Raw genomic sequence first — 57,671 nt, 5'->3', positions numbered from 1 at the left:
CTCCAGCGTCACCCGTCCGCGGCCCGGGCGCCTGTTCCACTACTCCGAACGGGCGATGCCCCGGCCACGCCGCACACAGCGGGTGACCGGGGCATCACAGGCGTACGGGTGAATCCGTACTGACGGGTAACGGTGCGTTACGCGCCCATCATGTGTACGCCGCCGTCGACGTGGACGATCTCGCCCGTCGTCTTCGGGAACCAGTCCGAGAGCAGCGCGACGACACCGCGGCCGGTCGGCTCGGGGTCGGCCATGTCCCACTCCAGCGGGGAGCGGTGGTTCCAGACGTCCGCGAGCTCGCTGAAGCCCGGGATGGACTTGGCGGCCATCGAGCCGAGCGGGCCCGCCGAGATCAGGTTGCAGCGCACGTTCTGCTTGCCCAGGTCACGGGCGAGGTAGCGGGAGGTGGCCTCCAGCGCGGCCTTCGCCGGGCCCATCCAGTCGTACTGCGGCCAGGCGAACTGGGCGTCGAAGGTCAGGCCGACCACCGACGCGCCCTCGTGCGGGAAGAGCGGCAGACAGGCCATGGTCAGCGACTTCAGCGAGAACGCCGAGACGTGCATCGCGGTCGAGACGGACTCGAAGGGGGTGTTCAGGAAGTTGCCGCCGAGCGCGTCCTGCGGCGCGAAGCCGATGGAGTGCACGACGCCGTCCAGACTGCCGAGCTCCTCGCGGACCAGGTCGGCGAGGCGGCCGAGGTGCTCCTCGTTGGTGACGTCGAGCTCGATGACCTTGGCGGGCTTGGGGAGCTTCTTGGCGATCCGCTCGGTCAGGGTGGGCCGCGGCCAGGCCGTCAGGATGATCTCCGCACCCTGCTCCTGGGCCAGCTTCGCGGTGTGGAACGCGATGGAGGACTCCATCAGCACACCGGTGATCAGGATGCGCTTGCCGGCGAGGATTCCACTCATGTGATCAGTGACCCATGCCCAATCCGCCGTCAACCGGGATGACGGCTCCAGTGATGTACGAGGCGTCGTCGGAGGCGAGGAACTTCACCGCGGCGGCGATCTCCCCCGGCTGCGCGTAACGGCCGAGCGGCACCTGCGAGACGATGCCCGCACGCTGCTCGTCGCTGAGCACCTTGGTCATGTCGGTCTCGACGAAACCGGGTGCGACGACGTTGAAGGTGATGTTCCGTGAGCCGAGTTCGCGGGCCAGGGACCGGGCGAATCCGACGAGTCCGGCCTTGGAGGCGGCGTAGTTGGCCTGCCCCGCCGAGCCGAGTAGCCCGACGACCGAGGAGATCAGCACGACGCGGCCCTTCCTGGCGCGCAGCATGCCGCGGTTGGCGCGCTTCACGACGCGGAAGGTGCCGGTGAGGTTGGTGTCCAGGACGGAGACGAAGTCCTCCTCGGACATCCGCATCAGCAGCTGGTCCTTGGTGACACCGGCGTTGGCCACCAGCACCTCCACGGGACCGTGCTTCTCCTCGATCTCCTTGTAGGCCTGCTCCACCTGTTCCGCGTCGGTGATGTCGCAGCGGACCGGCAGGCAGCCGAGCTCGGTCAGCTCCTCCGGCGGCTCACCCGACCGGTACGTGATGGCGACCTTGTCGCCGGCGTCGGCGAAGGCGCGGGCGATGGCGAGGCCGATGCCCCGGTTTCCTCCGGTGACGAGAACCGAGCGGCTCAACGGATCACCCTTTCGATAGCGGTCTGGTACCTGAAACCTATCGGTACCGCCCCCTTGTGCAGGGGATCGACCCCTGACAGTGGCGTCACGGATGCACTGTCGGGTCTCTACAGCCGGAGCCTGATGCGCCCGCGTCCACGCCGACTGGCTCCCCGCCGGGCACGCATACGCCAATCCCAGCTGCAGGGACGCATCGGACATCCCGACCACATGTGATCCTCAAATCCAAAGGCCCGTTATCACACAGGATGCCGACCACGTGCACGGCGTGGCTCAGGCCGCTCCCGTCGAGCGTGCGGCGTCAATCGACTCCGCCAGCGTCGCGATATCTGCTGCCAGGGCCCGCCAAGGGCGAGCAAGATCGACGACATGCCTCCAAATCCGGAGCCGTCCTCCTGCCACCGGAACCTCCACCAATCCCGGCATGCCCGAGGCGTACACGAGATGGCCTTCGGTAAGACCGAGACGTACGCAGTACGCCGTCATCTGATACAGGTCGTCCCGCTGGGGTTTGGTCTTGAACTTGGCATCAAGAACGACAGCCTGGCGCAGTACTCCGTCATGTGGCGTCGGCAGGTAGTGCACGAGGTCAGGCTGCAGCACGTGTCTGCCCGCTGTGTCGAGGAAGAAGTTCCGGTCCTGCGGCTCGGGCCTGCCGCCGATGCGGTGGCGCAGTGCCTCGCCGACTGCTCGTGCCAGGTACGCCTCGAAGAGCCGCCACATGGTTACCAGCATCCCGTCCACGGCAATCTCCCGGCCGTCGCCGAGTTCGTACGAGGCCCCACGTAGCACGAGGTCCGCGAGGGCGAGAGCGTGCGCATAGCGGGCATTGCGCCGGTCGGGGGTCCAGGGGGGCGCGGGGGCCCCAGCGGGTAGGAGGCGGACTCCGTCCAGGCGGGCGGTGAGCCGCTGGAGGGCAGAGCGTGGGGCGGGGGCGAGGCCGGGGACACGCAGGAGGCGGCGGGTGGCGGCGAGGAGGAGGCGGTTCTCCGCTATGTCGGGAGTGTGGTCGTCGTAGGTGACTTCCAGCGGTACGGGGACGCCCGGTCTGCGGCGGAGCTGGTCGGCGTGACGGATGCGGCCGCGGACGACGGGGAGCGTGTCGTGCGCCTCCCGGTAGTCGTGCAGGACACCGTGGAGCAGGGCCCGGTCGGCGGCGGAGACGAAAGCGTGCGCGAGGGCGGGCAGGAGGTCGGGTCGCGGCTCGGCGGCGACGGGGCGCGGGTCGAACTGGACTCGATCCGGGGCGTACGCGATGAGGTGGAGGAGGCGGTCGACGGGCACCTTGGGGCTGATGGTCAGTTGGACCGTGCCGTCGCCCGAGCCGAGGCGTACGGAGCCCACCCGATCCTTGGCCCTCAGGCGCCAGCGAGTGGTGGTCTCCGGGTGCATTCGGAGGAGACCTTCGTGGTCGGCAAGCGTCGCGGCCTGCGCCGGGGTGAGGTCCCAGCTGGTCCAGACACCGCCCTCCGCGAGCCCGATACGCAGGGCGGTGTCGCGGCAGTGGCGGGGCTGGGTGTGCCGGGCGGTCACTGGCTCGCAGGGTTGGCGATGCCGTCCGCGTCACCGGCGGCGTCCTCGGCCGCAGGCGGCGGGATGTTCAGCCGCTCGCGAAGGACGGGGAGCCCGTAGACCGCCTCCACGTCGATGCCGTCGCCCCAGTGGTGCTCGGTGAGGAGCGGGATGATCTGTGTCCTCCAGAGGCGTTCGAGTGCCCCCTCGCCTGCGTGGGCCAGGTCCTGCATGAAGTAGGAGGGGCCGACGCGGAAGGAGCGGTCGCCGGGGCTGCTCTCTGCGAGGAGCCGGTTGATCTCGCCGAGCAGGCGGACGTACGAGTCGTCATAAGCGGTCGGGTCGCCGCCCTGCTCCTCCGTGCGCCTGGCCAGCCAGGAGGCCAGCACTCCCTGGACGGGTGATGCCTCCGGGTGCAGCTCCATGAAGGAGAAGCGGCGGCGCATGGCGGCGTCCATGTACGCCACTGAGCGGTCGACGGTGTTCATGGTGCCGACGAGGTAGAGGTTGGGCGGCAGGCGGAAGCCGCGGCCGTCGTCGGAGCCGTAGAGGAGGTGGACGCGCTCGGTGCGGTACTCCAGCAGGAAGTACAGCTCGCCGAAGATCTTGGCCAGATGGCCTCGGTTGATCTCGTCGATGACCAGGACGAAGACCTCGGCAGGACGTCGCTCCGCCTCGTCGGCGAGCTTGCGCAGGGGGCCCGGGACGAGGTCGTATCCGAGTTGGCCGTCCGTGTCGCCGTCCTTCCTCCGGCCCAGGCGGGGGCGGATGCCCTCGAAGAAGTCCTCATAGGCATAGGCGGGGTGGAACTGCACGAGGCGTACGTTCGTGGCGCTGGAGGCGCCGGCCAGGTGGCGGGCGAGGGCGAGCGCGGTGTACGTCTTGCCGGTGCCGGGCGGCCCGTGGAAGATCAGCTGCGGGGTGGAGCGCAGGAGTTCGACGCAGTCCTGGAGCCATGTCGTGTCGGGCATGTGGAGCGCGGCGGCCAGTTCGGCGGTGGCGTCGGGCAGGACGGCCGGGCCGGTGGGCAGCGAAGCGGTGCGCGGCATGTCCCCGATCAGGGCGAGGACGGTCTCGGCGTACTCGGTGGCTTCCAGGACCTGGGAGTCCGCGTCCTGGACCACGCCGGAGAGCCCGGAGGGCAGGTCCTTGAGGAAGTCCAGGGGCTTGTGCAGGTTGCGCCAGTCGACACGGCGCTCCAAGCGCTCCGCGGTGTGGGTGTCCGAGCCGCGGACCACTCCGACGTATGTCTCGAAGCCGTCGGTGGACAGCACGATGTCGCCCTTCCGCATCCGGTTGAGGAAGGCGTCGAGCTCCCGGGCGACGGCCTCCCTGCGGGCGGGGCCGGCGGTGGGGAGAGCCGTCTCGACGGCCCTGCGGATGCTGCCAGGGTCACGGGCCGCCAGGGTCGCGGGCGGGAACCCCGCATCGAGTGTGACCATCGAGTCGTCGCGCCACGGTCCACGGATGAGGGGGACACCGGTGGTGGCGTCAACACCCCGGATGATCCAGAGCTGGCGGGGCGTCTCCTCGTCGGCCACCGCCTCTTCGAGCTGTTGCTTGGCCGCCACCAGCGCCTCCCACACCGGCATCCGCCGGTCGGGCAGGGCGCGGACGGTGTCGAGGCTGCTGTGGCCTTCGTCAAAAAGGCCTTCCTCGCTGAGCAGCGTGCGCCACTGTTCGCGCTCGAATGGCCACATCGGCAGCCCTGCCCCCGCCTGGCCGTCCTCCCCGAGCGCCAGATACCAGCCCGGTGAGCGTGTGCCGCGCAGCACCGGCCCGAGCACGTCGGAATCCACGCCGAACTCGGCGGCCAACTCCTCCAGGACCACCCAGTGCCCGCTGTCAGGAAGCTGCTCCAGCGCGGTGACCGCGACGGACACGAACTGCTGTTGCCGCTCCCACCGCCGGTAGCGCCGTCCCGCCTCCCCGTAGAAGTCGACCGGGTCCGGCCAGCGGTCGAGTGCGTCGAGGCCGAGACCGGTCAACTGCCAGCGGCGGTTGCCTCGGTACAGCCATCCGGCTCTGACGAGGTTGCTCGCGGACCGGTTGACGTAGTCCTTGAAAGGGGTGTTGTTCTCCTGCGGGGACTCGCGCACCGCGCTCGCCCAGTCCGCTTCCAGCCGCGGGCTCAAGGCGTGGACCCTGTCCCACAGCTCCCTGAAGACCATGCCGTCCTGCGGGGCGTCCCGGCGGAGGACGGTGGCGGCCTTGTGCAGGGTCTGGGCAACGACGGTGCTGATGGTAGGCACGGCATCCAATCTTCCGTCGACTCCGGCAGACGGATAAGCCTACTTGGCGCTACTGACACTGGCTGAAATCGCACTCCGCCCACACGGTCTTGCCCGGTCCCGTTCGGTCGGCCACGCCCCAGCGTGCGGCGACGGCCTCCACGAGGAGCAGGCCCCTGCCGCCGTCGGCGTCGGCAGGGCCACGGGCCGCCGGGTTCGGGAGCCCTGGGCGCCCCGGATGGGTGTCGGACACCTCGACACGGACGAGGCCGCCCGTCCGGTCGTACGCGAGTCGCAGCTCGAAGTCGCGCCCGGGGACACGGCCGTGGAGGACCGCGTTGGCGGCGAGTTCGGCCACGACGAGGGCGACGGTGTCGGAGGCGGGGCTGCCGTACGGCACCTGCCAGAGGTCGAGACGGTGCATGGCGAGCCGGCGGGCGAGGCGGGCCCCGCGGCATGTGGCGGAGAACCGCTGGACGAACACACTTACGGTAACGGCCTCTTGGGCCCCTGATGCTGGCATGCGCCCCAGCGTTCCGGGCCCTCCTGTCAGCCCAACAGGCACGACACCCATACAGGCGCCGCTGTACCAGTGCACACTCTGGACTGGGTGGGTAACTCCCCGTGACCCTGAACGGGTTGGGCGGGGTTGGTGAGGCGTGGAAACGTGAGCACGGGAGGCGCGGCGGCGATGAGGGCGGACCACGGCGGAGGCGGCGGCACGAACGGCAGTGAAGCGGAACTCTCGGACAGTCTCAAGACCTTCGGTGTGGTCCTGAAGGCGCTGCGGGAGGAGTCACGTCTGACGCAGGAGGAGTTCGCGGTGCGGGTGCGATACTCGGCCGCGTACGTCGCCAAGATCGAGCAGGGCAAGCGGTTCCCACCGGCGGATCTGCCCGCGCGGGCGGAGGAGGTACTGGGGCCGGTCGCGCTCAAGGTCCTCACGGCGGCGGCGAAGAGCCTGACGAGGAGGGCGGGGCTGGCGTCGTGGTTCCGGCAGTGGGCGGGGATCGAGGAGGAGGCGATCTCCTTGTACGCGTACGAGTGCCGGGCGGTGCCGGGGTTGTTGCAGCCGGAGGGGTACGCGCGGGCGGTGTTTGAGCGCCAGCTTCCCCCGTTCACCCAGGAGCAGATCGACCACAAGGTGACGGCCCGACTCGAACGCCAGGCGCTGCTGACTGAGCGACCGAACACCGCTTTCACGTTCATCATCGAACAGGCCATCCTGGAACGCGGGGTCGGCGGCGCAGCGGTCACCAGGGCTGTCATCGACCACCTGCTTTGCGTGGGCGAGCAAACCAACGTCGAGATCCAGATCATGCCCCTGAGCCAGGAAGACCACTGCGGAGTGGATGGTCAGCTGTACATGGCGGAAACGCCGGGGCACCAGTGGTTCGGTTACATCGAGGGGCATCGGTCGAGCAGCCTGATCGCCGATCCCGGCGAGGTGAGCGTCCTCCATCAGCGCTATGGCAAGCTGCGTTCCCAAGCCCTGGATTGCCGGGCTACGGTGAACCTCTTGGAACGGATGCGAGGAGCCCTATGAGCACCACCCCTGAGCTGAACTGGTTCAAGAGCAGTTACAGCGGCGGAGACGGGGACAACTGCGTGGAAGTCGCCGTGCGCCTCGAAACAGTCCACATCCGCGACTCCAAGGACACGGGCATCCGTCCACTCGTCGTCACGCCGTCCGCATGGGCGGCGTTCGCAGTCGCCGCGGCGGGCACGTCTCTGGACGGCTGAGTTCGCGTCGTACATGACGTTCGCCGGCGGGCACGGGAGTTGATCCTGTGCCCGCCCGTTGGTCTGCGCCCGCGTGTCCTACGCCTGCTCATCCTCACCGAACATGTTGAGCATGTCGAGCTGTATGTCGCCGCCCTCGACCTCGTCCAGGCCGAACAGGCCTCCGCCCAACTGGTCGGGCGCGGACATGCCCCGACGCTTCCTCTTGGCCGCCGGTGCGGTCGGGCGCTTCGGGGGGCCTCCGGCCGGGATGACGCGGGTCAGCGGGCTGGTGCCCGGAGGATGGCGCGGGCCCTGCGCGGGGGGCGGGGTGAGTGAGGGGTGGGTGAAGGGCCGTCCCTCGGCCATCGCCTCGTAGACGCGGACGATCTCGTTCCTGGTGTCCTCGAAAACGGCGGGCTGCTTGTTCTTGAATGCGCGGAAGCTATCCAGAACCAGATCCAGGTCCGCGCGCTCGATGCCGTACAGGTGGAAGTACGCGGCGTCCAGCTCCGCGCGCATCAGGAACCGGCGCCTCTCGTCCCAGACGAAGGGTGGGCCGTCGTCGCCGAGGTACTTCGCCCAGGAGGCCATCTCGTACGAGGTGTAGGTGAGTTCGAGGACTCGGGGACGGATCCAGTCAGCGAGCGGGGTGTCTTGGGTCCAGGGGGCGGAGAGGTCGTAGGCGGTGGGGGGTAGGACGGGGAGTTGCTGGAACAGAAAGTACTTCAGTGAAGCACCTGCGTATTTCTGACGGGTAGCGAAGTCCAGGATGAAGGAATTCAGGTTGGCGAGCAGGAACTCAGCCCCTTCTCTCACCAGAGCCACTGGAAACTTGTCGCCCGCTGCTGTCCGAGGCATCACAGAGGCAATCACCGTCCGCTCGTCCGACGCCCGGCAGACGTCACGCCAGCCCATCAGCCATCCATGCCGCCAAGCCTCACGCGGAACGGACCAGTCCTCGGCCAGGCGCTCGTCAGTCTCGTCCTCACTCACCCAGTGGCGAGGCAGCGGCACCGCGTGCGGGTCCCGGTGCTGCTCTGTGTCGAGCCTCGGCAGCGTGCCCTTGTTGATCTGAGCCTGAGTGGCGTTCTCGTACGTGGAGAAGCGACTGTCGAACTGGTGAAGGAACTTCCCCTCATACAAGGGCAGATAACGTACGTCATCGTTCACGATGACAGTGCCCTCGCGTGTTCCGCCGTGAGCTAGGAGCGCCTCATCTGATTTGAACCGCTTGGAGGCCGTAGCCATGTCGTACATGCGCAGGAAGGGCCCGCTGCCCAGCCTCCAGGGATCCGCCGGCCCGCCACTCACGAGCCGCCTCAGCAACGGCACCCGCGCGTGCACGCCCTCCAACACCCGCAAGTGCTCCGGGCTCTCACAGACCGGCGCCGTCCGCGTGTTCGGGTTGATCCGCTTGAACCCCTCCTCATCCAAGGTGAACTCCCGCACGTCCAACTGATCCGGCCGACGCGCCCGGAAAGCAAGCCGCACAACCGGATAGCGCTCGGCCAGGTCGCGGCCCGCCATCGTGAACAGGCAGAACGCCACACGGTTGGTGACCGCCGGAAACAGCTTCTCCTCGTTCTCCATGTCCAGCACGGCCACCATCTGCCGCTTCTCCACCAGATCCGCGAAGTACGCCGCCGTCGTCTTGTCCGTCGCGATCCCCGTCGGCAGGACCAGCCCCGCCATGCCCTCCGGGCCGATCAGCTGCCGGGCCTTCTCCGCGAAGACGGCGTATGTATTCACGTCACCGAAGCCGGTCTTCGGGAACAGGCCCGACTTCCGGTACATGGTGACCTGGCCCTTGGACTCCCGCTGGTCGAACTGGTACTCCGCGTACAGCTTGCGGTCGCCCTCGTTCGGGCGGCCCTCCTCGTCCACGCTCGTCGCCAGCGCCTCGATCATGCGGTCGCGGATGCTGGCCGTGTCCGCCGCGGCGATGTTCTCGTCGCGCGCCGCGAACCACTCCTTCTTCTGGATCTTGACCCGCTCCCACGGCGGGTTGCCCAGCACCGCGTCGAAGCCGCCCTGCCAGCCCGTCTCCGGGTTGACGTCCCCGGCATCCGAGTCCTCCACACGGAAGACGCGCGGGAACTCCAGGTGCCAGTGGAAGAACTGGTTGCGGCGGACGATGTCCTTCAGCATCAGCTCGGCCGCCTCGTCCTCCAGCGGCCCGTCCTCCTTGTCCTTCTCTACGGCCCGCAGCACGTTCGTCGTGATCGCCGTGGGGGCGCCCTTGTGCTTGGGCCAGAGGAACGACGCGCACCACACGTCCGCGACCCGCTTCATGTGCCGCAGCTCGGGCCGCTTCTCGAACTCCCGGTGCGCGCGGGCGTGCTTGCGCACCTCGGCCAGGCTGTGGTCACCGATCCTGGCGACCTTCTCCGCCTCCACCCGCACCGTCGCCGTGCTCGTCCGCACGACCCGCTCGGCGAACGGGAGGTGTTCCGCGCCCTTCCGCTCCTGGTCGTTCTGCTGGCGCAGCTTGGTGGCGACCGACTGCGCGTCGCCCTCCAGCTTCTCGAACGCGCCGTCTGGGATGCCCTGCTCCAGGACTGCGGGGGTCGCCCCCAACAGGGCGTTCCCCGTCTTGATTCGGTCGTCGAGGTACGCGAGCGGCTCACCGGGGGTCAGTGACTCCAGCCACAGCGACACCTTGGCCAGTTCGGCGGCGAGCGGGTTGATGTCGACGCCGTGGACACAGTGGCGTACGACCTTGGCCATCGCCTCTCGGACCAGCTCCGGGGCCGGCTGGGTCTCCCCGTGGATCATCCGCGCGTATCGGAGTGCGATGCGCCGGGCCGCCGCGACCAGCATGTGGCCCGATCCACAGGACGGGTCGACGAAGCTGATCCGCAGCAGATGGTCGGGGATGCCCGAGGCGGCATACCGCTCTATGACAGGGTCGAGCGCGTTGTCGAGCAGCTTCTCGGTGAGAGACGAGGGGGTGTAGTAGGAGCCCGTCAGTTTGCGCTTGTTGCCTGCGACGAGGTCCTTGAGCTCGAACAGCTCGTTCTCCGCCTCGCGGGCAGGGACGAGTTCCAGCAGGGACTCGTAGACACTGCCCAGTTCCTCGGCGCCCAGGTGCCGGTAGTCGACGCGGGTGGTGCGGCCCTTGTCCTTGACGCGGGAGAGGAGGCGTACGGCTTCCAGCAGGCGCTCGTTGGGGAGCTTCGCCGCGCGCAGCGGCTCCGGGCTGCCCGGGAAGCGAGCGGACTGGGCATCCTGATCAATCTCGTCGGGCTCGGGGAGGTAGTAGAGGCCACCGAGTTCGGGCAGTGCCAGCGTGGGTTCCCCGCCGATGGTGCCGAGGGCATTGAGGACGCGGACGAGACCGTGCCAGAGGTCGGTGTGGTGGTCGCCCTTCCGGCGGGAGGCGATCCGGCGCAGGCGGGCGGTGGAGAAGTAGTGGGCGTAGCGCTCGCGGGCCGCCTGGTTCGCCTTCAGCTCGGCCCTGGTGGCCTTACGGCCGGGGTGTACGAGCAGTGCGTCCCGGTCCTCCGCGACGAAGAGGAAGATCAGCTGGTAGGCGAGGCGCAGGAGCTCGTGGTGGAAGTCGTCGAGGGCGCGGCGGCCTCCGGCCGTGATCGCCTCGGCCAGGGCCGGGTTGTTCTGGAGGAAGCCCGTGCCGAGGACGTTCAGCGCCTTGGCGACCTGGTCGCGCAGCAGGTTGCGTGAGCGGATGCCGGTCTCGACGGCGAAGTCGCGCCACCATTCGAGGCGGCAGTCCGCAGGGGTCAGCGGGAGTTCGTCGGGCGCCGCGAGGCCCTCGCCCTCCTCCTCGTCGGCCTCGTCGGCCTCTCCCTCGTCCTCCGCTGCGGCTGCCGCCCCGCCCCGGCGCTTCTTCTCCGGTTTGGGCACCAGCTCCAGGCGGGAGGCGTGGAGCAGCGCGTACATCAGCAGGAAGTCGGAGAAGTCGCCGCCGCCGAAGATCGCTTCGAGGTCGAACTCGATATAGGCGGAGCCGACGAGGGCGGTGGAGTCGCGCAGCAGGCGCAGGACCTTGCCGTTGGAGAGGATGCCCCACAGGTGGTCCGGGGAGGCGTTGAGCAGCTCCTGCATCATCGACTGGGGCACACGGGAGCTGCCCGCCGGCCAGCGGTCGAGGGGGGCGTCCCAGCCGAGGAGGTGGACCGGGAGGTGGTCCTGCCACTGGTGACTGACCTGGTACGGGTCGCGGCCGGGAAGGCGGATGCCACCACGGCGGGCGGGGAGGCGGCCGTAGCCCAGTTCCTCCAGGAGCGTCAGCAGCCAGACGCGGGTCGCCTTGGTCGGGTCGGTCTTGCCGTCGAGTTCCTTCAGCTCCTCCTGGAGCGAGGTGTAGGCGGCGCGCAGCGCGTTCCACTTTCGGCTGGCGGCGTCCTCGATGCGTACGCCGCGTCCGAGCCCGTAGTCGGCGGGGCCACTGCCGGGCAGTTCGGGGTCGCCGACGCGGATCTTGCCGAGGAGGTCTGCAGAGAGCAGGCCGCCCTCTACGCGTACGGCGGCGGAGGCGGGGAGGCGGTCGGGGGCGAGGGCGGTCACCGGTCTCCTCCGGGTGCGGACTGCTGAGCGGCCGGGGCGCTGAGGTACACGTACACGCCGAGCAGATCGGGTTCGCCGGACGGTTGGACGTCGATGCGGCGTACGGCGGCGGCGCCGCGCTCGCGGCCGCGCTGACCGGCGGCCTCACGCACTCGCTGATGAGCGTCGCGCAGCCGGTCCGCCAGGAGCTGTCCTCGGGTGGTCAGGTGGGCGTTGATCTCGTCGTCGCCGAGTTCGGCGGCGGCACGGGCGGCTTGCTGGTCTCTCAGGGCGGGCAGGGTGTTGAGGTCGGGGGTGGCGGTGAGCAGGGCGGCGGTCTCCTCGTCGGACAGCCAGGCGCGGCGGCCGTCGTCACCGGTGCGCCAGGCCAGGACCTGGGCGTCGTCGGCCACCAGGACGCGTGGTTCGTCCGTCGCCGTGCGGCCGGGCAGGGTGAGGCGGAAGCGGTAGCGGGCGAGCAGCAGGACCGTGCGGCGGTCCACGGCGGCGGTGCGGATCACGCCGAGGCGGCGGGCCGGGCGCTCCTCGGGGGGCAGGCCGGTGTCGACGGCCGCGTCGAGGAGGTAGCGGGCGAGGGCGCGCACCGCCGGGTCGGTGCGGGACAGGGCGTGTTCGCCGCGGGCGACGGGGAGGTCCTCGCGGAAGACGAGGTCGCGGGCGGCCGTCCTGGCGCGGCCTTTGGCCTTCGCCCGGGGCGCGCCGCCCGGGGCGGCGGTCTGGTCGGCGTCCTCGTAGAAGCCGAGGGCGTGCTTGAGACCGGTTGGCAGCGGGTCGACGGGGGCCTTGAAACCCCGGTCGCGGGCATCGCCGATCGGCTGGGCGCCCAGCTGTGCCAGGGACTCGCGGGTGAAGGTGGCGATGTCTCCGGGGTCACCCAGCGCCTGCCGCAGCGCGTCCAGCTCGGCTTCCACCTCCTCGGGGCGCAGACCGGAGTGGGCGAACTTGGTGAGTACCTTCGACTCCCGTTCGGCGGCCGACTCCCACTCCTTGTGGAGGGCCTCGCGGGCCCGGCCGAAGTCGGGGTCGTCCTCGAAGTCGAGGGTGAGCTGGCCCTCGGGCTGCCTGCCCCGCAGCAGCAGGGCGCTGGCGAGGGCTTCGAGGACGCCCCGGCCCTGGTCGGGGACGAGGACGGCCACACCGGTCTGGTCGGCGATGTCCTTGTGCTTCTGGATGAGCACCTTCAGGACGAGGCCGTCGATGCCGGTGTCCGTGTCGTAGACGGTGATCTCGCGGACGCGGCGGCGGGGCTGGCCGAACCGGTCGACACGGCCCGCGCGCTGGAGGTGGCGGGTCGGGTTCCAGGACAGGTCGTAGTGGATGACTGCGCCGAAGTGTTCCTGGAGGTTGACGCCCTCGGAGAGGCAGTCGGTGGCGACGAGGACGTGCCGGCCGCGCCGGGCAGTCAGCTCGTCGACGCGGGCCTGCCGGGCGTCGGGGTGCAGGGTGCCGGTGACCGCCTCCACGCTCGCGCTGCGGCCCAGTTCCTCCTTGAGGTGCTGGGCCACGTACTCGGCGGTCGGGATGTAGTGGCAGAAGACGATCGGGTCGTAGCCGTCGACCAGCTGCCGCTTGACCCGGTCGACGAGGGTGCGCAGCTTGGCGTCCGTCTCCGGGCCGGCGAGGGCGTCCGCCCGTTCGGCGAAGTCGGAGAGGGCCTTGGCCTCACTCGTGCGTCCCTTCTGGGGCTTCTCGGGGGTGGCGGCGTCCTCGTCCGGGAGCGAGCCGGGCACGACGTCCATGCCCTCGGCGGCCTCGTCGTCGGTGAGTTCGAAGGCTGCGGCCCGGCCCAGCTTGTCGGCCTCGGCAGGGGTGCGGGTGGCGGCGATCAGGGAGCGGGTGCGCAGGGTCGCGGCGGCCGCAGCGGGCGAGGACAGGACACAGCGCAGCAGGGTGAGCGCCGTCCACCAGGACATGCGCTGCTGGTGGTCGCCGCCGGGGCCGCGTACCTGGTGGCGGGTGTAGGCGAGGATGTCGGCGACGAAGCGCGCGTAGTCGCCGTCGAGCCGGTAGAGCGCGTCCTGGGTGTCCCGGTCCTCGGGGAACGGCGTGTCCTGGCCGACGTACCGCTTGATGTCATGGCGGCGGCGCTGCACGAAGTGGCGGGCCAGCTTGTCGCGGTCGGCGGACAGGGTGGTGTCCAGGGTCCGCAGGGAGGGGTCGAGGAGACCGGTGAGCTTCGCAAACGCGTGCGGGTCGCCGCTGTGCGGGGTGGCGGTGACGAGGATGAGATGGCGGTCGCGCTCGGTGCGGTCCGCGAGCGCGGACAACAGTTCGTACCGCTTCTGCTGCTCGTTGCCGCCGATGCCCACGCAGGTGTGCGCCTCGTCGACGATCAGCACGTCCGGGCAGTGGCGGCGGAACGCGTCGCGGCGCTCGTCCTGCTTGATGAAGTCGGTGGAGACTACCGTGACCGGATAGTGGTCGAAGATCGACCGGTCGGGATCGTCGATCGCCTTCTGCAGACGTGCGGTCGTGGACGGCAGGACCATTTCAGGCTCCATGCCGAACTTGTCGCGCAGTTCGCGCTGCCACTGCTCGGCTAGGGAGGGTGAGCAGAGCACGGTCATGTTGCGGGCGGAGCCTTGCTCCATGAGTTCCTTCGCGATCAACGCGGACTCGACGGTCTTGCCGATGCCGACGTCGTCGCCGATCAGCAGACGTACGGGGTTCATGCGCAGCGCCATCATGAGCGGCACCAGCTGGTACCGACGCGGCTCGACGGCCACCGCGTTCAGGGAGCGGAAGGGGCCAGCGCCCGCTGTGGACGCGATGCGCAAGGCGGTGCGCAGCAGTGAGGCGGACGCGAAGTCACCGGCCTCGCCGGGCAGGGGATGAGGACGGCCGAAGCCCGGCTCGCGGACCTCGTCGGGAAAGAGGGCGGCGATGAACTCCCGGTCCCCGTCCAGGGGCTGGGCGAGGACCAAGTCCTCGGTGGTACCCGGCAGGACGACCCAGTCGCGGTCCCGGGCGCGCACCAGGGTGCCGGGCGCATGCTCGGCCGGGGTGCTCATCGGTCGCCTCCCCTGTGGTCGCGGCCGATGCCGAAGACGTCCGGGTATGCGCGCACGGTGTCCTTCCAGTCGGGTTCGGCTCCGGCCCTGATCACCAGCCAGCCGTCGTCCATCATGCGGTATTCGTCCTGCTCGCCGAGGCGGCGGGCGCCGTCGTACTCCAGGAACACTGCGACCTCGGCACCGGGGAGGTGGTAGACCACGTCCGCGACCCCGGTGGCCGTCTCGTCGGGGATGCGGTGACCGCCGTCCGCGAGGAGGCGTACGAACGCCTCAACAGGTGTGTCTGGTACCGGCTCCCGGCGGGGGACGGGGGCCGTCGAAGGCTCCGGGCGGGACTCGTCCTTCGTCAGGGACCGGGCCAGTGCCACCAGCCACGGCGCGGCGCGGTGCCGGTCGATCCGCCGGTGGTAACCCTGGTTGGAGTACGACAACAGGCAGTCGTAGCAGCCCAGTTCGCAGCGCTCGGCTGCGCCGTCCGCCCGGTCGAGGTCCTTGCCGTCCTCGTCGTAGTGGATGATCCGCAAGGCCTCCAGCGCCACCAGGGCGAGAGCCTTCTCATCGTCGTAAAGGCGGCGCAGCACGCCCGCTCCGCCCTCGGCGCTCTCGACGAAGAGGGTCCGGCCGTGCCGTTCGGCATCGGGGAGGTCCTCGCTCTCCAGCTCGGAGTCCTCCAGCTGGAAGTGCGCCTCGATCCCGCGCTCCAGCGCATAGCGCAAGGAGACCGCGGTGATGTCGTCGACCGGCTCGGCCAACCGCACCACGGCGATGTTCTTGGTGTCCTGGGCATAGGGGATGACCTGGAGGGTGCGCTGCGCGCGGTCGAAGGACGCCAGTGACTCCTCCTCCGCGGACTCCTCCTGGGCCAGGCGGGCCGCCTTGCTCTCCGACAGCCATCTGCCGGTGACCGGGTCCAGCCAGAACCCCTGGCCCGAGCGGTCCTGGGCGTCGCGTTTGCGATAGCCCAGGTTGAGGACGCGGACGCTCGCCGAGTCCCCGTAGGCGACCTCCGCGAGGGGCGCCCCGTCCGCACCGCGTACCTGGGCCTGGTAGATGCCACCAGGCGAGTACCGGTAGACGGTCCGCAGGTGGAAGCCCCGCTTGAGGCGCTCCTCCTCGTCGGAGGAGATCCGGCGACGGGGCTCGGCGTGCACCTGCGTGAGCTGCATCAACTTCGGCAGGGTGCGGTGGAGCGGCACGGCGCAGTTCTCGCAGCGGTCGGCGCCCTCGACCCGGTCGTGCCAGTAGCCGCAGGCCTCGCAGAGCCTGATGTCACTGGTCGCCACCTGTCCGGGGCGGTCGCCCATCGGGACGGTCACGCGGTCGATGGTGTAGCGGTTGCCCTCGTGGTAGATCAGCGCGCCGGGCCCGAACTCGCCGATCGCGATGAAGCGCGGGCGCTGTATGTAGGCGCCGTTGCGCTGCCCGTACATCCCGGCAGAGCGCTCGCCGGGGACGTAGGCCGCGAGGGGCAGACGGGGGAAGGAGTAGCCGGGCAGGAAACCTTCGGAGGCGAAGTAGCGGTAGGTGTAGAAGTCGCTGTACGACGCGCTGTCGGCCTCGTTGCGCAGCAGCTTCAGCTGGTTCTCGGCCTCGGCGCGCCGCCCTGCAGCGCGGTCGCGGTCCCTGCGGCTGAGGGAGAGGTCGTTGGCCCGGCGGTGCTGCTGCTCGACCTCGGCCCGGGCGGTGCGGTACAGACGGCGCCAGCGCTCGCACGCCTCGTGGAGACTGCCGAGCGCCTGACGGACAGTGCGCTCAACCCAGCCCTCGTGCCACCAGGAGGATTCCGAGAGCTCGTCGCGGAGGGGGGCGAGGACCTCGGTGGCCCTGCTGATCGCGCGCAGCCGGGCGGTCTCGCTGTCCAGGTCGTCCCGTACCCGCGGCAGCAGGTCCAGCGGCCACCGGCCGTCCGCGTCCGCAGCCTCCGCGTCGAGCACGTCGGTGAGGCGGCTGCCGAGGTGGACGCCCGTCTCGGCCAGCCAGATCGAGTGGACGTGGGAACGGATCAACTCCTCGTTGGCCAGATCGAGCCGGGGCGGGGTGACGCTGCCGGACACCATGAGACCCGGGCGGCGGAAGTAGTACTGGTCATGAGGGGAACCGGTCGAGCAGTAGGTGGTGACGAGCGCCGGCTGGCCACTGCGACCGGCGCGCCCGGAGCGCTGCGCGTAGTTGGCCGGGGTCGGCGGGACGTTGCGCATCCCGACCGCGTTCAGCTCAGCGATGTCCACACCCAGCTCCATCGTCGGCGAGCAGTAGAGGATCTCCAGGTCGCCTTCACGGAACGCGTCCTCACGGACGCGGCGGGTCGCGGAGTCCACCTGTGCGGTGTGCTCGTGCGCCCTGATGCCGGTAAGCCCGGCAGCGCCGGCGCGGTAGAGGTCGCGGAAATACGGGTTGACGCGGACGCCAGCCTCCGCGTCGGTCACCTTGCGCACCGGGTCCGGTTCGGGCCTCGTACCGTCGCCGGGGAGCCAGCGCAGGGCGGAGGCGCGCAGCTGGTGTCCGTAGGAGCCGTCACGCTCCTCCTGGACGACGGTGAGCAGCCCGCACTCACGCAGCACCCGCATCAGATCGCGGATGACCGCGTCGGCGTCGGCGACCGGGATACGCTTGCCCGCCTGGCCGGGGAGGGCGGCGAACTGGCCGATGCGGCGCAGGTAGCGGCCGTATCCGCCGAGACCGCTGAGGTGCACGGTGTCGGCCGCCGCGCCGGTCTGACCGCGGCCCGCGTAGGCCAGCCGGGAACGGACGCGCGGCTCACGTGCGGACAGGGCCCAGGGGGCGACGAGGTGCGTCTCGCTGATACTGCCGAGCCGGTCGAAGCCCTCCTGGGTGAGGCACTCCACCTCCACTGCGAGGGAGCGCCGCAGCTCGTCGAGGAGGTCGCGGGCCAGTTGACCACGGTGGGCGGCCGTGTCGCCGGTGAGGAGGGGGTGGCAGCCCTCCCAGCACTCGCGGTCGCCTGCGATCTCGGAGAGGGACGTGTAGTCGAAGCGCAGCAGGCCGGTCTGGGAAAGGTTGGGCATGGTGACGCGCCAGCCACGCTCCAGGTCGGCGTAGACGCGGTAGGCGAGTACCTCACGCAGAGCCGAGTGTGCGAGGTCGCGCTGGTGGAACTTGGCGGTCGGCACCCTGGCATAGGTCTCCAGCGGGAGGGCGAGGGTGTCGAATACGGCTTGGGGCAGCCGGTCGTAGGTCAGTCCCTGCTCCCCCGCCGCCTCCAGGGCCCGGTACACGGCACCGCGCACCTGGCTCACCAGGGCGAAGTCGTTGAAGTGCCCGGCCTGGAGGCTGGCGTCCTGCCGGTTGTCGACGAAGGTGAGGAGTTTCCGGGCCCTCTTCGTCAGGTCGGGCTGGTCGCGCAGCGACCGTACGACGCGGGAGCTGATCAGGGAGACGGCGGAGCTGCGGCCTTCGGCGGAAAAGGTGCCCAACTTGGCCAGGTCCTTGAGCCGCAGCTGCTCGTACGAGGTGCGGCAGTGCAGGCAAAAGCGGAACGGGGCGGCGATCCACCAGGCGCGCAGGCCCGTGCCGGGCTGTGCGGCCCGACCGTCCGGGCCGACCCACACCTCCTCGGGAAGGTCTCCGGACCGGGTCTTGAGGACCGTCGACCGACCGTCGTCGTCCGTCTCGACCCAGCTCGCCGGGAGGCGGCGGAACACGGCGTCCTCGTCGTGCTCGTCGGGCCAGGGCCGGTCGTCGCTCACATAGAGGAACCCGTCGCCGTCGGCGGCCGGAGCGTCCGGGTCCTCCCGGGCCTCGAACACCATGCCCTCGTGCTCGGCAGGGCGGGTAACCACCAGGTACTCCTTGCCGCAGTCACGGCAGAAGTGCAGGGGGACGAGCGGCTTGTCACGGTGGTCGGGCACCCGGGTCTGGTACTGGCTGGTGAGGTGGCGGTTGCCAGGGGGTTCGAAGCTGACGTAGACCGTGTCGCCCTTGGACAGGAACTGGTGCAGCCGGAAGGCGAACAGGGGTCTGTCCAGTTCCCGGTGCATGGCCTTCGCACCGACGCGCAGCACGGTCTCGATGGCCCGGTGGCAGACCTCGGCGGGCTCCCCGCTCGCGTCGCCGAGCAGGGCGGATGCCTGGGGAATCGTGAGCGGAGGGCGGCGGACGAGCCGGCCGCTGGGCTCCTCGACGGCCAGCCCCACATTGTCCTCGACCCAGACGGCGAGGGGGTCGCGGCTCAGGGCGTCGTACTCAGCCGGGAGCTCGTGGGGCGTGGCGGCCGCGCGGCGTACCGCGTCGGCGAGGGGCTCACGGGGGTGCACTCCGGGCACCGCGTCGGGTCCGGGGTCGGTCGAGCGCTCCAGGGATTCGCCGATGACACGGTCGGGCCGGATCTCCGTGCCGAACAGGCGGGTGGCGACCTTGGCGATCTCCTCGCGGGCCTCTGCGAAGGTCACTCCTGTGGCCATCGTGGCCGAGGTCCCGACGCACTGGAGGTCGGGTGCTTCGCAGGCGTCCCGCAGCCGGCGGACGAGGAGAGCGACGTCTGCTCCCTGACGACCGCGGTAGGTGTGCAGTTCGTCAAGAGCGAGGAAGCGCAGGCCGCGGGCTGCGCCGATCAGCTCCCGCCGCTCGTCGGGGCGAGTGAGGAGGTACTCCAACATCACGTAGTTGGTCAGCAGGATGTCCGGCTTGTTCCTAAGGACCTGGAGCTTCTGCTCGGAGTCCTCCTGGCCGGTGTACCGCGCGAAGGTCACCTTGCGGCTGCCCTCGGAGACCCCCCAGGTGAGGTACTTCTCCAGCTCGTGGAGCTGGCTGTTGGCCAGCGCGTTCATGGGATAGACGACGATCGCAGAGATCCCGTCGGGGTTCGGTTGCCGCAGTACCCGGTCGACGATCGGGACGATGTAGGTCAGGCTCTTGCCCGAGCCGGTGCCCGTGGTCAGCACGTAGGAGTCCCCGCGATCGGCCGCGGCAATGGCTTCACGCTGGTGCTGGTGGAGGGAGAGGGTGCGGCTGCCGGGGTCGTTCGGGTGCTTCTTGTGCCGGAAGTACTCCCGGCACATCGGATGCAGCAGGCCGTCGTCGCACATCGAGGCAACCGTTCCGCCGCTGCGGAAGGTGGGGTTCAGTGCGAGCTTGGGGTCGGGCCAGCGGGTCTTGCGCTCGCGCTCGCCGGCGAGGTGACTCTCGATATCCGCGTCCCTCACGGCGACGAGGGAGCTTGTGAACGCCTCGTACTCGGCGATGAGGTCGTGGTGGACACCGAAGACGTCCATGGCCGACTGAAGCCCCCTTGGTTCCGCTCGCTCACAAAACGTGGCCGGATGGTCGGTCGCACATCGAGAGACGCCCCGTAGCAACTGAGACAGCCTACTGTTCTGCCGGTGCCTGTCTGCCAGGGCTTCAGACGATTCGGTGCCCGACGACGGCACCGCTCGTCAACTTTTCGGGGATCCGGCCCCCAGGGCCATGATTCACTTCCGGTGACGGCCATCGCAGCTGAGCTTCCCGAAGGGACCCCCAGGCGTGCCCCATGACATCGATCAGTCTTTCCTGGCGCTGCCGCTGCGGGCGCTCGCCGACGCGGCGCTCGCGCGGGCCCGCGCGCTCGGCGCCGAGCACGCCGACTTCCGGCTGGAGCGGGTGCGCAGTGCGGCGTGGCGACTGCGGGACGCCAAGCCGGCCGGCTCGTCCGACACGACCGATCTCGGCTATGCGGTCCGGGTGGTGCACGGCGGCGCGTGGGGTTTCGCCTCCGGCGTGGATCTGACCATGGACGCCGCCGCCCGGGTCGCGGGCCAGGCGGTGGCGATGGCGAAGCTGTCCGCGCAGGTGATCGCGGCGGCCGGGTCGGCCGGGGGTCCCCCCGGCGAAGCCTGGGGGAGGGTCGAGCTCGCCGAGGAGCCGGTGCACGCGGAGCGGACGTGGGTCTCGTCGTACGAGATCGATCCGTTCACGGTCGCCGACGCGGAGAAGTCCGGGCTGCTGGCGGACTGGAGTTCGCGGCTGCTGGGCGCGGAGGGCGTGGCGCACGTGGACGCCTCGCTGCTGACCGTGCACGAGAACAAGTTCTATGCGGACACGGCGGGCACGGTCACCACCCAGCAGCGGGTGCGGCTGCATCCGCAGCTCACGGCGGTCGCCGTGGACGAGACGACCGGTGAGTTCGACTCGATGCGGACGATCGCGCCACCGGCGGGCCGCGGCTGGGAGTACCTGACCGGCACGGGCTGGGACTGGGGCAGCGAGCTGGAGGAGATCCCGGAGCTCCTCGCCGAGAAGATGCGCGCGCCGAGCGTCGAGGCGGGGCGGTACGACCTGGTCGTGGACCCGTCCAATCTCTGGCTGACGATCCACGAGTCGATCGGCCACGCCACGGAGCTGGACCGGGCGCTGGGCTACGAGGCGGCGTACGCGGGGACGTCGTTCGCGACCTTCGACCAGTTGGGAAAGCTGCGGTACGGCTCGCCGGTGATGAACGTGACCGGCGACAGGACCGCGGAGCACGGCCTCGCGACGGTCGGGTTCGACGACGAGGGCGTCGAGGCGCAGAGCTGGGACCTGGTCAAGGAGGGCACCCTCGTCGGCTACCAGCTGGACCGGCGCATCGCCCGGCTGACGGGCCTCGGCCGGTCCAACGGCTGTGCCTTCGCGGACTCGCCCTCGCATGTACCGGTGCAGCGGATGGCGAACGTGTCGCTGCAGCCGGAGCCGGGCGGGCTGTCGACGGAGGACCTGATCGGGGGTGTGGAGCGCGGGATCTATGTGGTCGGCGACCGGTCCTGGTCGATCGACATGCAGCGCTACAACTTCCAGTTCACGGGGCAGCGCTTCTACCGGATCGAGAACGGCCGGCTGGCCGGGCAGCTGCGCGACGTGGCCTACCAGGCGACGACGACCGACTTCTGGGGCTCGATGGAGAAGGTCGGCGGCCCGCAGACGTACGTCCTGGGTGGCGCCTTCAACTGCGGCAAGGCCCAGCCGGGCCAGGTCGCGGCGGTCTCGCACGGCTGCCCGTCCGCCCTGTTCCGCGACGTCAACATCCTGAACACGACGCAGGAGGCCGGTCGATGAGCACGGGTCGCGCCCGCACCGTCCCCTGCCGGGGGTCCGGTCCGTGGCCCTGCCGCGGTCCGATGCAGTGTCCCCCGGGACAGCACCGTCTCAACACCACGCAGGAGGCCGCTCGATGAGCCCCGTCAGCAAGCCGCACGAGATCGTCGAGCGCGCCCTCGAGCTGTCCACCGCCGACGGCTGCGTGGTCATCGCCGACGAGCACTCGTCCGCCAATCTCCGCTGGGCGGGGAATGCCCTCACCACCAACGGCGTCACCCGCGGCCGCACCCTCACCGTCATCGCCACGGTCGACGGGACGCAGGGCACCGCGTCCGGTGTGGTGTCGCGGTCTGCCGTGACGGCCGGGGACCTGGAACCGCTGGTGCGGGCCGCGGAGGCGGCGGCCCGGGCGGCCGGGCCCGCCGAGGACGCGCAGCCTCTGGTGACGGGCATGCCGGTCGCCGGGGATTTCGCGGACGCGCCTGCCGAGACGTCGTCGGCCGTCTTCGCGGACTTCGCGCCCGCGCTGGGCGAGGCCTTCGCCCGGGCCCGTTCGGGCGACCGTGAGCTGTACGGCTTCGCCCACCACACGCTGACCTCGACGTATCTCGGCACGTCCACGGGCGTGCGGCTGCGCCACGACCAGCCCACCGGCACGCTGGAGCTCAATGCCAAGTCCCCGGACCGGACCCGTTCCGCGTGGGCGGGCCGGGCGACGCGCGACTTCAAGGACGTGGACCCGGCCGCGCTTGACGCGGAGCTGGCGACGCGCCTCGGCTGGGCCGAACGCAGGATCGAGCTGCCCGCCGGGCGGTACGAGACGCTGCTGCCGCCCACCGCAGTCGCGGACCTGTTGATCTACCAGATGTGGTCGTCGACCGGCCGGGACGCCACCGAGGGCCGTACGGTCTTCTCCAAGCCCGGCGGCGGCACCCGTGTCGGCGAGACGCTGTCCCAGCTGCCGCTCACCCTGCGCAGCGACCCGAACGAGCCGGGTCTGGAGTCCGCGCCGTTCGTGATCGCGCACGCCTCCGGTGACGACGCCTCGGTCTTCGACAACGGTCTTCCGCTGTCCTCGACCGCGTGGGTACGGGAAGGGAAGCTGGACCGGCTGGTCACCACCCGGCACAGCGCGGGCCTCACCGGCCTGCCGGTCTCCCCCGGCATCGACAACCTGATCCTTGAGGGCGGCGGCGAGCGCTCCCTGGAGGACATGGTCGCGAGCACCGGGCGCGGGCTGCTGCTGACCTGCCTCTGGTACATCCGCGAGGTCGACCCGGCGACGCTGCTGCTGACCGGGCTGACCAGGGACGGCGTCTATCTCGTCGAGAACGGCGAGGTGGTCGGCGAGGTGAACAACTTCCGGTTCAACGAGTCGCCCGTCGACCTGCTGTCGCGGGCCGCCGAGGCGGGCCGGACGGAGAAGACGCTGCCGCGTGAGTGGAGCGACTGGTTCACCAGGGCCGCGATGCCTGCGCTCCGGGTGCCCGATTTCAATATGAGTTCGGTCAGCCAGGGCGTATAACCTCGGAGACGTCCGCGAGGACATTCGCCAGGACACCGTAAGCACATCCAAGGAGACACGAGAGACGTGACGGACATCGTCGACGAACTGCAGTGGCGGGGGCTGATCGCCCTGTCCACTGACGAGGACGCACTGCGCAAGGCGTTCGCGGACGGTCCCGTCACGTTCTATTGCGGCTTCGACCCGACCGCGCCCAGCCTGCACCTGGGCAATCTGGTCCAGATCCTGACCATGCGCCGGATCCAGCAGGCGGGCAACCGCCCGCTGGGTCTGGTCGGCGGCGCGACGGGCCTCATCGGCGACCCGAAGCCGAACGCCGAGCGCACGCTCAACGCGCCGGACGTCGTCGCGGCCTGGGTGGAGCGGCTGCGCGCGCAGATCGAGCGCTACCTGGACTTCGAGGGCCCGTACGCCGCGACCATGGTCAACAACCTGGACTGGACGGCGGGCCTGTCGGCGATCGACTTCCTGCGCGACGTCGGCAAGCACTTCCGGGTCAACAAGATGATCGCGAAGGAGGCCGTCGCCCGGCGGCTGAACTCCGACGCGGGCATCAGCTACACCGAGTTCAGCTACCAGATCCTGCAGGGCATGGACTTCCTGGAGCTGTACCGGCGGCACGGCTGCGTCCTGCAGACCGGCGGCAGCGACCAGTGGGGCAATCTCACCGCGGGCGCCGATCTGATCCACAAGGTCGAGCCGCACGCCGCGGTGCACGCCCTGGCCACCCCGCTGATCACCAAGGCGGACGGCACCAAGTTCGGCAAGACGGAGTCCGGCACGGTCTGGCTGGACGCCGAGCGGACCACGCCGTACGCGTTCTACCAGTTCTGGCTGAACGCGGACGACCGCGATGTCTCCAAGTTCCTGCGGATCTTCAGCTTCACGTCCCGCGAGGAGATCGAGGAGCTGGAGAAGCTCACCGAGGAGCGTCCGCAGGCACGCGCGGCCCAGCGTGCGCTGGCCGAGGAGCTGACGACGCTGGTGCACGGCGCCGACCAGTGCGCGGCCGCCGTGAACGCGTCGAAGGCGCTGTTCGGGCAGGGCGAGCTGGGCGAGCTGGACGAGCCGACGCTGCGGGCGGCGCTCGCCGAGCTGCCGCACGCACGGGTGTCCGGCCTCGCTCCGGTCGTGGATCTCTTCGCCGAGGTGGGCCTGGTGGCCAGCAAGTCGGCGGCCCGCCGCACCGTCAAGGAGGGCGGGGCCTACGTGAACAACATGAAGATCACGGCCGAGGACGCGGTCCCGGCCCCGGAGGACCTGCTGCACGGTCGCTGGCTCGTGCTGCGCCGCGGCAAGAAGAACCTGGCGGCGGTCGAGGTCGCGGGCGGCTGACCCGTCGCGCAGGACCGGCGCACAGGCACCGGCAGCGCAGACACGACACGCACGGCAGCGGCCGGGTGGGGATCGGTACCCACCCGGCCGCTGTCGGGCCTGGGCCTGGGCCTGGTTCTCCCGTATCTGTCGGGTGTGCAGGCGCTCGCAGTCCGTCAGGCACTCTGTTTTCTGCTGCGCAGGGCCATGTAGGCCATGTCGCCGAGCCACACGATGACCACCGCGGCGACGATCTGCAACGCGTGCCTGCCCCAGTCGATGCCCCGGGTCTCGCCGATGCCGAACGCCATGGCGAGAGAGTTGCCGACGATCCCGCCGATGATGCCGAAGATCGTGATCAGCCAGAGCGGGCTGTGCTGCTTCCCCGGCAGGATCGCCTTCGCCAGCAGTCCCAGCACGAACCCGACAATGATCGCCCACAACCAGCCCATGGCTGCCTCCCGGTTTCGGATCGACGTGAGCAGTTACGGGACAGTCTCGGCGTATCAGCCATACGACGCATGTCGGACAGCTCCGTACGTGGTACGGCGGCGGGCCTATGCCCGGATAGGCGGTGACCCGGTCTCGAATGCGTCGCAGCCGCGGCGTACCGTGGAGCCAGGATCGAGCCGGGAAGAGTCCGGCGCGGCGGTCGGGCGGTGGAATGTCATGCGGAAGCGGAATTCGAACGAGGTCTTCCGGATCACCGGAGCCCGCCAGGGGCTCGCTGACGATGTGCGCAGCCGGCAGCGTCGCTATGTGATCTCGATGTCGGTCCGGACCCTGTCGGTGATCCTGGCCGCGGTGCTCTGGAATGTCGAGCGGCATGTGGCGATCGTGGCGCTGGCGCTGGGTGTGCTGCTTCCGTACATAGCCGTGGTGATCGCCAATGCCGGCCGGGAGAGTGCGCCGTCCCTGCCGTCGACGTTCCTCGCCCCGCCGTTGCGGCCGATGATCGGCGCCGGCGGAGCCACGCCGGACGTACAGTCGCCCGCAGCGGACGTGGGCGGCCCCGGAGCGGAGGAGCAGGCGGAACGGCCCGCCCGCCAGAGCTGACGCCCCGTCGGCCACGGGCCGGCGTCCGCGGCTCACAGGGCTCGGAAACCGGCCTCTGTGAAGCTCAGGAAAACCTCAGATCAATCGTGAAGTTCCAGTGCACCGCGGGCGGTTCCGCGTGACATACTGCGTGTGCGCTCCGCATCCCCCGTCGGAGCGACGGACCGACGCCGGGCAGCTCCCCCCGTGGCTGCTCGGCGTCGCCTTTTCGGGCCAGTGATCGTGGAGGGCCCGCCGATCTTGCGGGCGCACTGATCCCGCCAGGTCCGATGATCTCGCCGGGCCGGCGATCGTCGATGATCGTGGACAATGATCGAGTGAGTGACGAGACCCCGATCTGTTCCGCCAAGGGCTGTCGTACCGCCGCCGTCTGGGTGCTTGCGTGGAACAACCCGAAACTGCACACGCCGGAGCGCCGCAAGACCTGGCTCGCGTGCGACGAGCACCGCGAGCATCTGTCCCAGTTCCTCGGTGTCCGGGGTTTCCTGAAGGATGTCGTGACGCTCGACGAGTGGGAGCAGGGGTCCGGGACGGCCGGGACGGACTCAGCCGCCGATGGCTGACATGGGACGCTCGGGCTGAAGGAACGACGGGTCGTCGAGGCCGGACCCGGCCTTCTTGCCCCACATCGCGAGCCTCCAGATCCGGGCGATCTCCTCGTCCGGCGCGTCGGAGCGCAGGGCCGCGCGCAGATCGGTCTCCTCCTGCGCGAAGAGACAGGTGCGGACCTGTCCGTCGGCGGTGAGGCGGGTGCGGTCGCAGGCACGGCAGAACGGACGGGTGACGGAGGCGATGACCCCGACCCGGTGCGGTCCCCCGTCCACGATCCAGCGCTCGGCGGGTGCGGAGCCGCGGACCTCGTCCCCCTCGGGCGTGAGCTCGAAGCGCGTACGCAGCGACTGCAGGATGTCACCGGCGGTGATCATGCCGTCGCGCTTCCAGCCGTGCTGGGCGTCCAGCGGCATCTGCTCGATGAACCGCAGCTCGTAGTCGTGCTCCACGGCCCAGGCGAGCAGATCGGGAGCCTCGTCGTCGTTGAGCCCGGGCATCAGGACCGAGTTGACCTTGACCGGGGTCAGTCCGGCGTCGCGGGCGGCCTGCAGCCCTTCCAGCACGTCGCGGTGACGGTCGCGGCGCGTGAGGGTCCTGAAGACATCGGGCCGCAGGGTGTCGAGGGAGACGTTGACCCGGTCCAGGCCGGCGGCCTGGAGCGCGGTCGCGGTGCGCTTGAGGCCTATGCCGTTGGTGGTCAGGGACATCTTCGGGCGGGAAGCGAGCTCCGCACAGCGCTCGACGATGCCGACCAGGCCTGGCCGCAGCAGCGGCTCACCGCCGGTGAAGCGCACCTCGGTGATTCCCAGATCCGTGACGGCGATACGGATGAGCCGGACGATCTCGTCGTCGGTGAGCAGAGTGGACTTGCCGAGCCACTGGAGTCCCTCTTCCGGCATGCAGTAGGCACACCGCAGATTGCACCGGTCCGTGAGCGAGACCCTCAGGTCAGTGGCCACACGGCCGTAGGTGTCGATGAGCACTGCGGGCCCCCTCCCCGGTGTCCGGAAGTTGTACAGGAACTCGTGTATACAGCCGAGCCTACGTGACACCTGTGACATCGCCAGGTGCCGAATGACACGACGTACGACGCGGCCGCGTCGTAGGACCCTACGACGCGGCCGCGCTCGGGCGAATGACGGAATCCTCCTCAGTGGGCGCCGACGCCTGTGAGGGACTTGACCTCGAGCTCCGCGTACTTGCCCTTGTCCGGCTCCTCCTTGGAGAGCAGGGAGCCGATCCAGCCGAGCAGGAAGCCCAGCGGGATCGAGACCAGGCCGGGGTTCTCCAGCGGGAACCAGGCGAAGTCCACCGAGGGGAACATCGACGTGGGCTTGCCGGAGACGACCGGGGAGAAGAGCACGAGCAGCACCGACGAGATCAGGCCACCGTAGATCGACCAGAGGGCGCCCTGGGTGGTGAACCTCTTCCAGAAGAGGCTGTAGAGGATCGTCGGCAGGTTGGCGGAGGCGGCGACCGCGAAGGCGAGCGCGACCAGGCCCGCCACGTTCAGATCGCGGGCCAGTGCGCCGAGGGCGATGGAGACGATGCCGATGAGGACCGTCGCCCAGCGGGCCGCGCGGACCTCCTCCTTCTCGGTCGCCTGTCCCCTGCGGATGACGTTGGCATAGATGTCGTGCGCGAAGGACGACGAGGACGCCAGGGTGAGTCCGGCGACGACGGCGAGGATGGTGGCGAAGGCGACCGCGGAGATCACGGCGAGCAGGATCGCGCCGCCCGCCGAGTCGACCCCGCCGATGTGGAGCGCGAGCAGCGGTGCCGCCGTGTTGCCGGCCTTGTTGGAGGCGGTGATCTCCTCGGGGCCGACGAGCGCCGCGGCACCGAAGCCGAGTGCGATCGTCATCAGGTAGAAGGAGCCGATGATGCCGATGGCCCAGATGACGGACTTACGGGCGGCCTTGGCGGTCGGCACCGTGTAGAAGCGGATCAGGATGTGCGGCAGTCCGGCGGTGCCGAGGACCAGGGCGATGCCGAGCGAGATGAAGTCCAGCTTGGAGGTGCCGGTGGCGCCGTACTTGAGGCCGGGCTCCAGGAACGCCGCGCCCTTGCCGCTCTCCTCGGCGGCCTTGCCGAGCAGGTCGGAGACGTTGAAGTTGAACTTCCACAGCACCAGGAAGGTGATGAGCAGGGTGCCCGCGATGAGCAGGACGGCCTTGACCATCTGCACCCAGGTGGTGCCCTTCATGCCGCCGATGGTGACGTACACGATCATCAGGATGCCGACGAGGGCGACGATCGCGATCTTGCCTGCGTCGGTGGTGATGCCGAGCAGCAGCGAGACGAGCACGCCCGCACCCGCCATCTGCGCGAGCAGATAGAAGATCGAGACGACGATGGTGGAGGTGCCGGCCGCGGTGCGGACCGGGCGCTGGCGCATCCGGTACGCGAGGACGTCGCCCATCGTGAACCGGCCGGAGTTGCGCAGCGGTTCGGCCACGAGCAGCAGGGCGACCAGCCAGGCGACGAGGAAGCCGATGGAGTACAGGAAGCCGTCGTAGCCGAAGAGGGCGATGGCGCCGGCGATGCCCAGGAAGGACGCGGCGGACATGTAGTCGCCGGAGATGGCGAGGCCGTTCTGGAAGCCGGTGAACTGGCGGCCGCCCGCGTAGAAGTCGGCGGCGCTCTTGGTCTGCCGGCCGGCCCAGACGGTGATGAACAGCGTTGCGACGACGAACGCCGCGAAGAGCGAGATGATCAGCGGCCGGTGCTCGCTGGTGGCATTCGATGCGGCCAGCTGGACGCTGTGGAGGGTGGTGCTGCTCATGCGTCGGCCTCCATACGGGACTTGATGGCATCCGCCTTGGGGTCGAGCTTCTCGGCCGCGTGCCGCGCATAGAACCAGGCGATGAGGAACGTGGTGGCGAACTGGGCGAGCCCGAGGACGAGCGCCACATTGATGTTGCCGAAGAGCTTGGTGCCCATGAAGCCGCCCGCGTAGTTGGACAGCAGGACGTACAGCAGGTACCAGGCGATGAAGGCGATGGTCAGAGGGAAGGCGAAGGAGCGGTACGTGCGGCGCAGTTCGCCGAATTCCGCACTCTCCTGCACCTCGGCGAACTCCTCCGTCGTGGGCTGGGCAGGGCTGGTGTCCGTACCGCCCGTGGGCGGCGGCGGTGCATCGGTAGACACGGAATCTCCTCGCGACGCGGGTGCGGTAGGCATGGATACGGGGACCTCACGGGGACGGACGCATGCTGCTCCACCCCTGACAACGGCACGGAAGCGGCAGCGAAGCGGTTCACTTCCGGTCTTTTCCCGTCAGGGTTTTCCATCGGAAGTCGTTGATGTACCCCGATGATCGGGATAACTTCACTCGTCATGTACCCGCCCATTCGCACCGGGTGTCTGGGCGGCTTTACGGATGATGTGGAGAACCCATGGCTCATCTGCGATCCAGACGGACGCGCGCAATAGCCCTGCCCGCCGGTCTGGCGCTCACGGCCTCGCTCGGATTCCTGCCCGCAGGCGCCGCGTCGGCCGTACCCCTCGACGACTCCACGCCGGCCGCCGTCGCCACCGACGGTCCGAAGCTGTCGTACGTCGTCAACACGCACGGCGGTCACTCCACCGCCAAGGCCGTGAAGAGGGCGATAGCGAAGGCCGGTGGCACGGTGGTGATCGCCTACGACCAGATAGGCGTCATCGTCGTCCACTCGCAGAACCCGGACTTCGCGCGGCAGATCCGCGCGGTCAAGGGCGTCACCTCGGCGGGCGCCACCCGCACCAACCCGCTGGCCCCGCAGACCGACACGGCCATCGACGCCGAACAGCCCCTCGGCACCGCCGAGGCGGCGGAGGCGGCGGCACGCGCGACGGGCGACCAGGACCCGCTCGAGCCGCTGCAGTGGGACCTGCCCGCCATCAAGGCGGACAAGGCCCACCAGAAGACGCTGGGGAGCGAGAAGGTCACCGTCGCCGTCATCGACACCGGCGTCGACGACACGCACCCCGACCTGGCGCCGAACTTCGACGTCGAGGCGTCCGCCAACTGCGTGTCCGGCGCGCCGGACACCACCCCCGGCTCGTGGCGGCCGGCCGCGGGCGAGAGCGACCACGGCACCCATGTCGCGGGCACCATAGCCGCCGCGAAGAACGATGTCGGCGTCACCGGCGTCGCCCCCGGCGTCAAGGTCTCGGGCATCAAGGTGGCCAACCCCGACGGCTTCTTCTACACCGAGTCGGTCGTCTGCGGCTTCGTCTGGGCCGCGGAGCACGGCGTCGACGTCACCAACAACAGCTACTACACGGACCCGTGGCTGTTCGCCTGCAAGACCGACGAGGACCAGAAGGCCCTGCTCGAGTCGGTCACGCGGGCCGCGCAGTACGCGGAGCGCAAGGGCGCGGTGAACGTCGCCGCGGCCGGCAACTCCCGGATGGACCTGGCGGCGAACGAGCTCACCGACACCACCAGCCCCAACGACACCACGCCGGTGACGCGGGTCATCAACCCGCGCGAGTGCCTCGACTACCCGACCATGCTGCCGGGTGTCGTCACCGTCTCCGCGACCGGCGCCAAGGGTCTGAAGTCGTCGTACTCGAACTACGGCAACGGCAACATCGACATCTCCGCGCCCGGCGGCGACTCGACGGTCTACCAGAAGCCGGACGCCCCCGCCACGAGCGGCCTGATCCTGTCGACCGTGATGAACGGCGGATACGGCTACAAGGCCGGTACGTCGATGGCGTCCCCGCATGTCGCGGGTGTCGCCGCGCTCATCAAGTCGACGCACCCGCGTGCTTCGGCGGCCGAGGTCAAGGCACTGCTGTACGCGCAGGCCGACGACACGGCGTGCGGCGCTCCGTACGACATCAACGGCGACGGCACCGTCGACGCCGTGTGCGAGGGCGGCAAGGGCAAGAACGGGTTCTACGGAACCGGGCTGACGGACGCGCTGGACGCGGTTCGCCGGTAAGCGAGTTGTACCGAGGGGCCCGGGCGTGGGTGATCGCGCCCGGGCTCCTTCCTGTGTGCCGTGGGCCGGCACGGGTGCCATAGTGCGGCCATGAGCGACACTCGTCCGCACGGGACTTCGCAGGGCACTTCGGGCACTTCGGGCACTTCGGGAACTCCGGGAACTCCGGGGAGGTCGGGGCCGTCGGGGGCTCCGAGGATGTCGCAAGGGACCGCGCAGTTGTGGGCGGCCCTCGGCGGTGATCCCGAGCTGACCCGACGGATCTCGTACAGCGGCCCGCGAGGGCTGCTCGCGGCCCGGCTCCCCGTCATGGAACTGGCCCGCGCCACGGTCGCGGTGTGTGCGCTCGCGGCGGCCGAGCGTGCCGCGTGCGGGGCCGCGGGCCCGGTTCCCGCCGTACGCGTCGACGACGGCGCGGTCGCCACGGCGTTCGTCAGCGAACGGCATCTGCTGGTCGACGGGCGGCCTCCGGTGAACTTCGCCCCGCTGTCCCGCTTCTGGCCCACGGCCGACGGCTGGGTCCGTACGCACGCCAACTACCCGCACCACAGGGCGGCCCTGCTCACCGCGCTGGACACCGACGAGGACGGTGTGGAGAGAGCGCTCGCCGGGCGCCGGTCGCTGGAGGTCGAGGAGACGGTGTACGCGGCGGGCGGTCTGGCCGTCGCCCTGCGCACCCCCGAGCAGTGGGCGGCGCACCCGCAGGGCGCGGCGGCGGCCCGGCAGCCGCTGGTGGCGCGGGAGCGGCTCGACGACACCACCCCGCCACGCCGCTCGCACCGGCTGCGGGTGCTCGACCTGACCCGGGTCATCGCGGGCCCTGTCGCCACGCGGACGCTCGCGCTGCTCGGCGCGGATGTGCTCCGCGTCGACCCGCCCGGGCTGCCCGAGCTCCCCGACCAGCATGCCGACACCGGCTTCGGCAAGCGGTCCGCGACGCTGGACCTCGGCAGTCCGTTGGACCGGCGGACCTTCGACGAGCTCCTCGACCGGGCCGATGTGCTGGTCACCGGCTACCGTCCGGGGGCGCTCGACGGTTACGGCCTCATCCGGCCCGGACTCGTCGTCGCGCAGGTGTCGGCGTGGGGTGACGACGGGCCGTGGGGCGGTCGGCGCGGTTTCGACAGCCTCGTACAGGTGGCGAGCGGGATCGCCGTCGTCGAGGGTTCCCCGGACCGTCCGGGCACCCTGCCCGCGCAGGCGCTCGACCACGGCACCGGGTATCTGCTCGCGGCGGCGGTGCTGCGGTCGCTGACCGAGCAGGAGCGGGACGGCGGCACGCGTCTCGTCCGGTTGGCGCTGGCGCGCACAGCGCACTTCCTGACGCACGGCCTGTCGCCCGTGGCGGGCGGCGAGGCCGAGGCGTCCGACCCCGGTCGCCGGCTCGCCGAGACCGACAGCCCGCTCGGCAGGCTGCGGTACGCCCTGCCGCCGGTGTCGTACGGCGGCGGCCCGACGACCTGGTCACGCCCACCGGGCATCTGGGGCGCGGACGCGCCGGCGTGGCTCTAGCCCGCGTCTGCGGCGGGCGTCTTGGCCCGCCCCACCCCACCATGTTCCGGCTCGACCGCGCGGCGGCTCCGTCTCACCGGATGGTGGTCCGGGGTGTCCGTCCTCGAACGCCGGGCAGGCTGGATGCGGGCCGGTACCGACCCGACAACCCCGGTGTCGGTCCTCGAACGCCGGACGGGCTCCACAGGGCTTGACCCCAGTTCGGGAAGGGGCGGGGCGCGGGGAGAGAGACCGCCGCAGGCGCCCGAAGGGCGCCGCGCGTGGGCTACGGCTTGATCAGGACCTTCAGGGCCGTGCGTTCGTCCATCGCCTTGTAGCCGCCGGGGACACCGTCCAGGCCGATGGTCAGGTCGAAGACCGGGGACGGGTCTACGGTGCCGTCGAGGACGTCCGGCAGCAGCTCCGGGATGTACGCGCGGACGGGCGCGACACCACCGCGCAGCGCGATGTTGCGGTCGAACATGACGCCGAGGTCAAGGCCGGTGCCGCTGCCGTGCGGGACACCGACATAGCCGATGGCGCCGCCGTCGCGGGTGATCCCGACGGCCGTGCGCATGGACTGCTCGGTGCCGACGGCCTCGATGACGGCGTGCGCGCCGTGACCGCCCGTCAGCTCGCGTACGGCGGCCACCGCCTCGTCCCCGCGCGCGGCGACGACGTCCGTGGCGCCGAAGGTCCTGGCGATGTCGGTGCGCACCTGGTGGCGGCCGAGCGCGATGATCCGCTCGGCGCCGAGCCGCTTCGCGGCCAGCACCCCGCACAGGCCGACCGCGCCGTCGCCGACGACCGCGACGGTGCCGCCCCTGGTGACGCCCGCGCCGACGGCGGCGTGGTGGCCGGTGCCGAGGACGTCGGAGAGCGCGAGCAGGGCGGTCAGCAGCCGCTCGTCGGAGGCGGCGTCGGCCGGGAGCTTGACGAGGGTGCCGTCGGCGAAGGGCACGCGCACGGCCTCGCCCTGGCCGCCGTCGGAGCCGGGCGAGCCCCAGAAGCCGCCCTGTGGGCAGGACGTCTGCAGTCCCTCGGCGCAGTACTCGCAGGTGCCGTCGGACCAGACGAACGGCGCGACGACGAGGTCGCCGGGCGCGAAGCCTGTCACCTCGGCGCCGGCCTCCTCCACGATCCCCAGGAACTCGTGGCCGATGCGCTGCCCTGGCCGCCGTTCCGACTCACCGCGGTACGCCCACAGGTCGCTGCCGCAGATGCAGGCCCGCAGGACCCGCACCACGGCATCGGTCGGCTGCTGCAGTTCCGGGTCGGGAACGTCCTCCACACGCATGTCGAACGGGGCGTGGATCGTGGTGGCGCGCATGACGGCGGTCCTTCTCCGGAGGCTTCTCAGACGGCGGTACGCGCCTCACGGTACGCCCGGTCGGGCGAGGACGCGTCCCCGGACGGCCCCAGGGCACCCAGGGCGCCCGTCGTCAGCAGGTACTGCGCCCCCGCGTACGTGAGCATGATCCAGAAGTCGGGCGCAGGGAGTTGCGGCCATTCGGCGAGCCCGGTCGCCAGGAGCATGTCGGAGACCAGGAACAGCGCCCCGCCCGCCCCGGCGGTCCGCCCGAGCGCGCTCGACCGGTAGGCCATGGCGGTCAGCAGCAGCGAGTAGAGGGCGACGGGGATCCGCAGCCCTGACGGCAGGTCCGGCCAGAGCAGCCCGACGGCGCCGACGAGGAACGCGCCGTACGCGATGCCGAGCGCCGGGCTCGTACCCCTCCGGCCGAAGAGCACGAGGTAGCAGACGTGCCCCGCGGCGAAGAGCCCCATCCCGACGAGGAACGCCCAGTCGGCGTCGGCCATCAGGAACACGTCCCCGCCCCAGCCGCAGAGGAGCGCGGCGACGAGGAGCCGGGGCGCGCCGCGGGTCGCCGCGTATGCCGCGAGCAGCGACATCAGCAGCGGCTTGGCGATCAGATGCCCGGTGTCCCAGCCACCGAGCAGGGCACCGAGGTCGAGCAGGACGGCGGCCGCGAAGAGGGCCTGCAGGAGCCGGGCGAGGCTCTCCCTGCCGGCGCTGCGGCCGGAGCGCCGCTCACCGGCCTCGGTGCCGGCAGGCGCCTCAACGGAGGCGCCCGCCACGGCCCCCGCCCCCGCATCCGCATTCGCATTCGCATTCGGGTCCGCGCTCACGCCGTACGCTCCGCGGCGGCCGCAGGACCCGGTACGGCGTCCCCGGTGCTTCCCTGCACGGCAGCCGGACCCGGCTGCCATCCGGGCCCCCGGAACATCCGCCCGGCGCGCTCGTGCCAGCTGCTCGCGGCGCGCACGTCGCGGACGATGGCGACGTACTCGTGCGTCGCGACGCGCAGCGGGTTGTACGTCGAGATGTTCTTGGTGAGCCCGTACACGGGCCGCTCGGTCTCGGCCGCGAAGGACCGGAAGAGCCGGTCCCAGACGATCAGGATCCCGCCGAAGTTCCGGTCCAGATAGCCGCCTTGGGAAGCGTGGTGGACCCGGTGGTGGGAGGGCGTGTTGAACAGGAACTCGAAGGGCCGCGGCAGCCGGTCGATCCGCTCGGTGTGGATCCAGAACTGGTAGACGAGATTCACGGAGGAGCAGAAGGCGAGGGCGGCCGGGTGGACGCCGCAGGCGATCAGCGGCAGGTAGAACGGCCAGGAGGTGAACCCGGTCCACGGCTGGCGCAGCGCCGTGCTGAGGTTGAACCTCCGGCTGGAGTGGTGGACGACGTGGCAGGCCCACAGGACCCGGATGACGTGGTGTCCGCGGTGGGACCAGTAGTAGAAGAAGTCCTGCGCGAGCAGCATCAGGAGGACGGTCCACCACAGCACGGGCACGCGGAGCGGGGTGAGTTCGTACACCGCCGTGTAGACGGCGACGACCGGGATCTTCCAGAGGAGGTCGAAGCCCAGGCTGCCGAGCCCCATGCTGATGCTGGTGGCGGCGTCCTTGGCCTCGTAGCCGGCGGCGTCCTCGTCGGGATGGAGCCGGTAGCTGACCATCTCCAGGACGGTGAGCAGGACGAAGGCGGGTATCGACCACAGCACGACATCGGGCAGGTTGGACGGCATGCGGGCACCGTAGAGGCGCGTGCGGCGGCTCGGCTAGATGCCGTTACCCACAAGTATGCGAGACAACCTGTCAGCGGCTTTGGTGACTTCTGCCAAGCGTGCCGTCGTAGGGTGTCGTCGTGGTGCAGGGACTGGAAGTCGCGCTGGCCCGGCTCGTCGGCACGGTGCTCGGCGCCGTGGCCAAGTCCGTGCTCACGCCGAGCCCGGGCGCGGGCCTCGTCAGGGCACCGGTGCGTCCCCTCCCCCGCCCGGCGGGCCCGGACCGGCTGGCGAAGGTGCTGGGCAGGCGGCTCACGGACGCGTACGCCGGGCTCCCGGAGCACGAACGGCTGGCGGCGGTCGACGCGGTACGGGTCACCTTCGCGTCGGCGGGGGTCATCGACGCCGAGCGGCTCTTCGCCGTGGGCCTCGACCCTCGGCGCTTACGGGACGAGCTGCGGGTCCAGGCCGCCTCCGGGCTGAGCGCGCGGGCGGCCGACCTGTACGAGGAGCTGCTCGCCCTGTGCTGCGCGCATCTGGTCGAGCAGATGACCGCGCAGCCGTCGTTCCCTGCCAGGGCGGCGGTGGAGCAGACGCGCATGGCCGGTCGGATGCGTGAGCTGGTCGAGGGCGTACGGGAACAGCTCGGTCCGGACCGGGCGGCGCTCGCGCTGGACTTCGAGCAGCGCTACGCGGACTACGTGGCGGCCACGCACGGCCGGCTGGAGCTGTTCGGGCTGACGCTGGGGCGGTCGGCCCGGGAGTGGCCGCTGGACACGGCGTACATCAGCCTGGCGGTGAGCGAGGACGCGGGCCACCAGGAGCGGTTCGGTCTGCCGCGCACGGATGAGGCCACGGTGAAGGCCGAGCAGGCCCTGGCGGCCGGCGATCGGCTGGTGCTGCGCGGGCCGGCCGGCTCCGGCAAGAGCACGCTCGTCCAGTGGCTGGCGCTGAACGCCGCCCGGCGCAGCTTCGACGGTGGTCTGGCGGACTGGAACCGGTGTGTTCCGTTCGTCCTGCGGCTGAGGGCCTTCACCTCGGCCGACGCGCTCCCCGCGCCCGAGGACTTCCTGCGGACGACCGGGGTTCCGTTGGGCGCGCCCGCGAGATGGGCCGAGAACCTGCTCGCCGGGGGCCGGGCCCTGGTACTCGTGGACGGGGTCGACGAGGTCCCGATGCGGCTGCGGCAGCGCACCGAGTCCTGGCTGAGGTCGCTGATCGCGGCCTTCCCGCAGGCCCGGTACGTGGTGACGACGCGGCCGTCCGCGGTGCCCGAGGACTGGCTGGCACGGCACGGGTTCGCCGCCCGTTCGCTGCTGCCGATGGACCGCGACGACATCCGGGCTTTCGTGGGGCACTGGCACGACGCGGCCCGGCTGGAGTGCCTCTCCGACGACGAGCGCACGCAGTTGGACACGTACGAGGCGTCGCTGCGCCTGGCCGTGTCCACCCGCAGGGACCTGGGCAGGCTTGCCACCAATCCCCTGATGTGCGCGCTGCTGTGCGCGCTGAACCGTGACCGCCGCATGCAACTGCCGCGGGCCCGCAAGGAGCTGTACGACGCGGCGCTGGACATGCTGCTCGTACGGCGCGACACGGAGCGGGAGATCGCCGGCGTCGAGGGCGTCGACGTCACCCGCGACGAGCAGACGGCGCTGCTGCAGCGCCTCGCGTACTGGCTGATCCGCAACGGCCAGTGGGAGGCGGAGCGGGCAGAGGCGGTCGAGATGGTGGCCGAGTGGCTGAGCGCCATGCCGCAGGTACAGGGCACGGCCGAGCAGGTGTTCTCGCACCTGCTGATCCGCAGCGGTCTGCTGCGCGAACCGGCGCCGGGCTCCGTCGACTTCGTGCACCGCACCTTCCAGGACCATCTGGGCGCGAAGGCGGCGGTGGAGTCGCGGGACTTCGGAGTGCTCGTGCGCAACGCGCACGACGACCAGTGGGACGACGTCGTGCAGATGGCGGTCGGTCACGCGCGTGCGGACGAACGGGCCCGGCTGCTCAAGCAGCTGCTGCGCCGGGCCGACCGTGCGCCGAAACTGCGGCACCGGCTGGTGCTGCTGGCGGCGGCCTGCCTGGAGCATGCGCCGGAGCTGGACCCTGCGGTGCGGGCGGACGTCCGGACCCGAGCCCAGGAGCTGGTGCCGCCGCGGAGCCTCGAGGAGGCGGAGGAGCTGGCGAAGGTCGGGGAGCTGGTACTGGAGCTGCTGCCCGGACCTGAGGAGCAGCTCGACGAGGACTCCACGGCGGCGGTCGTGCGGACGGCGGCGCTGGTGGGAGGCGACGCCGCCATGGGTTTCATCGCCCGCTACCGCGACGACGAGCGCTATCCGGTCGGCCTCCAGCTCTCCCATGCCTGGCGCCTGTTCGACACCGAGCGGTACGCACGTACGGTCCTTTCCGGCAACACGTGGGAGAGGAACTACCTGCATGTCCGCACGGCGGAGCAGTTGGCCGCCCTGCGGCACGTACCGGGGGCCCGGAGTGTCCACCTGACGGGCGACCACACCGATCTCACCGTGCTGCACGTCCTGCGGAACCCGCGGGCTCTCCTCTTCCACAGGAACTTCTCGCTGCAGGACCTCTCTCCGCTGCGCAGGTGGACCGGTCTCCAGGGGCTCGTGATCGACCAGTGCGACGCCCTGACGGATCTGTCTCCGGTCGCGGGACCGTCGCTGGAACAGCTGTACCTCTACGAGATGAGTCCGGGCCTGCGCCTGGAACCGCTGCGGGACATGACGGGACTCGAACGCGCGGTGTTCGGCTATGCCGTGCCGGTGCGCACGGTCGACGAACTGCCGATCGGCCCCCAGCTCACCGAACTCGGGCTGCTTCCGGGCTCGGAGCATGTGCGTCTCGACGGAATCGAGCGCTGGCCCCGGCTCGTCGATCTCACCGTGGTGGGCGATGCCCAGGGCCGGCAGGTCGCCGAGATGCCGTCACTCGTCGGGCTGACCGGCCTGCGGTTCCAGATACAGAGCTCGCTCGACCTGCGCCGGATCGTTCACCTGCCCGAACTGGCCCGGTTGATCATGTGGCGCTGCGAGTTGCCGAACGGGCTCGAGGCCCTGCGTGAGCTGCCCAAGCTGACTTCGCTGTGGCTCTCGGCGTGCACAGGCCCGGAAGGAGGCGGCCTCGACCTGCGGCCGCTGCTCGACATGGAGCGGTTGGTCCTCACCCTGAGCGGCGGTACGCCGGTGATCGGCGAAGAGCTGTTCCCGCCCGGTCGCATCGTGCGACGCGACTAGACGGCAGGGCCGGACGAAGCGACCGGGCCACGCAGCCGAACCACACGACGGGACCACACGGCTAGACCCCCGCCGCCCCGAGCAGCGACCCCGCCGCATACGTCACCCCCATCGCCAGCGCCCCCCCGCCCACGTTCCGCACCATCGCCCGCCCGGTCGGCGCACCCCCCAGCCGGGCGCTCCACCAGCCGGTGAAGGTCAGGGCGACGAGCACCGACACGACGGTCACCCACAGGCGGGCCGACGACGGCGGGAGCACGATCGCCAGGAGGGGCAGGAGCGCCCCCACCGTGAACGCCAGGCAGCTGGCGCCCGCCGCGTGCCAGGGGTTCGCGAGTTCGTCCGGGTTGATGCCGAGTTCCACGCGTGCATGGGCGCGCAGGGCGTCGCGCTCCGTGAGCTGGACCGCGGCCTCGCGTGCCACGTCGCGCGAGAGGCCGCGCTCCTCCAGGAGGTCGCTGAGCTCGTCGAGTTCGGCCTCCGGCTGTTCGCGCAGCTCACGCTTCTCGGTCGCCAGCGCCGCCTTCTCCGAGTCGCGCTGGGTCGAGACCGAGACGTACTCGCCGGACGCCATCGACATGGAGCCGGCGAGCAGTCCGGCGAGGCCGGCGGTGAGCAGCGTCCCGCGGTCGTTCGTCGCGCCCGCGACGCCGACGACGAGACCCGCCGTGGAGACGATGCCGTCGTTGGCGCCGAGGACGGCGGCGCGGAGCCAGTTGAGACGTGTGCCGAGGGATTCGCCGTGGGGCTCGTGGTGGGTGGGTCCGGTCACGCGGGGAGGGTCTCACCTCGGGCGGTGCGGGCCCAGTCACCACACCCTTACCGACCCGCCCGGCGCGAAGGCGGGGCTGGTGGCACCGGCCGGGACCTCCTTCAGGGGCTCGGCGATCTCCTCGACGGTCGGGCCGTGCACGGCGGCGACGGTGCCGAGGAAGGCGAGGTCGAAGCCGTACACCCGCGCCGCGTTGCCGCCCGCCATCGCCGCGATCTCGTCGCGCGGGAGACCCGCGTAGGCGATGCGGAGGCCTTCGCGGGAGTACGGGGTCGTGCCCTCGTCGTGCGGGTAGTCGCTGCCCCACATGATCTTGTCGAGGCCGATCCTGTCGCGCAGCGGCACCTCGTGGGGACGCATGAAGCTCGCGCCGACGAAGCAGTTGTCCCGCCACACCTCGCTGGGGCCCTTGCCCATCGAGGCGGCGAGCCCGGCGCCGAATCTGGACTCCGCGGTCGATGCCCTGGCCGCGGCGGCGACGAGCCGGCCGTGGTAGTAGTCCAGCATCTCGACGACGGCGGGGATCCAGCCCGAGCCCTGCTCGGTGAGCACCAGCTTCAGCCCGGGGTGGCGGCGGAAGGCGCCGCCGAAGATCAGATGCCAGAGCGCCCGGTGCGAGAACCACGTCGTCTCCACCATGAACACGGCCCGTGCGGCCGGTTCGTCGCCCAGCGGCGGCGAGGCCGACCCGCCGTGGTGGTTGACCGGTACGTCGAGCTCTTCGCACACCGCCCACAGCGGGTCGTACGTCGGCGAGTACAGCTCGGGGATGCCCGAACCGGGCGGGGCGCCGGGCAGCAGGATCCCCCCGGTGAGGCCCGCCTCCTTGCTGCGGCGGACCTCCGCGACCGCCTCGTCCACGTCGTTCAGCAGGATCTGCGCGACGCCCGCCCTGCGGCCCGGGGCGAGGGAGCAGAAGTCGGCGAGCCAGCGGTTGTGGGCGCGCAGCCCGGCCCACCGCTGCTCGTACTCCTCGCGCGTCGGCGCCGGCGCCATCAGCGATGCGGACGGGAAGAAGGGCGGGATGGTGTTGGGGAAGACGACCTCGGCGACGATGCCGTCGCCCTCCAGCTCGGCGATCCTGCGGTCCGAGTTCCAGTTGCGGTCGGCGGTGTCGGCGACGAGGTCCTCGTGCGGGTTGACGTACGTCGCAGCCCAGGCGTCGAAGTCGTCGTGGAAGCGCTTCTCCAGATACGGCTTGTAGTCGAGGAGATCGGCGCCTGCGTGGCAGTCGGCGGAGATGACGGTGTAGTGCTCCATCGGTCAGTTCACCCCCAGGGACGGGAAGTCGTGGTCCGTCAGCCAGTGCCGGCCGACCTCGCGCGAGCGCGCCCAGGACGCCTCCACGGCGGCCTGGTCGTCGGACTGGCCGAGTTCGGCCGGGGTCGGGCCGATGCGGCGGGCGACCGGCGCGAGTTTCGTGGTGTCGAAGCCGAAGACCTCGGCGGCCGCGAGGCCGAGGATGCGGCGGGTCTCGGCGACGGGGATGTCGTGGAAGGTGTTCTTCAGCCAGGCACGGGTGTGGGGCCAGGTGCCCTCCGGGTGCGGGAAGTCGGAGCCCCAGAGGATGTTGTCGACGCCGATCTCGTACCGCTGGGCGAGTTCGCGCCGCTTGGTGTTGGTGGCGCAGATGAAGACCTGCCGGTCCAGGTACTCGCTGGGCGGCCGCCGCAGCTCCGCGAAGGGCGAGAGTTTCTTGCCGCCGTGGGCGCCGAGGTAGAGGCGGTCCATGAACCAGAGCAGATTCGGCAGCCACCAGCAGCCCGACTCGGCGACGCCGAACTTCAGCCCGGGGTGGCGCTCGAAGACCCCGGACCAGAGCAGGAACCACAGCGGCCGGGCGGGCCACCAGGTGACCTCGGAGACGTAGATCCCCAGGTGGTCTCCGTACTCGTGGCGCGGGGCGGCACCGGAATGGGTGACGAGCGGCATGGCGGTCTCGGCGGCGGCAGCCCAGACGGGGTCGTAGCGCCGGTCGTGGTACGGGGCCCTGTCCACCCACATCGACGGGATCATCAGCGCGCCGAGCCCGGACTCCTTGGCCCGGTGGATCTCGGCGACGACCTTGTCGACCTCGCCCGTGACGGGGAGGAGCGCGACACCGCAGTGCCGTGCCGCGTTCTCGGCGTTCCCGCCGACGAACTCCGCCAGCCAGCGGTTGTGCGCCTGTGCGCCCGCCATGCCGAGGTCCGGGTCCTGGTCGCCGGAGAGCCCGAGGCCCACGCCGAAGGGCGCGGCGGTGCCGCTGTCGACCGCGTCCGCGTCGGGGAAGACGACCTCGGCGGCCACCCCGTCCCCGTCGAGCTCCTTGAGGCGCTGTGCGGTGTCCCAGCCGCCGCGCAGGCCCTCCTCGTTGTCGCTGAACCACTTGTCGGCGAAGGCCTCGTTGCGCACGCCGAGGCGGGTCATCTCCTCACGGCGGCGGTCGCGCCCTGCGAGGAACTCGTCGAAGTCCCGGTGGAAGCGGGCGTCGAGGTAGGGCCGGTACCGCTCGGTGGGCAGTCCTGCGTGGCAGTCCGAGGAGATGATCAGGTACGGGTCGTTCGGTGCCGGTGCGTACGGGTCCGTCATCACGGCTCCCTCAGTCGAGTATGAAGCTCTCCAGGTACGACGGGTCGGCCCGGTCGAGCATCGACTGCGACCGCGCCCGGATCTGGCGGTCGCTGTGCTCGCTCGCCGGGAGCATCCAGAAGCGGTCGGCCCTGATCCCGTCCACGACGTGCTCGGCGACCTGCTCCACGGGCGTGAACGTGACCTCCTGCCCCGCGGCCTTCATCGCCGCCTCCCACTGGTCGAGGCTGCGGTAAGGGGTCCGGCGCGGCCGTTCCTTGGCGTAGCGCGGGGGCCTGTTGCGGTGCGACTCCCACAGTCCGGTGCGGAGCATGTGCGGGCCCGGGAAGAGCACGGACGCGCCGACCTGGGCGCCCTCGGCCTTCAGATGCGCGTACAGCGACTCGGTCATGGTCACGACGGCCGCCTTGGTGACGGCGTACACGGACGCCGTGGGCAGGGGTGCGATGCCGCCGTCGCCGGACGAGGTGTTGACGACATGGCCGGGCTCACCGCCGGCGATCATGCGCGGGACGAAGGCCTGGATGCCGTGGAAGACGCCCCACACGTTGACCGCGAAGGCCCACTTCCAGTCGTTCGGCTCGTGCTCCCACATCCTGCCCTCGGCGCCGGAGCCGACCCCCGCGTTGTTGCACAGGACATGGACGGCGCCGAAGGTCTCGTACGCGGCGTCGGCGAGCTGCTGCACGGAGTCCCGGTCGGACACGTCGACGACCCGTGCGAGGACGTCCGCGCCGGCGGCCACGAGAGCGTCCGTGGCCTTGCTCAGGGCGGCGTCCTCGACGTCCGCGAGGACGACCTTCAGCCCCTCCGCGGCGAACCGCCGGGCCATCGCCAGTCCGATGCCGCTCGCCGCGCCGGTGACGACGGCGACGTGTCCTTCCGCGAGCCTCACCGGACGCTCCCCTCCGGCGGTCCGTCGAGGATCTGCTGCGGGTCGTCGTACCGCTGGTGGATGTACGGGAGCAGGGCCCGGGCGCTGACCCGTTCGGCCACGCGGCCCTTCTGGTCGGTGGTCTTCTCGCCGATGGTGAGCCCGACCAGCTTCCGTACGGGCAGGTCGGCGACCGGGTCGTACATCGACTCCCGCAGGACGACATCGCCGGTGAGCTGCTCCAGCCTGCGGAACCTCTCGCCCCGTACGCAGTGGACGAGGACCGGGTCGGTGTCGAAGCCCGAGCCCGAACCGTCCACCGACGGGAGGAACTTGAAGTAGAAGTCCAGCTTCTCGCTCGGCTCGGGCAGCGGCAGGGGGCCCGACACCGCGGCCCGCACCTCGACGAAGGCGATCCCGTGCCGGGCGAGGGCGGCCCGGACGACCAGGCCGTCGCGCTCGACGGTCACCTCGCCCAGCTTCTTCGGCTCGCCGAAGACCTCACGACCGCCGATGAGGGCCCGCTCATGGGTCATCGGCATGACGAGCGGATACCAGCCCTGCTGGTCGCCGTGGGCGGCGGCGACGGCGACCGAGCCCGCGCCCGGGGGTACCTGCCGCGCCGAAGGCTGCGGGGGAGGACAGCCGGGCAGATCGACCTTGCTGATGTTGGCCCGTACGAGCGGGCGTTCGGTGGGTTTGAGCGGCGGCGGCAGGACGGCCGCGACCACGTCCGGGTCGGTCTCCCAGACGGCCACGACGCCCGTGGACCAGATGTCGGGGAGTTTGGCGCCGGCTGCGCGGGCGGCCGTGATCTCGGCCTCGGTGCGCGCGCCGTACCGTACGCGTGCCATGTCGTACCACCCTTCGTCGTTCGTCGGGGTCGGTCCTGTAACACTGTTACACCGGCGCCGATGAAGGGTAAAGAGCGCTGCAGCGACAGGAGTCGAGGAGCCGATGTCACGCAACGCGCTGAGCCGTGACCAGGTGCTGGAGGCGGCCGCCGGCCTCGTGAAGCAGCACGGTCCCGACGCCCTCACGATGCGCAGGCTCGCCGCCGAGCTCGGCACGGCCGTCACGTCGATCTACTGGCATGTCGGCAACCGGGAGTCGCTGCTGGACGCGCTCGTGGAGCGGACCGTCCAGGAGATGGGAGCGATCCGGCCCACCGGGCGCACCCCGGCGGAGCGGATCGTCTCGGTCGCGCGCCGTCTGCGCCGCGAGCTGCGGGCACGGCCGCATCTGATCGCGATGGTCCATGAACGGGGCCTGACCAAGCTGATGTTCCTGCCCGCCCAGCGGGCGCTCGTCCATGAGGTGCACGCCGCCGGGTTGCGCGGGGCGCGCGCCGCCGAGGCCGTACGGGCCGTGCAGGTCCAGATCGTCGGCTTCGTCCTCGTCGAGCGGAACCGGGAGCGCGCGCCCGTGCAGTCACCGGGCGAGGAGGAGCTGTGGGGCACGGGCAACGGGAGCACGGAGGACGACCCGGCCGAGCAGGACCCGGCGCTGGCACGTGCGCTCGCGCGCCCGGCCGACCCTGAGCGGCTGTTCGCCGTCTCCGTGCGGGCCCTGGTGGAGTCGCTGCTGTCCCAGGGGAATCGACAGGCGGGACAGGCGAATTAATTCGGTGGAACGCCGCGGACGCCTCTCGTACAGTCGTTCCCAGCGGGGGCGGCTCCGCAAGCGTGCTTCCTTCTCTCTCTTTCTATGAATCCGTAGCGCGCTCACTCTCCGCCCTCGCTTCACACTTTCCGAGGTCCGGGGGGATCTGTTTGCCCGTGCTGTCGCCGTCGTCGCTCGCGCCCGTGCTGCTCCGCCGTCTCCGTACGGTCTACGTCACCCAGGCCGGGCCCCGCCCCGGTGACGCACCGACCGACGAAGGGCTCGCCGCCCTCGAAGCCGAACTGCTCGACCGCGGGTTCGCCCCGACCGCGCAACTGCGCGACGCCCTCGCCTGGCTCGGCCCGGCGGGCCTCGGCGAGGCCGGCATGGAGCTGCTGCGTCTGATCGACGCGGAGCTGGGCGCCGACCGCACGCACATGCCGCTCTTCCGGAGCTTCCCGGTGTCCGTGCCGGGGAACACGTACCAGCTGTACATCGACCGGGTGTTCACGCTGCTCCTGCAGTGGCCCGACCAGCCGTGCGTGCTGTGCGGCACGGTCGGCAGCGTGCATCCCGTCGCGCCGTGCGCGCACCTCGTGTGCCGGACCTGCTGGGACGGCGCCGACTACGCCGGCTGCCCGGTCTGCAACCGTCGCATCGACCGCACCGACCCCTTCCTCCGGCCCTCGCGGCCCGCCTCTCCCCACGCGGCCGACGGCTACGCGGGCCCGCTGAAGCCGCTCGCGCTCGGGATCGACGCGGGCGCCGACGCGGCCAGAGCCCTGGAGAAGCTGCTGGCCCGCCGCACCCCGCTGCCGCCGCGGGACCGTGACGACGTGAAGGTGCTGCTCGCGCACGCCCCTGCCGATCTCGACTGGCTGCCGGTCGACATCCCCGTACGCGAGACCAAGGCACTGGTCCTGGGGACGCTCCTGCTGGACCGGCGCACGCGCGAGGCCGTACGGCCGCTGCTGCCCGCATATCTGACCACCGCGACCGATGTGCTGAGGCTGCTGAGCGTCTGGTCGGGCGGCGAGGCGGACCTGCTCGACGAGCGGCGGTTCCGCTCGCTTCCGCGCGGGCTGCGGCGCGAACTGCTCGGCGTGCTCGACGCGCTGGATACGACGTCACTCGTCGAGGACGTACTGCGTCACTCGATGCGGTGGAAGCGGGCGGCGGAGATCCTTCATCCGTACGAGCGTCACGAACGCCACCCGAGGGCGACGCTCGCCTTCACGGTGGTGCGCGCCACCGACCTGTCCGCCGGACCGATGGGCGCCGCGCTGCTGCGTACTGCCGCCCGGCACCCTGCGGCGGTACGGATCGACGGCGCCCGGATCAAGCCGAACACCTGGACGGGACGGGTCGAGCAGGCACTCGCCGAGCGCGAACTGGACACGGCAGTCCGCCTGCTGGCGCAGCGGCCGGGCGAACTGCTGCGCCGGCTCGACCACGTCCTGCGTCTGCACGAGGGCGGCGAACCGTCGTCCGCGGTGTTCACCGTCCTGGAGAAGGGGCTGGCCAAGGCGGGTCCCGGCCCGCTGCTGGCCGCTCTCGGGCGACTGAGGATCCGTCATATGCCCGGCGACCGCAGGGTGTTCTTCCCACGCGGCCAGGTGGCTCATTCGTACACGCTGGACGACACACGCGCCCCGCTGCCGACGACCACGGTCGAGCGGGTGTGCGAGCTGCTGGAGCGCGAGGTCGTGCGCCGGCTGTCGGGTGCGTCCCGGTTCGACGTGGCCGTCCTGGACGCGGACCTGGCCGGACTCGCCGTCCCGGCGGCCGAGAGCGCGGCGGTGAAGGCCCTGGTCTCCCTGCCGCGCGGCAGCACGCAGCCGCTGCCGCAGGGCGAGATCCTGCGGATGTTCCTGCACTGGACCGAGCCCGCGAGGACCGTGGTGGACCTCGATCTGTCGGTGGCGATGTTCGACGCCGCGTGGAAGTACGTCGGACTGTGCGACTACACGAGCCTCGTGTACGGGAAGCGGGTCGCCGTCCACTCCGGCGATCTGACGTCCGCTCCCGCGCCGGACGGTGCGACGGAGTACGTCGACCTGGACACGGCGGGGCTCGCCGCCGCGGGCGTGCGCTTCGCGATGCCCATCGTCTTCAGCTTCAACAATGTGCCGTTCGAGAAGCTCCTGGACGCTTTCGCCGGGTTCATGGCGCTTCCTTCGGCGCGCGAGAGCGAACGGGACGCCTCGTACGACCCGCGGACCGTGCGGCAGCGTTACGACCTGGCCGGGGACTCCCGGATCCATGTGCCGATGGTGGTCGACCTGGAGCGGCGCACGTTCCTGTGGACCGACGTGCATCTGCCGCCGTCCGAGGGCTACCACAGCGTCTACCGGCACAGCGCCGATCTGGGCCGGATCGGCAAGGACCTGTACCAGTACTTCACTGCGGGCCGCACGACCTTGTGGGACCTGGCGGCCTGGCATGCGGCCGCGCGCACGGACGAGGTAGCGGTCGTACGCCGCGAGGAGCTGTGGCACTACCGGCGGCGCGAGGGTGAGCGGAGCGCGGACTTCGCCGCCCGCGTGCGGGGGCTGACGGAACCGCAGGGCCGGGGCAAGGCCGTCGACGCGGAGCAGGTCGCCGAGGGGCGGGAGGTGCTGCTCGCGCTGGTGCAGGGCGACCTCGCGCCGTCGGGTGCGCGCGGGTCCGTATACCGGCTGCTGCCGGGGCCTGTTGACGGCTGCGGGCTGGAACAGGTGGCGGCGGGGGACCTTGTGGCGGCGCTCGGCTGAGCCGGTCGCGACCCGGGCCGTTCGACCCCGTCGCGAGTTGGCCGTCGCCCGGGTCGCGAGTGGGCCGGGACGGCCGTGTCAGTGGCGGCCCGTAAGCTCTGTGACCATGCTCGACGACCGTACGACAGCAGCAGCGTGGCCGACCGCGTATCCCCAGGGGTACGCGGTCGTCGACGTGGAGACCACCGGACTCGCCCGCGACGACCGGATAGTGTCGGCTGCCGTCTATCGGCTGGACGCCCAGGGAAATGTCGAGGACCACTGGTACACGCTGGTGAATCCGGAGCGGGATCCGGGCCCGGTGTGGATCCATGGGCTGACGAGCGAGGTGCTGGAGAGCGCACCGCTCTTCACCGATATCGCCCACGAGTTCGCGCACCGGCTCGACGGCCGGGTCCTCGTCGCACACAACGCGATCTTCGACTGGTCGATGATCGCCAGAGAGTACGCGCGGGCGGAGCGCGTCGCGCCCGTGCGGCAGCGGCTGTGCACGATCGCCCTCTCCAAGGAGCTCTCGCTCCCGCTGCCCAACCACAAGCTCGAGTCGCTGGCCGCCCACTTCGGTGTCGTCCAGCGGCGCGCGCACCACGCGCTGGACGACGCACGGGTGCTGGCCGAGGCGTTCCGGCCCAGCCTGCACGCCGCCGCCGAGCGCGGAGTGCGGCTGCCTCTGCTGGAGTGCCGGCCGCTGACCGAGTGGTCGTCCACGCCCGCCACTCCACGCATCGGCCACCAGGCATCGGGGTCCTCGTACCGGCCGAACAGCTGGCGCCCGTCACGCAGGCGTCCCGCGTGTCCGTATCCGAACCCTGGCCGCTACGAGCCGGACAAACCACTCAAGCAGGGAATGCGCGTGGCCTTTTCGGGCGACACGTCCATCGAGCGCGAGCTCCTGGAGGACCGCGCGATCGAGACCGGGCTCCATGTCGCGACGAGCGTCTCCCGGCTGACGAGCCTGCTCGTCACCAACGACCCCGACGCGGCGACCTCGAAGACGCTCAGGGCGAAGTCGTACGGGACGCCGATCGTCGACGAGGCGGCCTTCACACAGCTGCTGAGGGACGTGGCCGCGGCGGACGACTGAGTCCGGGCCGTCCGGTGCTCCGCGACGGCCGGGACGCCGGCTCTCGACTCCACGCCGGCAGGAGGTCGCCTCGGCGCCAGGCGGCCGGAGGGCGCCTCTCCGGCCGCGCCCGCAGGGACCCGCTGCGCCGGTCGGGTGCTGCCGCGCCGACCCGCCAGCATGGATCTTGCTCCGGTGCCCCGCGCTCCGCAGCATGCGGCGCATGGCACGTTGCGAGGTCTGCGGAAACGACTACGGCATGTCGTTCGAGGTGCACGCGCAGGGCGCGGTGCACGTCTTCGACTGCTTCTCCTGCGCCATCCACCGGATGGCCCCCGTCTGCGAACACTGCCGGGTCCAGATCATCGGCCAGGGCGTCGAGGCCGACGGGCACTGGTACTGCGGCGCCCACTGCGCGCGCTCCGAGGGAAAGGCGGGCATCATCGACAAGGTCTGAGCCTCCCGCGCGGGTCCCGGACTCCCCGAGGCTCCCCGGCGCCCGGGACCCCTCCGTCCGAGCACCCCATGGCCGAGTTGTACGGTCATGGGGTGTACCGCTTCCTGTTGTCCCGGCAGTGGGTGATCCTCACCCTCGTCAGCCTCGTCCTCGTTCCTGTGATGGTCGAGCTGGGATTCTGGCAGCTGCACCGGCACCAGCACCGGGTCGCACAGAACGAGTTGATCTCGGACAACCTCACCGCCCGGCCCGTCCCGGTCACCGAGCTGACCTCCCCCGGTCACACCGTCCCCCGCGCCGACTACTGGCGGCGGGTCACGGCGACCGGCACGTACGACACCGCCCACGAGGTCGTCGTGCGCCGCCGCACCAACGCCGACGACCGGGTCGGCTTCCACGTACTGACCCCGCTGATCCTCACCGACGGCCGCGCGGTCCTCGTCAACCGCGGCTGGGTGCCCACCGCGGCCGACCAGGCGGCCTTTCCCGAGGTGCCGCCCGCGCCCAAGGGCGAAGTGACCGTCACCGGGCGGCTGATGGCCGATCAGACAACGAGCTCCAGCGGGATCAAGGACCTGTCCGGGCTGCCGCCCCGCCAGATCATGCTGATCAACAGCGAGCAGCAGGGGAAGAGCCTCGGCCGTGCGGTGCTCGGCGGCTATCTGGAGCAGACCGCGCCGGAACCCGCCGGCGGCTCCCCCGAGCTGATCCCCGACCCCGACCACGACTCCATCGGTGCGCACATGGCGTACGCCGTGCAGTGGTGGCTGTTCGCGGCCGGTGTGCCCGTCGGCTGGGTGATCCTCGTACGCCGCGAGAAGCGCGACCGCGCGGCGGCCGCGGGCGAGCAGGATGCGGCCGAGTCGGTGACGGCGGCCGCGTAGCCGGCTCCGCGGGCGGCCGCCCAGTCGGCCGCGGTGCGGTCACAAGCGTCCCCGGTCTGTCCCTGTCCTGGTGCGAGGCGGCAGGATGGGGCCCATGGATCTTGGACTGAAGGACCGTGTGTACGTCGTCACCGGAGCGACGCGGGGACTGGGCAACGCTTCGGCGCGGGCGCTGGCGGCGGAGGGCGCGAAGCTGGTCATCACCGGGCGGGAGGAGCAGTCCGTCGCGAAGGCCGCCGCCGAGCTGGGCCCGCAGACGGTCGGAGTCGCCGTGGACAACGCCGACCCGGCGGTCGCCGAGCAGTTGATCACAGCAGCGCGCGAGCACTTCGGCCGCCTCGACGGCGTCCTGATCAGCGTCGGCGGCCCGCCTCCCGGCTTTGTCACGGACAACACGGACGAGCAGTGGCGGTCGGCGTTCGAGTCGGTCTTCATGGGCGCGGTGCGGCTGGCGCGGGGCGCGGCGGAGGCGCTCGGCGACGGCGGGATCATCGGCTTCGTGCTGTCCGGCTCGGTCCATGAGCCGATCCCGGGCCTGACCATCTCCAACGGTCTGCGCCCTGGCCTCGCGGGCCTCGCCAAGTCCCTCGCCGACGAACTGGGCCCGCGCGGCATTCGCGTCGTGGGGCTGCTCCCGGCCCGCATCGACACGGACCGCGTCCGCGAACTCGACGCCCTCTCCGGCGACGCGGACGCGGCCCGCGCTGCCAACGAGTCCCGCATTCCGCTGCGGCGATACGGCACTCCGGAGGAGTTCGGCCGTACGGCGGCGTTCCTGCTGTCCCCTGCGGCGTCGTATCTGACGGGCGTGATGCTTCCGGTGGACGGCGGGGCCCGGCACGGCTACTGAGCACGGTGGCGGGGCGGCGGCGCCAGGGAGGATTTCGGTGGGGTCGGCCGGGGCCGTTCAGGGCTGCTGAGGGCTGCCCCTACGCACGGAGCCGGTGACTGCTCGCGTCTGGTGTGTCGCGAGCGGCCACCGGCCGGTGAACGCCTGAGTGCTTACTCCTGGGGGTATATGTCCCCCGCGCCCATGGCGCTCTCCTGCTCGCTCTGCTCCTGCAGCCTGCGGGCCTTGTCCTGGAGCCGCTGCCGCTCCTCCGGGTCGGTCGCCCGTTCCGCAGCCTGCTTCAATTCCTCTGCCTTCTGACGCATCTGCCGGACGCGCCCACCGGATTCACCTGCAACGCTCATGGTCACTCCTCGGACGTCGGAATGAGCGGGCTCCTCCAGCCAACCAGCGCGCCCGCAGGCCCGCATCCCGAGCGACCGCCCGGCCCGAGCCCGCGGTCGCCGCCTGCGGCGGACTTTGCACCTGCCACACCCGGCCCGTCCGGCACCTGGGAACGGACACACGGGCCGCCCCCACCGGCACCGAGGGTCTGCGGGCGCGCCCCAGTGGGCCCGCCCGGGGCCGACGGGGCGGCACCCCGTCACGTCACGCGGCGTGCGCGGTGCTTCTCGGCGCGGAGGCGGATCTCCGACGGGAGCGACGCGAGGCCCGCCGAGTCACGGGCATGGGTCAGCGCCTCCGTCGAGAGACGGTGCAGGGTCTCGCCCGGGGAGGCGTACGGCTCCAGGAGGAGACGGACACGGGCCGTAGGGGCCGTGCGGCGGCCGTGGAGGGCGATCCGGGCACGGGCCACCCCGTCCAGGTGCTCCGCCTCGCCCGCAAGGACGGCCTCCAGCGCCCGGCCCCGAAGCAGCGCGCCCTCGCCGTCGCCGCTTTCGACCAGGACCTCCGCGAGGCGCGAGCGGCGCAGTTGCGCCACAAGCCACCACAGGGCGAGCAGCACGAGGACCGCGAGCGCCGCGATGACGACGGGCCACCACCAGCCCTCGGCCCGCCACCGCTGCCGCGCGCTCTCGCTCAGCAGGACGTCGTCGGGACCGGACCAGGGCCACCAGGACGGCACGCCCAGGCCGAGCCCGGCGGCGAGCACCCCTCCACCGGCGGCCAGCAGCACCAACCCGGCGAGGCCGACCAGCACGCGGTTGACGACGCGGAGCATCCTGGTCACCCCTTCTTCGCAGGCCGCCGGACGACCACGGACAGCGCCGGCGGATGCGCCAGCCCGAGTTCCCGGATTCCCGCACCGAGCACCGCGTCCATGTCGGACCGTACGTCGTCGAGTTCACGGAAGTGGGACACCGCCCGTACCCCGACCCGGCGCCGCCCCATCCGTACGCGCACGGACTGCACCCCGGACACCTCCATCGCCCGGTCGCGCAGCACCAGCGCGGCGGCCTCCCGGTCCAGTCCGGCCCGTACGTCCGTGTCCGACGGGTCCCGCCGCATCGGCAGCAGTCCCCGGAGCCCGGGCGTCACCGCGAGCACGAACAGCCACACCCCGAGCAGCACCGCGACGCCCGCGCCCACCAGCACCCAGGTGTTGCCGACGGGCCATCGCTCCAGCCGGTCGGCGAGCCCCTGGCGCCAGGCCATGGCGGGCCGTTCGGCCCGGACGGCCGCGACGTCGTACAGGAGCAGCCCCGCACCGCCGGCGACCACGGCCGCGAGCAGCCCGGCCGGGATCCGCCGCTTGGACCAGAAGCGTCCGCGGCGGTCGTCCTGGTCCACGGCGGCGGGCCGGTACGCGGCCGCGGAGGCCGACTGGTCCAGTTCCTTCTCCTGTTCCTTTTCCTTCACGGGTTCGGTCATCGGAGCCTCCCCTGGGCCGCCCGGCGCGTGTGGACGGAGTGCAGCCGCTCGACCTGTACGGCCACCTCGGGCACCTCCATCCCCGCCAACGCCTCTACCCGCTGCGTGACACGGCGACGCACGGCGCGGCACTGCTCGCCGATGTCGGTGGGGTATTCGAGTTCGAGGCTGATCCGCACGCGGGCGCGGTCATGGTGCACCGTGACCGTGGCGTGGGGAGCCTCGCCGCCCTCCGGTACCTGTACGAGGGCCTCCCGCGCCGCCTGCGCGGCGATCTTGGCGACGACCCGGTCGGCGATCGTCGTCGCTCCCCGCTCCGCCGCCTCGATCTCCTTCGTCGCCACGGGCGGAGTCGACTCCGCGGCCACGCCGTGTCACCTCCGCCGGTCGCCGTGCTCGCGGCGCCGGAAGAAGTCACCCGGTTCGAGGTCGCCGTCCACGAAGCGGCCGGCCACGAACCCGACCGCGCCGAGCGCGGCCACCAGGAGAAAAGCCCCGAAACCGCCGAAGTACCCGGCGAATCCGAGCGCCATGCCGGCCAACAGGCCGGCCACCGCCATGCTCATCGTGAGCCCCTCTCGTGAGCTCGCTCCCCTGCTGGAGCCACTGGATCCGCCACTGGGCTACTGGATCCGCGGTTCCGGCTCTTCTTCTTCCTCGTCCGGCAGCTTCACATCGCTGACCGCGATGTTGACCTCGACGACCTCCAGCCCGGTCATGCGCTCCACCGCGGCGACGACGTTCTCGCGCACGTCGCGGGCGACGTCCGAGATCGATACTCCGTAGTCGACGACGATCTCGAGATCGAGCGCCGTCTGGACCTCGCCGACCTCGGCCTTCACACCACGGGTGGCGCTGCTCGAACGACCGCCGCCACCGGGCACACGGTCGCGCACGGCGCCGAACGTACGGGAGATTCCGCTGCCCATGGCGTGGACACCCACCACGTCCCGGGCCGCGAGTCCGGCGATCTTCTCGACCACACCGTCGGCGATGGTGGTGCGGCCCCGCGTGCCCGGATCTCCGCCGCCCCGCCGGACAGGGCCGGACGGCTCCTTCTTGACATTGACGTCGGTCTCGGTCATCGCCATACGTCCCTTTCCGGGCGGTGGTCAACTCCTGACTCCGATGACCACACTAAGTGTGCTTGCCCGGTCTCGCGCCGGGGATGCGGCAGGCTGGAGCAATGACGAGGCGGGAGCCATGACAGGGCTCGGGCGATGACGACGGCCGGCGGATGGGCCGCGACGGTACGGGCCCGGATGGGGCTGGGCAGGCTCCTCCCGCTCGGCGGAGCGGCCGACGGGGCCTGGCTGACCGAGCGCGCGGCGGAGGGGGTCCTGCGTGCGGCGGCGGCACGGGAGGTGCGCGGCGCCGTGCTCGGCCGGCTGCGGATCGGGCTCGTCGGGCCGGACACGACCGCGGAACCGGCAGTTCCGCCGCCACCGGCCGCCCTGCCGCCGGGCCCGCTGCGTATCGAGGCGGAATTCGCGGCGGCCCCCGACGAACCGATCCCGGCCCTGGCCCAGCGGCTCCGCGCGACCCTTCACACCGCCTCCGCGGAGCGGCTGGACCTCGCGGTCACGGAGATCGACCTGCAGGTGACGGCGCTGCTGGACGCCGTGGCGGAGCCGGAGCCGGTGAATCCGCCGGCCGGAGTACCCGCGGTGACCCCGCGGGGCGAGGTGGGCACCACGGCGGCCGCCGTTCCGGGCGTCGCCCACCTCACGGGCACGCTGGGCGTACCGGTCCGCATCGAGGAGGCCTCCGTACGCGTCGAATGCGCGACGGCACCCGGTCACCGCCCGCTGGCGGTGGCACTGGCCGTCCGGGAGGCGGTCACTGGGGTGCTTCCGTCGCCCGTGCCCGTGGCGGTCCTGATCACGGATGTACCGACCGGGCGCTGAGGGCGCTGCGGCGTGCGCCCGCGCGGCGAGGCGCACGCCCCGCCGCGGGGGCGGGGCGGGGCCGGGCCGGGCCGGCCGCAGGGGCGGGGCGGGGCCGGGCCGGCCGCAGGGGCGGGGCGGGGCCGGCCGCAGGCGAGGCGCGCCGTCAGTCCGCGAGGCCCGCGAGGTCCCGCAGACGCCGGGCCTGGGCGGCCCGCTCGGCCGTCCGCTGCTCCTCGTACGTGCGCTCCTGCGCACCGCGCAGCAGCGCCTTGGTCTCGATCATCGCGTCCCGCGGCGCGGTGAGCAGCGCGGCCGCCAAGTCGCTTACGGACGCGTCGAGTTCGGCGGCGGGCACAACAAGGTTGGCGAGGCCGATCCGCTCCGCCTCATCGGCCTGGACGAAACGCCCGGTGGCGCAGATCTCGAGCGCCCGGGCATAGCCGACGAGGGAGACGAGCGGGTGGGTTCCGGTGAGGTCGGGAACCAGACCGAGGCTGGTCTCGCGCATGGCGAACTGCACGTCCTGCGCGACGATCCGCAGATCGCAGGCGAGGGCGAGCTGGAACCCGGCACCGATCGCATGGCCCTGGACCGCCGCGATCGACACGACGTCGTTGCGGCGCCACCAGGTGAACGCCTCCTGGTACTCGGCGATGACCGCGTCCAGCTCCTCGTCCGAGCCGCGCGCGAGGTCGAGGAACGACGGCTCGCCGTCGAAGCCCTCGGGCGTGAACGCCTGCCGGTCGAGCCCCGCGGAGAAGGACTTGCCCTCACCGCGCAGCACGACCACCCGCACGTTACCCGGCAGTGACCGCCCGGCTTCGGCCAACGCCCGCCAGAGAGCGGGGGATTGGGCGTTGCGCTTGTCCGGGTTGGTGAGGGTCACCGTGGCCACCGCGTCTTCGACGGTGAGCCGTACGCCGTCCTTGTCCAGCACAGAGTCCAGCGAGTCGAGCGAAGTCATGAGGTGCCTCCGGTTCCGGGCGGTGCAGTCGGTGCAGCGACGGTTAAGTGACTGCACAGTAACCACCCGGCCGACCACACGGTCGACCGGGTGGCCGGCACCGGATCCGGCCGGTCGGCCTCAAACGCCGCTCTCGACAGATGCCGCTCCCGGCCGTCAGGCCGAGGCGGCCTTCTTGCCGCGCGTCGCTCCGCCGCGTCCCCGCAGCGTGACTCCGGACTCACTGAGCATCCGGTGGACGAATCCGTAGGAGCGGCCGGTCTCTTCGGCCAGCGCCCGGATGCTTGCACCGGAGTCGTACTTCTTCTTCAGGTCTGCCGCGAGCTTGTCGCGCGCGGCGCCGGTCACCCGGCTGCCCTTCTTCAGAGTCTCGGCCACCCGTGCCTCCTCATGGGAAGTGCGCTCTGGACTCTCATGATCACCCCTCGAGGGCTCCATGGCCACCCATTCGACAAGGTCCGTACGACAAGCTTTGGCGGCCGCAAGAGCGCCACCCTGACCGGAATTCAGTATTCCGGTGCGGGCTGCAGAGAGATTTCGGCGTCCCACCGGGTGAAATTCCAGGTCAGGGCCGGTGTGCTGCGGACGGGGCCGTTCCGGGTACCGGCCGACCGTGGAGGACCGTTTCGGCAGATCGCCACGCCGAGGTACGAGACACACTCACTCAGATGAAGGATCACTCATGAGCCGAATGATCCATACGAAGTGGATCAGGCCCGCCCGTTCGGAGCAGGGCCCGCCGCGGGGTGGCGACAAGAGGCCCGCCCGGTCAAGGGCAGGTCCGCGGCCGCCCGGTCGCCGCGCCGCGGCCGGGCGGTCCGGGCGGTCAGGGTCAGGCGAGCGCGACGAGATCCGCGTAGTCGGCGCCCCACAGGTCCTCGACGCCGTCCGGCAGCAGAATGATCCGCTCCGGCTGCAGCGCCTCGACCGCGCCCTCGTCGTGCGTGACCAGCACGACCGCGCCCTTGTACGTGCGCAGCGCGCCCAGGATCTCCTCGCGGCTGGCCGGGTCGAGGTTGTTGGTCGGCTCGTCCAGGAGCAGCACGTTCGCCGACGAGACCACCAGCGTGGCCAGGGCCAGCCGGGTCTTCTCACCGCCGGAGAGCACCCCGGCCGGCTTGTCGACGTCGTCGCCGGAGAACAGGAAGGAGCCCAGCACCTTGCGGACCTCGACCAGGTCGAGGTCCGGCGCGGCGGAGCGCATGTTCTCCAGGACCGTGCGGTCCGGGTCGAGCGTCTCGTGCTCCTGGGCGTAGTAGCCCAGCTTCAGGCCGTGGCCGTCGACGACCTGGCCGGTGTCCGGCGTCTCCACGCCGCCGAGGAGCCGCAGCAGCGTGGTCTTGCCGGCGCCGTTCAGGCCGAGGATGACGACGCGGGAGCCCTTGTCGATCGCGAGATCGACGTCGGTGAAGATCTCGAGGGAGCCGTACGACTTGGACAGCCCCTCGGCCATCAGCGGGGTCCTGCCGCACGGCGCGGGCTCGGGGAAGCGGAGCTTGGCGACCTTGTCGGAGACCCGCACCTCGTCCAGCCCGGCGAGCAGCCGCTCGGCGCGGCGCGCCATGTTCTGCGCGGCAACGGTCTTGGTGGCCTTGGCACGCATCTTGTCGGCCTGCGCGTTGAGCGCGGCGGCCTTCTTCTCGGCGTTCTGGCGCTCGCGCTTGCGACGCTTCTCGTCGGCCTCGCGCTGCTGCTGGTAGAGCTTCCAGCCCATGTTGTAGATGTCGATCGTCGAGCGGTTGGCGTCGAGGTAGAAGACCTTGTTGACGACGGTCTCGACGAGGTCGACGTCGTGGGAGATGACGATGAAGCCGCCGCGGTACGTCCTCAGGTAGTCGCGCAGCCACACGATCGAGTCGGCGTCGAGGTGGTTCGTCGGCTCGTCCAGGAGCAGCGTGTCGGCGTCGGAGAAGAGGATCCGGGCGAGTTCGACACGGCGGCGCTGGCCACCGGAGAGCGTGTGGAGCGGCTGGCCCAGAACGCGGTCGGGCAGGTTGAGCGCGGCGGCGATCGTGGCCGCCTCGGCCTCGGCGGCGTACCCGCCCTTCGTCAGGAACTCGGTCTCCTGGCGCTCGTACTGCTTCAGGGCCTTCTCGCGCGTCGCGCCCGCGCCCGTGGCGATGCGCTGCTCGTTCTCGCGCATCTTGCGGATCAGCACGTCGAGGCCGCGGGCGGAGAGGACGCGGTCGCGGGCGAGGATGTCGAGGTCGCCCGTGCGCGGGTCCTGCGGGAGGTAGCCGACCTCGCCGGAGCGGGCGATCTGGCCCGCGGCGGGAACGCCTTCGCCCGCGAGGCATTTGGTGAGGGTGGTCTTGCCCGCTCCGTTGCGGCCGACGAGGCCGATGCGGTCGCCCTTGGCGATGCGGAAGTTGGCGGACTCGA

The 57,671-nt window shown here is 71.1% G+C and carries 46 protein-coding genes (1 of these 46 running past the window's edge); 17 read left to right on the top strand and 29 right to left on the bottom strand.

The genetic code is table 11. From position 1 onward, the window contains the following. Positions 1-137: 137 nt before the first annotated feature. The 5 genes from fabI to ACWCP0_RS06415 form a co-directional block, all read right to left on the bottom strand. Complete coding sequence (gene fabI, locus ACWCP0_RS06435; protein WP_451077718.1) at positions 138-908, bottom strand: enoyl-ACP reductase FabI; 771 nt, start codon at positions 906-908, stop codon at positions 138-140. A gap of 4 nt (positions 909-912) precedes the next feature. Beyond that, the gene (fabG, locus tag ACWCP0_RS06430) at positions 913-1,632 is read right to left on the bottom strand and encodes a 3-oxoacyl-[acyl-carrier-protein] reductase (RefSeq protein WP_451077717.1); all 720 of its coding nucleotides are present in this window, start codon (positions 1,630-1,632) and stop codon (positions 913-915) included. A 273-nt stretch (positions 1,633-1,905) separates the two neighbouring features. After that, positions 1,906-3,165: an McrC family protein gene (locus ACWCP0_RS06425; RefSeq protein WP_451077716.1), complete on the bottom strand. Its 1,260-nt coding sequence runs from the start codon at positions 3,163-3,165 to the stop codon at positions 1,906-1,908. Beyond that, positions 3,162-5,396 carry an McrB family protein gene (locus ACWCP0_RS06420; RefSeq protein ID WP_451077715.1) on the bottom strand — a complete coding sequence of 745 codons (2,235 nt, stop codon included), beginning with the start codon at positions 5,394-5,396 and terminating at the stop codon, positions 3,162-3,164. Before ACWCP0_RS06420 ends, ACWCP0_RS06425 begins: the two co-directional genes overlap by 4 nt. 49 nt (positions 5,397-5,445) lie before the next feature. Beyond that, positions 5,446-5,898: an ATP-binding protein gene (locus ACWCP0_RS06415; protein ID WP_451077714.1), complete on the bottom strand. Its 453-nt coding sequence runs from the start codon at positions 5,896-5,898 to the stop codon at positions 5,446-5,448. A 168-nt stretch (positions 5,899-6,066) separates the two neighbouring features. Between ACWCP0_RS06415 and ACWCP0_RS06410 the strand changes: the two genes are divergently transcribed. After that, positions 6,067-6,921, top strand: a complete 855-nt coding sequence (locus ACWCP0_RS06410) for a helix-turn-helix domain-containing protein (RefSeq protein WP_451077758.1) — start codon at positions 6,067-6,069, stop codon at positions 6,919-6,921. Further along, positions 6,918-7,118: a DUF397 domain-containing protein gene (locus ACWCP0_RS06405; RefSeq protein ID WP_451077713.1), complete on the top strand. Its 201-nt coding sequence runs from the start codon at positions 6,918-6,920 to the stop codon at positions 7,116-7,118. The genes ACWCP0_RS06410 and ACWCP0_RS06405 overlap by 4 nt, the downstream gene beginning before the upstream one ends. Before the next feature lie 78 nt (positions 7,119-7,196). On the opposite strand, the gene ACWCP0_RS06400 is transcribed toward ACWCP0_RS06405, so the two are convergent. The 3 genes from ACWCP0_RS06400 to ACWCP0_RS06390 are packed head-to-tail and all read right to left on the bottom strand — an operon-like array spanning position 7,197 to position 19,872. After that, positions 7,197-11,627 (bottom strand): Eco57I restriction-modification methylase domain-containing protein, encoded by a 4,431-nt coding sequence (locus ACWCP0_RS06400; protein ID WP_451077712.1) that lies wholly within the window; start codon positions 11,625-11,627, stop codon positions 7,197-7,199. Further along, complete coding sequence (locus ACWCP0_RS06395; protein ID WP_451077711.1) at positions 11,624-14,638, bottom strand: helicase-related protein; 3,015 nt, start codon at positions 14,636-14,638, stop codon at positions 11,624-11,626. The genes ACWCP0_RS06400 and ACWCP0_RS06395 overlap by 4 nt, the downstream gene beginning before the upstream one ends. Then, positions 14,635-19,872, bottom strand: a complete 5,238-nt coding sequence (locus ACWCP0_RS06390) for a DEAD/DEAH box helicase (protein ID WP_451077710.1) — start codon at positions 19,870-19,872, stop codon at positions 14,635-14,637. Before ACWCP0_RS06390 ends, ACWCP0_RS06395 begins: the two co-directional genes overlap by 4 nt. Positions 19,873-20,122: 250 nt before the next feature. Here ACWCP0_RS06390 and ACWCP0_RS06385 point away from each other — a divergent pair, with 250 nt between their 5' ends. The 3 genes from ACWCP0_RS06385 (at position 20,123) to tyrS (ending at position 24,512) form a co-directional block, all read left to right on the top strand. Further along, positions 20,123-21,670: a TldD/PmbA family protein gene (locus tag ACWCP0_RS06385; protein WP_451077709.1), complete on the top strand. Its 1,548-nt coding sequence runs from the start codon at positions 20,123-20,125 to the stop codon at positions 21,668-21,670. A 115-nt stretch (positions 21,671-21,785) separates the two neighbouring features. Beyond that, on the top strand, positions 21,786-23,177 hold the full coding sequence (locus ACWCP0_RS06380; protein ID WP_451077708.1) for a metallopeptidase TldD-related protein: 1,392 nt from the start codon (positions 21,786-21,788) through the stop codon (positions 23,175-23,177). 66 nt (positions 23,178-23,243) lie between these two features. After that, the gene (gene tyrS, locus ACWCP0_RS06375) at positions 23,244-24,512 is read left to right on the top strand and encodes a tyrosine--tRNA ligase (protein WP_451077707.1); all 1,269 of its coding nucleotides are present in this window, start codon (positions 23,244-23,246) and stop codon (positions 24,510-24,512) included. Positions 24,513-24,667: 155 nt separating this feature from the next. On the opposite strand, the gene ACWCP0_RS06370 is transcribed toward tyrS, so the two are convergent. Then, a complete protein-coding gene (locus tag ACWCP0_RS06370; protein WP_451077706.1) occupies positions 24,668-24,943 on the bottom strand; it encodes a GlsB/YeaQ/YmgE family stress response membrane protein in 276 nt (91 codons plus the stop codon). A 217-nt stretch (positions 24,944-25,160) separates the two neighbouring features. Between ACWCP0_RS06370 and ACWCP0_RS06365 the strand changes: the two genes are divergently transcribed. Further along, a complete protein-coding gene (locus tag ACWCP0_RS06365; RefSeq protein WP_451077705.1) occupies positions 25,161-25,547 on the top strand; it encodes a DUF3099 domain-containing protein in 387 nt (128 codons plus the stop codon). A gap of 296 nt (positions 25,548-25,843) precedes the next feature. Further along, the gene (locus ACWCP0_RS06360; protein WP_451077704.1) at positions 25,844-26,110 is read left to right on the top strand and encodes a hypothetical protein; all 267 of its coding nucleotides are present in this window, start codon (positions 25,844-25,846) and stop codon (positions 26,108-26,110) included. Here ACWCP0_RS06360 and moaA read toward each other — a convergent pair. The 3 genes from moaA to ACWCP0_RS06345 all read right to left on the bottom strand — a co-directional run bounded on the left by moaA (position 26,093) and on the right by ACWCP0_RS06345 (position 29,249). Then, a complete protein-coding gene (gene moaA / locus ACWCP0_RS06355) occupies positions 26,093-27,082 on the bottom strand; it encodes a GTP 3',8-cyclase MoaA (protein WP_451077703.1) in 990 nt (329 codons plus the stop codon). The two genes, ACWCP0_RS06360 and moaA, sit on opposite strands and share 18 nt — an antisense overlap. Positions 27,083-27,249: 167 nt before the next feature. Beyond that, complete coding sequence (locus tag ACWCP0_RS06350; RefSeq protein WP_451077702.1) at positions 27,250-28,884, bottom strand: solute symporter family protein; 1,635 nt, start codon at positions 28,882-28,884, stop codon at positions 27,250-27,252. After that, the gene (locus tag ACWCP0_RS06345; protein ID WP_451077701.1) at positions 28,881-29,249 is read right to left on the bottom strand and encodes a DUF485 domain-containing protein; all 369 of its coding nucleotides are present in this window, start codon (positions 29,247-29,249) and stop codon (positions 28,881-28,883) included. Before ACWCP0_RS06345 ends, ACWCP0_RS06350 begins: the two co-directional genes overlap by 4 nt. A 248-nt stretch (positions 29,250-29,497) precedes the next feature. On the opposite strand from ACWCP0_RS06345, the gene ACWCP0_RS06340 reads away from it, so the two are divergent. Next, the gene (locus ACWCP0_RS06340) at positions 29,498-31,033 is read left to right on the top strand and encodes a S8 family serine peptidase (protein WP_451077700.1); all 1,536 of its coding nucleotides are present in this window, start codon (positions 29,498-29,500) and stop codon (positions 31,031-31,033) included. Between the two features lie 198 nt (positions 31,034-31,231). Next, complete coding sequence (locus ACWCP0_RS06335; RefSeq protein ID WP_451077699.1) at positions 31,232-32,545, top strand: CoA transferase; 1,314 nt, start codon at positions 31,232-31,234, stop codon at positions 32,543-32,545. A 265-nt stretch (positions 32,546-32,810) separates the two neighbouring features. Here ACWCP0_RS06335 and ACWCP0_RS06330 read toward each other — a convergent pair whose 3' ends face one another. From ACWCP0_RS06330 to ACWCP0_RS06320, 3 genes are all read right to left on the bottom strand, one after another. Beyond that, positions 32,811-33,854 carry a zinc-dependent alcohol dehydrogenase family protein gene (locus tag ACWCP0_RS06330; RefSeq protein WP_451077698.1) on the bottom strand — a complete coding sequence of 348 codons (1,044 nt, stop codon included), beginning with the start codon at positions 33,852-33,854 and terminating at the stop codon, positions 32,811-32,813. Positions 33,855-33,880: 26 nt separating this feature from the next. Beyond that, complete coding sequence (locus ACWCP0_RS06325) at positions 33,881-34,528, bottom strand: lysoplasmalogenase (RefSeq protein WP_451077757.1); 648 nt, start codon at positions 34,526-34,528, stop codon at positions 33,881-33,883. Between the two features lie 140 nt (positions 34,529-34,668). Beyond that, positions 34,669-35,571, bottom strand: coding sequence for a sterol desaturase family protein (locus ACWCP0_RS06320; RefSeq protein ID WP_451077697.1), 903 nt, complete (start codon positions 35,569-35,571; stop codon positions 34,669-34,671). Positions 35,572-35,690: 119 nt separating this feature from the next. On the opposite strand from ACWCP0_RS06320, the gene ACWCP0_RS06315 reads away from it, so the two are divergent. Further along, positions 35,691-38,798: an NACHT domain-containing protein gene (locus ACWCP0_RS06315; protein WP_451077696.1), complete on the top strand. Its 3,108-nt coding sequence runs from the start codon at positions 35,691-35,693 to the stop codon at positions 38,796-38,798. A 61-nt stretch (positions 38,799-38,859) separates the two neighbouring features. Here ACWCP0_RS06315 and ACWCP0_RS06310 read toward each other — a convergent pair whose 3' ends face one another. The 5 genes from ACWCP0_RS06310 to ACWCP0_RS06290 are packed head-to-tail and all read right to left on the bottom strand — an operon-like array spanning position 38,860 to position 43,869. After that, complete coding sequence (locus ACWCP0_RS06310; RefSeq protein WP_451077695.1) at positions 38,860-39,570, bottom strand: VIT1/CCC1 transporter family protein; 711 nt, start codon at positions 39,568-39,570, stop codon at positions 38,860-38,862. Positions 39,571-39,606: 36 nt separating this feature from the next. Next, entirely contained in the window at positions 39,607-40,830 is a 1,224-nt protein-coding gene (locus ACWCP0_RS06305; protein WP_451077694.1) for an amidohydrolase family protein, read from the bottom strand. 3 nt (positions 40,831-40,833) lie between these two features. Continuing rightward, positions 40,834-42,141, bottom strand: a complete 1,308-nt coding sequence (locus ACWCP0_RS06300; RefSeq protein WP_451077693.1) for an amidohydrolase family protein — start codon at positions 42,139-42,141, stop codon at positions 40,834-40,836. 10 nt (positions 42,142-42,151) lie between these two features. After that, positions 42,152-43,036 (bottom strand): SDR family NAD(P)-dependent oxidoreductase, encoded by an 885-nt coding sequence (locus ACWCP0_RS06295; RefSeq protein WP_451077692.1) that lies wholly within the window; start codon positions 43,034-43,036, stop codon positions 42,152-42,154. After that, a complete protein-coding gene (locus tag ACWCP0_RS06290; protein WP_451077691.1) occupies positions 43,033-43,869 on the bottom strand; it encodes an acetoacetate decarboxylase family protein in 837 nt (278 codons plus the stop codon). The genes ACWCP0_RS06295 and ACWCP0_RS06290 overlap by 4 nt, the downstream gene beginning before the upstream one ends. Before the next feature lie 103 nt (positions 43,870-43,972). Here ACWCP0_RS06290 and ACWCP0_RS06285 point away from each other — a divergent pair, with 103 nt between their 5' ends. The 6 genes from ACWCP0_RS06285 (at position 43,973) to ACWCP0_RS06260 (ending at position 50,624) form a co-directional block, all read left to right on the top strand. Further along, a complete protein-coding gene (locus ACWCP0_RS06285) occupies positions 43,973-44,638 on the top strand; it encodes a TetR/AcrR family transcriptional regulator (protein WP_451077690.1) in 666 nt (221 codons plus the stop codon). Between the two features lie 158 nt (positions 44,639-44,796). Then, positions 44,797-47,370, top strand: a complete 2,574-nt coding sequence (locus ACWCP0_RS06280; RefSeq protein WP_451077756.1) for an MXAN_6230/SCO0854 family RING domain-containing protein — start codon at positions 44,797-44,799, stop codon at positions 47,368-47,370. A gap of 100 nt (positions 47,371-47,470) precedes the next feature. Next, a complete protein-coding gene (locus ACWCP0_RS06275; protein ID WP_451077689.1) occupies positions 47,471-48,454 on the top strand; it encodes a DEDDh family exonuclease in 984 nt (327 codons plus the stop codon). Between the two features lie 202 nt (positions 48,455-48,656). Beyond that, positions 48,657-48,890: a hypothetical protein gene (locus tag ACWCP0_RS06270; RefSeq protein ID WP_451077688.1), complete on the top strand. Its 234-nt coding sequence runs from the start codon at positions 48,657-48,659 to the stop codon at positions 48,888-48,890. 92 nt (positions 48,891-48,982) lie between these two features. Further along, positions 48,983-49,774 carry an SURF1 family cytochrome oxidase biogenesis protein gene (locus ACWCP0_RS06265; protein WP_451077755.1) on the top strand — a complete coding sequence of 264 codons (792 nt, stop codon included), beginning with the start codon at positions 48,983-48,985 and terminating at the stop codon, positions 49,772-49,774. A 94-nt stretch (positions 49,775-49,868) separates the two neighbouring features. Beyond that, a complete protein-coding gene (locus tag ACWCP0_RS06260) occupies positions 49,869-50,624 on the top strand; it encodes an SDR family oxidoreductase (RefSeq protein ID WP_451077687.1) in 756 nt (251 codons plus the stop codon). A 152-nt stretch (positions 50,625-50,776) separates the two neighbouring features. On the opposite strand, the gene ACWCP0_RS06255 is transcribed toward ACWCP0_RS06260, so the two are convergent. From ACWCP0_RS06255 to ACWCP0_RS06230, 6 genes are all read right to left on the bottom strand, one after another. After that, the gene (locus tag ACWCP0_RS06255; RefSeq protein ID WP_351225188.1) at positions 50,777-50,968 is read right to left on the bottom strand and encodes a DUF6381 family protein; all 192 of its coding nucleotides are present in this window, start codon (positions 50,966-50,968) and stop codon (positions 50,777-50,779) included. Positions 50,969-51,207: 239 nt separating this feature from the next. Beyond that, positions 51,208-51,786: an alkaline shock response membrane anchor protein AmaP gene (amaP, locus tag ACWCP0_RS06250; RefSeq protein WP_451077754.1), complete on the bottom strand. Its 579-nt coding sequence runs from the start codon at positions 51,784-51,786 to the stop codon at positions 51,208-51,210. Positions 51,787-51,791: 5 nt separating this feature from the next. Further along, positions 51,792-52,436 carry a DUF6286 domain-containing protein gene (locus tag ACWCP0_RS06245; protein WP_451077686.1) on the bottom strand — a complete coding sequence of 215 codons (645 nt, stop codon included), beginning with the start codon at positions 52,434-52,436 and terminating at the stop codon, positions 51,792-51,794. Beyond that, entirely contained in the window at positions 52,433-52,804 is a 372-nt protein-coding gene (locus ACWCP0_RS06240) for an Asp23/Gls24 family envelope stress response protein (protein ID WP_451077685.1), read from the bottom strand. The genes ACWCP0_RS06245 and ACWCP0_RS06240 overlap by 4 nt, the downstream gene beginning before the upstream one ends. Positions 52,805-52,810: 6 nt before the next feature. Then, on the bottom strand, positions 52,811-53,002 hold the full coding sequence (locus ACWCP0_RS06235; protein WP_451077684.1) for a hypothetical protein: 192 nt from the start codon (positions 53,000-53,002) through the stop codon (positions 52,811-52,813). 57 nt (positions 53,003-53,059) lie between these two features. Beyond that, the gene (locus ACWCP0_RS06230) at positions 53,060-53,527 is read right to left on the bottom strand and encodes an Asp23/Gls24 family envelope stress response protein (RefSeq protein ID WP_451077683.1); all 468 of its coding nucleotides are present in this window, start codon (positions 53,525-53,527) and stop codon (positions 53,060-53,062) included. A 129-nt stretch (positions 53,528-53,656) separates the two neighbouring features. Here ACWCP0_RS06230 and ACWCP0_RS06225 point away from each other — a divergent pair, with 129 nt between their 5' ends. Next, positions 53,657-54,343 carry a hypothetical protein gene (locus tag ACWCP0_RS06225; RefSeq protein ID WP_451077682.1) on the top strand — a complete coding sequence of 229 codons (687 nt, stop codon included), beginning with the start codon at positions 53,657-53,659 and terminating at the stop codon, positions 54,341-54,343. A gap of 145 nt (positions 54,344-54,488) precedes the next feature. Here the strand turns inward: ACWCP0_RS06225 and ACWCP0_RS06220 are convergent, their stop codons facing one another. The 3 genes from ACWCP0_RS06220 to ACWCP0_RS06210 form a co-directional block, all read right to left on the bottom strand. Beyond that, positions 54,489-55,289 (bottom strand): enoyl-CoA hydratase/isomerase family protein, encoded by an 801-nt coding sequence (locus ACWCP0_RS06220; RefSeq protein WP_451077681.1) that lies wholly within the window; start codon positions 55,287-55,289, stop codon positions 54,489-54,491. 156 nt (positions 55,290-55,445) lie between these two features. Next, complete coding sequence (locus ACWCP0_RS06215) at positions 55,446-55,667, bottom strand: helix-turn-helix domain-containing protein (RefSeq protein WP_006123601.1); 222 nt, start codon at positions 55,665-55,667, stop codon at positions 55,446-55,448. 454 nt (positions 55,668-56,121) lie between these two features. Beyond that, positions 56,122-57,671, bottom strand: the 3' portion of a protein-coding gene (locus tag ACWCP0_RS06210) for an ABC-F family ATP-binding cassette domain-containing protein (protein WP_451077680.1). Its footprint extends 49 nt past the window's final position; only the last 1,550 of its 1,599 coding nucleotides appear in the window; the start codon falls outside the window, past its right edge; it ends in the stop codon at positions 56,122-56,124.

Source organism: Streptomyces sp. NPDC001970 (assembly GCF_053594115.1).
This window is presented reverse-complemented; position numbering and strand designations above follow the sequence as displayed.

Excerpts from the sequence above, each read along its gene's own strand:
- ACWCP0_RS06320 (WP_451077697.1), bottom strand. The coding sequence starts at position 35,571 with ATGCCGTCCAACCTGCCCGATGTCGTGCTGTGGTCGATACCCGCCTTC.
- ACWCP0_RS06225 (WP_451077682.1), top strand. The coding sequence starts at position 53,657 with ATGACGACGGCCGGCGGATGGGCCGCGACGGTACGGGCCCGGATGGGG.
- ACWCP0_RS06370 (WP_451077706.1), bottom strand. The coding sequence starts at position 24,943 with ATGGGCTGGTTGTGGGCGATCATTGTCGGGTTCGTGCTGGGACTGCTG.
- ACWCP0_RS06300 (WP_451077693.1), bottom strand. The coding sequence starts at position 42,141 with ATGACGGACCCGTACGCACCGGCACCGAACGACCCGTACCTGATCATC.
- ACWCP0_RS06290 (WP_451077691.1), bottom strand. The coding sequence starts at position 43,869 with ATGGCACGCGTACGGTACGGCGCGCGCACCGAGGCCGAGATCACGGCC.
- ACWCP0_RS06340 (WP_451077700.1), top strand. The coding sequence starts at position 29,498 with ATGGCTCATCTGCGATCCAGACGGACGCGCGCAATAGCCCTGCCCGCC.
- amaP (WP_451077754.1), bottom strand. The coding sequence starts at position 51,786 with ATGCTCCGCGTCGTCAACCGCGTGCTGGTCGGCCTCGCCGGGTTGGTG.
- ACWCP0_RS06230 (WP_451077683.1), bottom strand. The coding sequence starts at position 53,527 with ATGGCGATGACCGAGACCGACGTCAATGTCAAGAAGGAGCCGTCCGGC.
- ACWCP0_RS06330 (WP_451077698.1), bottom strand. The coding sequence starts at position 33,854 with ATGCGCGCCACCACGATCCACGCCCCGTTCGACATGCGTGTGGAGGAC.
- ACWCP0_RS06255 (WP_351225188.1), bottom strand. The coding sequence starts at position 50,968 with ATGAGCGTTGCAGGTGAATCCGGTGGGCGCGTCCGGCAGATGCGTCAG.
- ACWCP0_RS06405 (WP_451077713.1), top strand. The coding sequence starts at position 6,918 with ATGAGCACCACCCCTGAGCTGAACTGGTTCAAGAGCAGTTACAGCGGC.
- ACWCP0_RS06235 (WP_451077684.1), bottom strand. The coding sequence starts at position 53,002 with ATGAGCATGGCGGTGGCCGGCCTGTTGGCCGGCATGGCGCTCGGATTC.
- ACWCP0_RS06285 (WP_451077690.1), top strand. The coding sequence starts at position 43,973 with ATGTCACGCAACGCGCTGAGCCGTGACCAGGTGCTGGAGGCGGCCGCC.
- ACWCP0_RS06245 (WP_451077686.1), bottom strand. The coding sequence starts at position 52,436 with ATGACCGAACCCGTGAAGGAAAAGGAACAGGAGAAGGAACTGGACCAG.
- ACWCP0_RS06365 (WP_451077705.1), top strand. The coding sequence starts at position 25,161 with ATGCGGAAGCGGAATTCGAACGAGGTCTTCCGGATCACCGGAGCCCGC.
- ACWCP0_RS06350 (WP_451077702.1), bottom strand. The coding sequence starts at position 28,884 with ATGAGCAGCACCACCCTCCACAGCGTCCAGCTGGCCGCATCGAATGCC.
- ACWCP0_RS06410 (WP_451077758.1), top strand. The coding sequence starts at position 6,067 with ATGAGGGCGGACCACGGCGGAGGCGGCGGCACGAACGGCAGTGAAGCG.
- ACWCP0_RS06415 (WP_451077714.1), bottom strand. The coding sequence starts at position 5,898 with ATGCCAGCATCAGGGGCCCAAGAGGCCGTTACCGTAAGTGTGTTCGTC.
- ACWCP0_RS06270 (WP_451077688.1), top strand. The coding sequence starts at position 48,657 with ATGGCACGTTGCGAGGTCTGCGGAAACGACTACGGCATGTCGTTCGAG.
- ACWCP0_RS06390 (WP_451077710.1), bottom strand. The coding sequence starts at position 19,872 with ATGGACGTCTTCGGTGTCCACCACGACCTCATCGCCGAGTACGAGGCG.
- ACWCP0_RS06305 (WP_451077694.1), bottom strand. The coding sequence starts at position 40,830 with ATGGAGCACTACACCGTCATCTCCGCCGACTGCCACGCAGGCGCCGAT.
- ACWCP0_RS06260 (WP_451077687.1), top strand. The coding sequence starts at position 49,869 with ATGGATCTTGGACTGAAGGACCGTGTGTACGTCGTCACCGGAGCGACG.
- ACWCP0_RS06380 (WP_451077708.1), top strand. The coding sequence starts at position 21,786 with ATGAGCCCCGTCAGCAAGCCGCACGAGATCGTCGAGCGCGCCCTCGAG.
- fabI (WP_451077718.1), bottom strand. The coding sequence starts at position 908 with ATGAGTGGAATCCTCGCCGGCAAGCGCATCCTGATCACCGGTGTGCTG.
- ACWCP0_RS06360 (WP_451077704.1), top strand. The coding sequence starts at position 25,844 with ATGATCGTGGACAATGATCGAGTGAGTGACGAGACCCCGATCTGTTCC.
- ACWCP0_RS06220 (WP_451077681.1), bottom strand. The coding sequence starts at position 55,289 with ATGACTTCGCTCGACTCGCTGGACTCTGTGCTGGACAAGGACGGCGTA.
- ACWCP0_RS06335 (WP_451077699.1), top strand. The coding sequence starts at position 31,232 with ATGTCGCAAGGGACCGCGCAGTTGTGGGCGGCCCTCGGCGGTGATCCC.
- ACWCP0_RS06395 (WP_451077711.1), bottom strand. The coding sequence starts at position 14,638 with ATGAGCACCCCGGCCGAGCATGCGCCCGGCACCCTGGTGCGCGCCCGG.